The following is a 57,545-nucleotide window of genomic DNA, read 5'->3' on the forward strand; positions in this document are numbered from 1 at the left end:
GACCCATGTGTGCATGCATGCGCGCGTGAAAGGACCCCGCACACCTCGCGCATCGCACCTCACCTGGCGCGAATCGCGTGTGCGGGGCCCCTCCGTGCCGTCGGCACCGCCTACTTGTTCAGGCTCGCCCAGAACTCGTCGAACGAGAGACGCTTGTCCGCGTCGGTGTCCTTCGTACCGATGACGGCCTCGGCGACCGTCTCAGTGACGTAGAAGTCGCCCATCTGCGCCATGGCGCTCTTCCACTCGGCCGCCGTGATGAAGCCGTCGCCGTCCGTGTCGAACCGCTCGAACGTCTTGCGCGCTTCCTCGATGTCCGCCACCGGATCCACCCCTTCTTGGTGCACTACTGACGGGGGTCAGGGTAACGGCCGCCCTCGGAGGCGGTTCACGAGGAGTGCGTCCTGGGCCGGTGATCGGGCCTGGTGGGACATCGTTCGCCCGGAACGTGGGCTGTGCGGACGGCGAAGGTTAAGGTAACGGCCTTCCTGGCACCGGCTGATGAGGAGTACGTCCATGGCGAGCGCGTCCGGCACGCTCGGGGGCATCCTTGACGATGCCGCCCGGGGGCGGTTTCCCGTGGCGGACGGGTCGACCACCGTCGTGCCGCAGCCGGGGCACCGCGACGCGGGCGTCGTCGCCTTCACCGCGCACTCGGTCGTCTTCACCGACGAGGATCCCCGGTGGGTGCGGTCCGCGTTGGGGGCGCTCGACTGTGATCCGCTGGCCGCGAGCCTCAACGCGCGCTTCCTCGCCGCCTTCATGGACCGCACCGGGCGGACGGTGGACACGGTCGACCTGCTGACCGTCGCGCCCGCGCTGCCGGGCGGGCCCGTGCCCGGACTCGGGCTCAGGGAGATCGACGATCCGGATCATCCGCGGGTCGCGCGGGCCCGCAAGCGCCGGGACGACGTGCGGGTGTGGGCGTCGGACGGGGGCGGGGTGCTGGTCATCGGGCGGGGCGTGGCCGGGCGGTGGGAGACGTCGGTCGAGGTGGGGGAGGACGCGCGGCACCGGGGGCTCGGACGGGAGCTGGCCCGCGCGGCACGCCATCTCGTACCGCACGGCGACATGGTCTGGGCGCAGCAGGCGCCGGGCAACGCGCGCAGCGTGCGGGCCTTCCAGGCGGCGGGGTACCGGCCGGTGGGGGCGGAGGCCTTGCTCTTCGCGAGGTGATGGCTCTTCGCCAGGTGATGCATCACCGGGCGGTCTGAACACCGGCAATGCGGAGTTCGTTCTTCAAACGAGACCTTTCACCACTTCTTGTTCACAAACTGAGATCATGGCCCGCCGACCGCGCGGGGTGTGTGCGGTACAACGTGACCGAGGGGGCCGTGTGCCGCCGTGAGGGGAACGTGGTGGAGAGATTCGAAGGGGCGGGGGCCGCCCAGCGGGCGCCTTTCGTGGGCAGGTCGGGGGAGCTCGGGCGGCTCGAAGGGGTGCTCGGGAGGGTCGGGAGTCAGGTCAGGGCCGGGGCGGCGGGGCACGGTGAGGTCCCCGTCGTCGTGGATGTCGTCGGGGAGCACGGCATCGGCAAGAGCAGGCTGCTCACCGAGTTCGCGGCGCGGGCCAGGGCACGGGGCGCGACCGTGCTGCGCGGGCGGGCCGGGGAGCGGTCCCTGAACCGGCCGTTCCGGCCGTTCGCCGACGCCTTCGCCGAGCTCGACCCGCGCGCCGCGCGCGCCTTCCCCTCGCTGGCCGAACTGCCCCCGGCCGTACGGGGCTTGTCGGGGGAGAGTGCCGGGGACGACCTGTTCGGGCTGTGCCGCGCGGCCGCCGCCGCGCTCGGCGCGCTGCCCGCGCCCGGCCTCGTCGTCGTCCTCGACGATCTGCACTGGGCGGACGCCGCCTCCGCCGAGCTGCTCGACCATCTCGTACGCCACCCCGTCCCCGCGCCCCTGCTCATCGCCGTCGCCCGGCGCGAACGCCAGAGCCCCGCCGCGCTCGGCGCCGCGCTCACCCGGGGCGTCGACACCGGAGCCGTACTGCGCGTCTGCCTCGGCCCGCTCGGCCTCGCCGACTGCGCCGACGGGCTCGCGGCAGGAGTGCCGCGCGAGCGGGTGGAGGAGATGCACGCCGCCAGCCAGGGCAACCCCTTCTACTTTCTCGGGCTGCTGAACGGAGGGTGGTGCGGCGCGCGGGACGGGCAGGGCGCGCCGCTCGACGAGCTGGCCTCGCTCGCCCCGGCCGAGCGTGCCGCGCTGGAGGCCGCCGCCGTGCTCGGCGAGCACGCGACCACCGACTCGATCGGCGCCCTCGTCGGCTCGGAACGTGCCGAACTCGTGCTGGTTCTGCGGCGGTTGGTCGCGCGCGATCTGCTCAGGCCCGACCCGGAACGGCGACGGCTCGCGCCCCGGCATCCGCTCCTGTGGGACCGGCTGCGCGCGGGCATCGACCACTGGCGGCGCCAGGAGCTGCACCGTGCCGCCGCCGCCGAACTCGCCGCGGTCGGCGCCCCGCTCGCCGACCGGGCCCGCCACATCGACCGGTCGCTGACCCGCTGGGACCCGGCCGCTGCCGCCGTCCTGACGCAGGCGGCGGAACGGGTGGCGGCCACCGCGCCCGCCGACGCGGCCCGCTTCCTCGGAGCCGTACTCCGGGTGCTTCCCGACCACCCAGAACACCGCGTCCAGCAACGCGAGTTGACGCTCCGGCTCGCCACCGCGCTCGGCATGACCGGCGCCGTGAAGGAGAGCCGGGACCTGCTCCACCGGCTGATCGACGACCATGGCGGCCCGGCCCCGGACGGCGATGACGACGCCGCCAGGGGTGACAGCGATGCGCTGCGCACCGCCGCCGTCGTCCAATGCGCCTTCATGGAACGGCACTTGGGACGCTACGCCGAAGCCGGCGCGCTGCTCCGCCGTGAACTGGACCGGCGCCCGGGACCCACCGGCGCCCGCCGCACCGCGCTCGTCGTCGAATGGGGCTGCCGCGCCCTGTTCGCCACCCGCTTCCCCGAGGTCCGCGAGGAACTCGCCCGCACCCTCGCCGACGCCCGCGCCCGCGGCGACGAACCCGGTACCGCCGAGGCGCTCACGCTGTCCGCCATCGGCGAGGCGCACGAGGGGGCGACCGCCACCGCGCGTACGCACGCCGCGGAGGCCGCCGCGCTCACCGACGTCCTGACCGACGCCGACCTCGCGGGGCAGTGCGAGTCCCTGGTCCGCCTCGCCTGGAGCGAGGCGTTCCTCGACGACTACGCGGCCGCCGTGCGCCACGTCGAGCGCGGCGTCGACATCGCCCGGCGCTCCGGGCGGCCCTTCGCGCTCTCCCAACTGCTGCTCTGCGGCGCGTACGCCAGGTTCACCACGGGCCGCGTCACCGCGGCGCTCACCCTCGCCGACGAGTCCGTGGCGGTCGCCCGCACCCTGGGCGGCGGTGAACTCCTCGGTCTCGCACGCGCGATCCGCGCCATGATCCTCATGCAGGCACGCCCGTTCGGCGACCCCGAGGTGCTCGCCGCCGCGGAGGAGGCGGCCGCCACCGTGGGCACGCTGGACGGCTGGTGGGCGACGCTCTCCCGGTGCCAGCTCGCCTACGCCGCGCTGGGCGCGGGCGACCCCTACCGCGTACGGGACATCCTGCTGAGCGCGGGCGGCGGCCACGACCTGCCCCGGCTCCAGCCCTCCGTACGGCCCAACTTCCTCGAACTCCTCGTCACTTCGGCCCTCGCCACCGGCGACCTCGCCGACGCGGAGCGCTGGGCGGACCGCGCGCTCGACGAGGCCGACCGGCTCGGGCTGCCCGCCCAGCGGGGCGCCGCACTGCGCGCCGTCGCCCTGGTCGCCCAGCGGCATGGTCAACTCGAAGCGGCGGCAAGGGCGTTCACCGAGTCCGCGCAGGAGAGCGGCCGCGCGGGGGCCGCGTTGCGCGAGGCGCAGAGCCTGCTGCTCGGCGCCCCGCTGGTGCGCGCCACGGGGGACGCCGCGCGGGCCGCCGCGATGTGGCGCCGGGGCCGTCGCATCGCCGAGGAGGGCGGGGCACTGCTGCTCGTCGGCCTCGCGGACGGGGCGGGGCGCGGCGAAGAGGGGGATGGGGGAGACGGGGAGCGGGAGGGGTATCCGGCCGCCTACTCCGCTTCGTCGGATGCGTGGGCTCCCTGGGATCCCTCGGGCCCGTCCGGTTCGGCGGGCCCCTTCGCGGCTGGTGTGCCGGAAGCCTCGGTGCCCTCGGGGTGGCTGCCCGGGGAGCCGGGAAGCGGGCCGCTGGGGCTGCTCGGTCCGCGGCGTACGACGGTGGCCTCGGGCCGGCCGGACGCCGCCGGGGCGACGGGGGTAGCGGGGGCACTGGGGTCGGCGGGTGCGTCGGGCTCGGTCGGGTGGTCGCCGGGTGCGGCAGGGCCGGGGGGCTCCGCCGTGCCGCCCGGCGCGGCCACGGTGCCCGGCCCGGGTACGTCCGTCGGCTCCGCCGCGCCACCGGGTCCGGTCGCGCCACCGGTCTCCGCAGGGGTCGCCGACACGGATCCCGGCGGCCTGCTCGCCGCGCTCACGCCGCGCGAGCGCGAGATATCCGCGCTGGTCGCCGAGGGCCTCACCAACCAGGCCGTCGCCGCCAGGCTCTGCCTCAGCACCCGCACGGTCGAGAGCCATGTCGCCCGCGTCTACCGCAAGACCGGCGTGACCTCGCGCGCCGCCCTCGCCTCACTGGTGGCGCGCGGCTCCGGCGGGCGCGGTCAGCCCTCGCGCGGGTAGACGGCGATCACCTCGCCCCGCGGGCCGGCCTCCAGATACGCGGAGCCGTGCCGCACTCATGCGCCGTCACCGCCGCGAGGGTGCTGGTCGCCCCCGCGCGCGAACTCGTCGCACAGCGCGGCGATTTCGGCGAGGGAGCCGTCCTGGTCGGGCAGTCCGCGCAGCCGCGCGGCGAGGCGCGCGGCCCGCTCGGCCGCCGCCGTGTGCCGCCCGAGGCCCGACTCCAGGCGTACGGCGAGGAGTTCGGCCGGGAAGAGATCGCCGTGCCCGGCCGTGCCGCAGGCCCCGAACGCCTCGGCGGCGAGGCGCGCGCGGTCCAGGGCCCGTTCGTACGCGGTGACGTTGGCGGCGCCGTTCCGATCCCGGGGATGAGTGCCCTGCGCGTGAGCGGGCGGACCGTCGGCGCGTTCCAGGTGCAGTTGGGCCAACTGGAGGTACGTGCGGCCGAGTTCGATGCGCAGTTCGGTGCGGCCCGCGTCGTCCGCCGCGGATTCCGCGGCGCGCTCGCAGAGGTCGAGGGCCCGCGCCATCACGTGCTCGGCGGCGGCCGGTCCCTGCGTGCCCCGGGTCTCCCACGCGCGGGCCCGCAGTACGCGCACCGCCGCCGCGTGCTCGCCGAGCCCGCGCCACAGCTCGGCGGCGCGCTCGTACGCCCGCAGGGACTCCGCCCCGAGCCCGGCGAGTCCCAGCGCCCGCGCCGCCTGCTGGGTCAGCGCCGCGTGGTGGCGCTGGTCGGGCCAGTCGCGGGCGGCGTCGGCGGCGAGCGCGAACTGCTCCGCGGCCAGGGCGGGTTCGTCCGTACTCGCATGGGAGTGCGCGAGCCAGACGCGGGCCCGCACCACGTCGCGCGGGTCGTGCCCCGCCGACGTGAGGTCGGGCAGTACCGCTTCGAGGACGGCCGCCGCCTCGTCGTGCCGGCCGCGCTCGCAGTAGTACCCGCCGAGCCGCAGCCTGGCCAGCGCGCCGAGGCCCGCGCTCTCGCCCGCCAGATCGGCGAAGTGCGCGGCGTCGACGAGCAGCGCGCCTTCCTCCGGGGGCGCGTCGGGGCCGGTCAGGGTCTGGGCGAGGACCAGGCAGAACCGTGCCCGGTCGCGCGGCGCGAGCAGCGGCACCCGTTCCGGATCGTCGAGGACGCCGCGTACGACGCCGGCGGCCCGCTGCCCGTCGCCACGGCTCAGCAGCACCGTGGCGAGCTGGATCTCGGCGTTGGCGGCGAACCACGGTCGGCCCGACTCGTGGTGGCGGGCGACGGCGGTACGGAACAGTTCGACGGCGGCGGCCGGGTCGTCGGCGACCGTGAGCAGGCCGAGCAGCTCCGTGGCCTCCGCGATGGCCGTGAGGACGGCGGGGTCGTCGAGGTGGCGCCGAGCGAAGTCGATGAGCCGATGCAACTCGGCTTCCAGCGCGGCCACTTCATCTCTCGGGTCCGCCGCCGTCGGCACCCCGCCCGCCAGCCGTGCGGCGCGCGCCCGGCAGTGCAGCAGCCAGAGCGTGGCCACGTCGGCGGTGCGGGCCGCGCCCTCGCGGTGCAGCGCCTCGGCCCGCGCCCACAGCTGCCCGAGCCGTTCCGGAGTCTCCGGCGCGGTCGCGGCATCCGGCCGGCACAGCAGAGCCCTCGCCCGCGAGACAAGAGCGCTCCCGTGCCGCCCGGCCCGCTCATGACACTCGGCCGCCTGCCTGAACAGGCCGACTCCGTGGCCGACCTGATCCGCGCCGAGCCCGAGCGCGACGGCGTCCAGCTGATCGGCGCGATCGCCGTCCCCGAGGGACACCTCGCCACGCGCCACGAGTGCCTCGATCACCTGCTGCCAGGCGGCGCCCGCGGAGGGGTGGGAGAGGCGGGTGAACTCGCGGGCACGGAGGAGGAGTTGGTGCGGGGGTTGGCGGTCCTCGCCGAAGCCCTCCGCTTCGAGCCCGGAGGTATCCGCTCCGGGCCCCGGCGCTTCGGCTCCCAGCCCCAGCGCCTCCCCCCTCAACCCCAGCGGCAGCGCCCCGCACAGCGGCTTCGCAGTCATGGCACGGTGGGCCCGGTCGGAGACCGCCGTGGTGCCGTTGCGCCGGTCGAAGCGGGCCGCCAGGTCCAGCGCCTCGGTGCGTGCGTGGTCGAGCAGTGTCGCCGCCGTCCACCCCTGGCCGGAGGGGGCGGGCGCGGGACCCGGTACGGGCCTGTCCCCGTGGCCCAGTTCGACCAGGCGGCGCATGAGCAGAGCCGTGCTCACCAGCCAGTCGTGGCGGGCGAGCGGGTCGCCGGTGCGGGGCCAGCGCGCGCCCTGCTCGGCGAGGATCTCCAGGCCGCGCGGCTCGTTCCCGGTGAGCGCGCAGAACTCGATGTGCAGGGCGACGACGGGTCCGAAGGTCTCGTCCGAGCGGACCATGCGGTAGCCGCGCAGATGGTGGGCGCGGGCCTGGTCCGTCCTGCCGAGGCGGACCAGCGGCAGCAGCGACCAGGCGAGCGTCTCGTGCGGCTCGCGGTTGCAGCCGTGGGTGCCGTCGAGGACAGGACCCCAGCGCTCCAGCGCGTCGGCGTCCTCGCCGCGCTCCAGGCTCCGGAGCCCGTCGAGCGCGCACTCGCAGGCCAGGCAGTCGGACATCTCGTCGCGCGCCGCGGCCGTCCACGCGGCGTGCGCGCGGGCGGCGCGCGCGGTGTCGCCCAGATGCCGGGCGAGCATGAACTCGCAGCCGTGCACGGCCCGTTCGGAGTATCCGGCGACGCGGTAGCGGCGCCGCATCTCGGTCAGCCACTCCTCGATGGAGGCGAGCGGCACGTCGTGCTGCTGCCGCGCGTCCCCCGCCACCCACTTGAACATCCAGTGCAGCTGGTGGACGTCCTCCTCGTCGAAGTCCGCCGGATGCTCGTCGTAGAGGCGGAGCAGCCGCGCGAACGGCACGAACATCTTGTCGCACTCGGCGCTGAACGAGTACGCGTGGACCAGCGCGGTCAGCGCCTCCACGAGGAGCGGCCGGTCACCGGTGGCCGCCGCCTCGTCGGTGAGCGCCTCGGCGCGGGCGTTGCGCGCGCTGCCGTAGGGCTCGTCGTCCAGCCGCAGGACATCGGCGCGGATCTCGTGGCTCGGACGGGCGGTCATCGGGGCTCCCCGGCGGATCGTTCGGTCGGGTCGGAGTCGGAGTCGGGGTCGGAGTCGGGGTTGGGGGCAGAGCCGTCGCCGGAACCGAGACCCGGACCGCGACCGGAACCCGGACCGGCCGGCCCGTATGCCGTCCAGCCCTCCCCGTACGCACCCTCGTCCGCGTACGCGCCCCAGTCCCCGCCCGGCGGCCCCACCGCCCAGTCGAGCAGCCCGAGGAAGGCCCGGTTCAGGAGCGCGGAGTCGGCGGGGCGCAGCGGGCGCCGGGACATCAGCAGGGCCTGCCCGTACAGCGCTTCGACCGCCGTGGCGGCGAGCTGCGGGTCGGGGGCCCTGGCCATGCCGTGCACCAGCGGGTTGAGGTGGTTGAGGACGAGCCGGGCGCGCGGCCGCCCGCCGCGCAGCGAGCCGAGGATGCCGGCCCACAGTCCGTCGGCGGCCTCCGCCGTCTCGGCGCGGGCCCGTTCGTGCCGGGCGTCGCGGTCGTCCAGGTGCAGGGCGGGGACGGTGACCGGCCGGAACGCGCGGAGCACCACGTCGCAGCCGAGCGGTTCCAGCGCGGCGCGGGCCACGGCGAGGAACGGGGCGAGCGCCAGCTCCCGTTCGGGGGCCACGGTGTCCAGGTGCGCGGTGACCGTGTCGGTGTCCAGCTCGGCCACCACGCTGCCCGGCCGTGCGGTGGGCAGGAGTTCGACGAGTTCGGCGTCGTACGTGTAGCCGCCGTTGACGACGCCGATGCCCTGCGCGGCGGCGATGGCGGAGACCTGGTGGAACTCCTCTGCGGAGCGGGTGAAGTGCACCACCGGGTGGCGGCGGGCGAACTCGTCCAGCGGGACCGTGCCCTGCGTCGTCTCGAACGGCAGCCACGGCAGCATCACGCGCAGCAGCCCGGGGTCGTGCCGCGCCAGGGACTTCACGCCCAGGTGGTGGACGGAGAGGAAGTGCGTGAGCCGCTCGTGGTCACCGGAGGCGAGCTCGGTGAGCCAGCCGCGAATCCGCTCGCCGAGCACCTCGCGGACGGCCGCGAGGGTGTCGTCGTCGTAGAGGCTCTCGCGGGACGCGGTGGGCCGCAGGCCGTCCGCGTCGAGGACACAGCGCACGAAGAACGCCCAGTCCGGCAGGAGTTCATCGGCCCGCTCGGTCAGGAGCATGCCCTTGAGGTGGACGCGGTGGGCGCCGCGCTGTGCGGGGCTGACCGCGGTGGGCAGCACGTACGCGACGCCGCGCAGGCCCGCGAGCGGCACGTCGAGCTCGACGGCGTCCAGCGGCGCGAAGCCGAAGGTGTCGCGGCAGTGGGCGGCGAGCGCGGCCCCGCGCGCGTCCGGGCCGGGGTGCGCGCGCTCCCAGACGGCCGGGCGCTCGGAGACGCGCACGTCGCCGACGCGTACGTCGTGGGGGAGCAACGAGCCGAAGTGGCGGGCGAGTTCGGTGACCCGCCCGGCCGCGAGCCAGTCGCCGCAGCCGGCCCGCGCGGTGAGGTGCACGGTCGTGCCCGGCTCGGCGCGGGCCGTCGCGGGCAACGTGCGGACGGTGTACGAGCCGTCGTCGCGGGCCCGCCACTCGACGGGCGGCGCCGACCGCTCCCGCGCCGAACGGCTGACGACCCGGATCTCCTGGGCGACGACGAAACAGGCGAGCAGCCCGATGCCGAACTGCCCGAGGAACTCGGCCCGCGCGCTCTCCAGGCCGTCCCGCTTGGAGCTGCGGCCGATGGTCGCGAGCAGCCCGTGCACCTCGGCCTCGGTGAGGCCGACGCCGCTGTCCTCGACGCGCAGTTCACCGTCGCCGGGGTACAGCCGCACACGGGCGGGCGCGTCCGGCTCGAACGACCGGCGCGCGGTCACGGCGTCCACGCCGTTCTGGAGCAGCTCGCGCAGGTAGACCTTGGGGCTGGAGTACAGATGGTGCGAGAGGAGGTCGACGAGCCCGCGCAGGTCGACCTGGAAGCTGTGTGACATCCGCCCGGCGCCTATCGCCCCGTCCGGTTCCGGTGGCTGCCGACGGGCCCGTCCGCGTCCGCGTCGTACGAGAAGGGCGACACGTCGTACGCGTACGAGAGGGAGAACAGGCTCCGGATGCCGTCGGGCAGGCCCATGTGCGTTCCTCGGTCGGGGGCGGGTGCGGCTTCCGGAGCCCGGAAGGGGGCCGGGCTCCGGATGGATGCGCATACATCCGGGCTGAGCATGCCAAACGTGCGGGGGTTCGGGCATCCGTAGAACTACGCAATCGGCTACGCAACCGTCGCGCGCCTACGGAGCCGTCGACCGCCTGCGCAACCGTCGACCCGCCGCCCCCTCCGAGATCGCTATCGTGGGCGCCGTGCGAGTGCTCCTGGTCGAGGACGACGACGGTCTGCGGTTCGCGGTGGCCGCCGCCCTGCGTGCCGCCGGGTTCGACGTCGACGAGAGCGCGGATCTGCCCGCCGCCGACGAGGCGTCGTTCGTCACCGCGTACGACTGCGCGGTCTTCGACCGGACGCTGCCCGCCGGGGACGCGGCCGCCCACGTGGCGCGGCTGCGGCGCGCGGGGCGGACCGTCCCCGTGCTCTTCCTCGCCGACGGGGGTGCCTCGGCCGCCGGCGACGATCCGCTGGTCAGACCGTTCGCGCTGCCCGAACTCGTGGCCCGTGTGCGGAGTCTGTGCCGAGGGGCGCGGCAGGCGGGCCCCGCCGTGTACCGCGTCGGCGACGTGCGGATCGACATCGCCGGGCGGCAGGTCCACAGGGGCGGACCGCCGATCGACCTGAGCGGCCGTGAGTTCGCCGTCCTTGAGCTCCTCGCGGCCCGCCCCGGCCAGGTCGTGCCGCGCGCCGACATCGTCGCGAGCTGCTGGGACGGGGCGCCGGAGCCGCGCTCCAACGTCCTGGAGGTGCTCGTCTCCCAACTGCGCCGCAAGCTCGGGACCCCGCAGCTGATCCGCACCGTGCGCGGCATCGGCTACCGGCTCGCCGCCGACCCGGCCTGAACCGGCCCACCGTACGTACGGGCCCCGCCCGCCCCCGGACGCGGACCGGCGACCCCTTGATCCATCCCCCGCACGGTCGGTGCATGCTGGCAGCTGCCCCGCACCGATCCTGGGAGACCCGTTGAACCGCCGCGCTCTCGCCCTGCCCCTGGCCGCCTGTCTGGCCGCCGCGTCACTCGCGGGCTGCGGTGCCACGGCCGACGCGGGGGACCGGGCGAGCGATCCCGCCCGGCGGGCCGCGCTCAAGCCGTTCTACGGCCAGACGCTGAAGTGGACCGACTGCGGGCGAGGCGAAGGGGACACACCAGCCTTGCGGTGTGCGCGGCTCACCGTGCCCCGTGACTACGGCCACCCCGAGAACGGCGGGACCTTCAGCCTGCCGGTGGCGAAGGCGGCGACCGCGGGACCGGACGAACGCCTCGGCTCGCTCGTGTACAACCCCGGCGGGCCCGGCGCCTCCGGCGTGAGCGACCTGCGGTCGGACGGCGGCGAGGCGTTCGGCGCCGAGGTGCGCGCCCGCTTCGACATCGTCTCCTTCGACCCGAGGGGCGTGGGCGGCAGCCGTCCCGCGGTGCGGTGCGCCGAGTCCGAGGGGGACGACGAGGGGGCGCCCGAGCCGATCACCCCCGCCACCGCGAAGGACCGCGCCCGCGCGTTCGCCGCCGCCCGCGCCGAGGCGGCCGGGTGCGTGCGGGCGAGCGGCGGCCTGCTGCGGCAGGTCGGCACGGCCGACGCGGCCCGTGACCTGGACGTCCTGCGCGCGGCCCTGGGCGACAAGAAGCTGACCTACCTGGGCTGGTCGTACGGCACGAGCCTCGGCACCGCGTACGCCGAACAGTTCCCGCACCGCGTCCGCGCGCTGGTCCTGGACGGCGCGATCGACCCGTCCCTGGACTGGCGTGAGCGCGCGGTGAGTCAGGGCACCGGCTTCCGTCGGGCCGTGGACGACTACGCGGAGCGGTGCGCCGACGTCGCGGGCGACAGCTGCCCCGGCGCGAGCCCGGCGGGGATCTCCGAGCTGATCGAGGGCCTGTACGAGGAGGCGGCGCGTGAGCCGCTGCCGGTCGACGACGAGGAGCTGTACGACGTCGACGCCAGGACGCTGCTCGACGTCGTCACGGGCGCGATGTACGCCCCGGAGGACGACTGGGAGGACCTCTCCGAGGCGCTCGGCGCGGCGGCCGACGGCGACGGCACGCGGCTCGCGGAGCTGGCGCGGGGGGAGGAACCGGCCACCGCGTCCGGCAGGCGGGCCCGCGGCGCGGCGCCCGAGAACGACGACGAGGCGATCGTCGCCGTGAGCTGCCTCGACACCCCGCACCCGCGCGCCGCCGCCGACTACTGGAAGGCCCTCGGCCCCGCCGAGCGGGCCGCGGGCGTCTACGGCACGTCCAGCGTCGTCGACGAGCTGACCTGCGCCGACTGGCCGCCCGCGACCGGACGCCCGCACCGGGTCAGCGCCGAGGGCGTGCCGCCGGTCCTGGTGGTGGGCACCACGGGCGATCCGGCCACGCCCTACGAGGAGGCGAAGAGCCTGGCCGGGCAGTTCCCCGGCGGGATGCTCCTGACGTACGAGGGCGTGGGCCACACCGCGTACGGCCGCGCCGGGGCCTGCGTGACCGACGCCGTCGACGACTACCTCATCGACCTGGAGCCGGTCCGCTCCGGAGCCACCTGCTGACGCCCGCGCGGGGGCGCCGCCTCAGCACTCGATGATGTTGACCGCGAGCCCGCCCCGCGCCGTCTCCTTGTACTTGACGCTCATGTCCGCGCCGGTCTCCTTCATGGTCTTGATGACCTTGTCGAGGGAGACCTTGTGGGAGCCGTCGCCGCGCATCGCCATCTTCGCGGCGGTGACGGCCTTGACCGCCGCCATGCCGTTGCGCTCGATGCACGGGATCTGGACGAGGCCGCCGACCGGGTCGCAGGTCAGGCCCAGGTTGTGCTCCATGCCGATCTCGGCGGCGTTCTCCACCTGCTCCGGGGAGCCGCCGAGCACCTCGGCGAGCGCGCCAGCCGCCATCGAGCAGGCGGAGCCGACCTCGCCCTGGCAGCCGACCTCGGCGCCGGAGATCGAGGCGTTCTCCTTGAAGAGCATGCCGATCGCGCCGGCCGCGAGCAGGAAGCGGACCACGCCGTCCTCGTCGGCGCCGGGCACGAAGTTCATGTAGTAGTGCAGGACGGCGGGGATGATGCCCGCGGCGCCGTTCGTGGGGGCGGTGACCACGCGGCCGCCCGCCGCGTTCTCCTCGTTCACGGCCATCGCGTAGAGCGTGATCCACTCCATGGCGCGGGCCTGCGGGTCGCCCTCGGCGCGCAGCTGGCGGGCCGAGTTGGCCGCGCGGCGACGGACCTTCAGGCCGCCGGGCAGGATGCCCTCGCGGGACATGCCGCGGGACACGCACGCCTGCATGACGCCCCAGATGTCCAGGAGCCCCGCCCGGATCTCCTCCTCGGTGCGCCACGCCTTCTCGTTCTCCAGCATCAGCGAGGAGATGGAGAGGCCGGTCTCCTCGGCGAGGCGGAGCAGCTCGTCGCCGGTGCGGAAGGGGTGCTTGAGGACGGTGTCGTCGGGGACGATCGGGTTCTCGCCCGCCACGGCGTCCTCGTCCACCACGAAGCCGCCGCCCACGGAGTAGTACGTCTTCTCCAGGACGAGCGCGCCGTCGTGCCCGTACGCGAAGATCGTCATGCCGTTGGCGTGGTACGGCAGCGCCTTGCGGCGGTGCAGGACCAGGTCCGCGTCGAAGTCGAAGGCGATGTCGTGCATGCCGAGCACGTTGAGCCGCCCGGTGGACTTGATCTCCTCGACGCGGTCGTCGGCCGACTCCACGTTCACCGTGCGCGGCGACTCGCCCTCCAGGCCGAGCAGGACCGCCTTCGGCGTGCCGTGGCCGTGCCCCGTCGCGCCGAGCGAGCCGTAGAGCTCGGCCCGTATCGCGGTGGTGTGGGCCATCAGGCCCTCGTTCTTGAGGCGGCTCGCGAACATGCGGGCGGCGCGCATCGGACCGACCGTGTGGGAGCTGGACGGGCCGATGCCGATCGAGAACAGGTCGAAGACCGAGATGGCCACGGGAAACTCCAATGGTGGTTGGTAGACGCCGTTGTCTGCCGGGGTGATGCAGAAGTACAAGGCGGTGCAGGAAGTGCGCGGGACGTGGTGCGGGGCACCCAGCTCACTGTTCACTGTCCAGTGTGCGGGGTGCCCCGATGTTTCGTACGTACGAACAAAAGCGTACGAAACTACTTCAGGCCGGGGTACAGCGGGTGCTTGTCGGCCAGAGCGGTCACGCGGGCCTTGAGGGACTCCGCGTCGAAGCCCGGCTTGAGGGCCTCGGCGATGACGTCGGCGACCTCGCGGAAGTCGTCGGCGCCGAAGCCGCGGGTGGCCAGCGCGGGCGTGCCGATCCGCAGGCCCGAGGTGACCATCGGGGGGCGCGGGTCGTTCGGGACGGCGTTGCGGTTGACCGTGATGCCGACCTCGTGGAGGCGGTCCTCGGCCTGCTGGCCGTCGAGCTCGGAGTCGCGCAGGTCGACCAGGACCAGGTGCACGTCCGTGCCGCCGGACGCCACGCCGACACCGACGGCCTTCGCGTCGTCCTGCACCAGGCGCTCGGCCAGGATGCGGGCGCCGTCCAGGGTGCGCTGCTGGCGCTCCTTGAACTCCTCGGAGGCCGCGACCTTGAAGGAGACGGCCTTCGCGGCGATCACGTGCTCCAGGGGGCCGCCCTGGAAGCCGGGGAAGACCGCGGAGTTCAGCTTCTTCGCGAAGTCCTTGTTGCGCGCCAGGATGATGCCGCCGCGCGGGCCGCCGAGGGTCTTGTGCGTGGTGGAGGTGACCACGTCCGCGTACGGCACCGGGTTGGGGTGCAGTCCCGCGGCGACGAGCCCGGCGAAGTGCGCCATGTCGACCCACAGCTTCGCACCGACCTCGTCGGCGATCCTGCGGAACTCGGCGAAGTCGAGCTGGCGCGGGTAGGCGGACCAGCCCGCGATGATCACCTGGGGGCTGTTCTCCTTGGCCAGGCGCTCGACCTCGGCCATGTCGACCAGGCCGGCCTCGTCCACGTGGTACGCGACCACGTTGAACTGCTTGCCGGAGAAGTTCAGGCGCATGCCGTGGGTGAGGTGGCCGCCGTGCGCCAGGTCCAGGCCGAGGATCGTGTCGCCGGGCTGGGCGATCGCGAAGAGGGCGGCCTGGTTGGCGGAGGCGCCCGAGTGCGGCTGGACGTTGGCGTACTCCGCGCCGAACAGGTCCTTGACCCGGTCGATCGCGATCTGCTCGGCGACGTCCACGTGCTCGCAGCCGCCGTAGTAGCGGCGGCCGGGGTAGCCCTCGGCGTACTTGTTGGTGAGGACGGTCCCCTGGGCCTCCATGACGGCGACCGGAGCGAAGTTCTCCGAGGCGATCATTTCCAGGGTGGACTGCTGGCGGTGGAGCTCGGCGTCGACGGCGGCGGCGACGTCCGGGTCCAGCTCGTGGAGGGGGGTGTTGAGAAGCGACATCACACGATCCCTATCGGTATGGGTCAGCCGGCGGTGAATGCGGTGTACTCGTCGGCGGACATCAGGTCGTCCGGCTCGCCCGAGATACGTACCTTGAACAGCCAACCGCCCTCGAAGGGGGCGGAGTTGACCAGCGACGGGTCCTCGACGACGTCCTGGTTGGCGGCGACGATCTCGCCGGTCACCGGGGCGTAGAGGTCGCTGACCGACTTGGTCGACTCCAGCTCGCCGCAGGACTCGCCCGCGGTCACCGTGTCACCGACCTCGGGGAGCTGGGCGAAGACGACGTCACCGAGCGCGTTGGCCGCGTGCTCCGTGATGCCGACGATCGCCACGCCGTCCTCGGTGGCCGACAGCCACTCGTGCTCCTTGCTGTAACGCAGCTGCTGGGGGTTGCTCATGACCTGAATTCTCCTGTACGCGGGGGAGTGCTGATGAACGGGTGGGCCGAGTGCGGCACGCGGCGGGGCGGACGCGGTGTCCGGCGCCGGTGGGCGGGCGCTACTTCTGGCGCTTGTAGAACGGCAGCGCCACGACCTCGTAGGGCTCGTGCGTGCCGCGGATGTCGACACCGACGCCCGGCGTGCCCGGCTCCGCGTGCGCCGCGTCGACGTACGCGATGGCGAGCGGCTTGCCCAGCGTGGGCGAGGGGGCACCCGAGGTGACCTCGCCGATGACCTTGCCCTCGGCGACCACGGAGAACCCGGCGCGCGGCACCCGGCGGCCCTCGGCGATCAGGCCCACCAGCTTGCGCGGCGGCGCGGCCTCGGCGCGCTCGGCGGCGGCCGCCAGGGCCGCGCGTCCCACGAAGGTGTCGGACTGGGAGGTCTTCTCGAACTTGACGACCCGGCCGAGACCGGCGTCGAACGGCGTCAGCGCGGCGGTCAGCTCGTGCCCGTACAGCGGCATGCCCGCCTCCAGGCGCAGCGTGTCACGGCAGGAGAGCCCGGCGGGGACCAGGCCGACCGGCGCGCCCGCCTCAAGCAGCGCGCCCCACAGCTTCTCCGCGTCGCCGGGCGAGACGAAGAGCTCGAAGCCGTCCTCGCCGGTGTAGCCCGTGCGGGCGATCAGTGCGGGCACGCCCGCGACGGTGCCGGGCAGGCCCGCGTAGTACTTCAGGCCGTCCAGGTCGGCGTCCGTGAGGGACTTCAGGATGCCGGAGGACTCGGGGCCCTGGACGGCGAGCAGCGCGTAGGCGTCGCGGTCGTCGCGGACCTCGGCGTCGAAGCCGTCCGCGCGGGCGGTCAGCGCGTCCAGCACGACCTGCGCGTTGGAGGCGTTGGCGACGACCATGTACTCGGGGGCCTCGGCCGCGCCGAGCCGGTAGACGATCAGGTCGTCCAGGATGCCGCCGTCCTCGGCGACGATCATCGTGTAGCGGGCGCGGCCGACGCCGACCGAGCCGATGTTGCCGACCAGCGCGTAGTTGAGGAAGTCGACGGCCTCGGGCCCGGTGACCGTGATCTCGCCCATGTGGGACAGGTCGAAGAGGCCGGCCTTGGTGCGTACGGCGTTGTGCTCCTCGCGCTCGCTGGCGTAGCGCAGCGGCATGTCCCAGCCCGCGAAGTCGGTCATGGTCGCACCGAGCGCACGATGCACGGCATCGAGTGAGGTCAGACGGGGGGCAGTGCTCATGAAGGGAACTCCCAGGGCATGACGGGCGAGGTCGATCCTCCCCATCTGTCATCGGAACCTGAGAGGTTCGCCGGAAGCGCCCCGAAGAGGGGGACGTCCGGCTTGCACCTTGGGTGGGACCGCACGGGCGGTCCGCTTTTCAGATGTGCCTCGCCCGCGCGGTACGGGGCCTGAGAGATTCAAGGGAGGGACTTGCTCCTTCGGCGCCCCGGTGCGTCGTCCGTAGTCGTACGACGGCTGCCGGGAACTCTCCCGCGCGGATTCAAACGGCCGGTATGGAGTTGGCGGGCACATCATTGCACGCGACCCTGTCGAGGGGGAGCCGTGGCCCGGGAATCCTCTTGTGCCGCATTACCTTCTCTTTACACTTGCCGGGGAAGCAGTACGTGACCGCTATGGGGAGGCCGATCACGGTGCGCAGCAAGGCCAGTGTCTACGCCACGACCACGGGGGTGGCGCTGCCGGGGCAGGCCACCGCCCCGGCCAGGGAGAGCTGTGTCCCGCTCCCCGCCGCCGTCGTCAGGGACCTCAGGCGGCGAGCCGGTCACAGCCCGCACCGGCTCACCTTCGCCGCGGGCGACCTGGTCGTCGTCTCGGGGCTGCCCGGCGGCGGCAAGTCCACGCTGATGCGGCAGGCGGTCGGCGGCCCGCGCATCGACTCCCAGGACACCCGTGACCGCTGGGCCCGCCGCATGCCGCGGCGGCTGCCCTACGCGGTCTACCGCCCGCTGGTCCGCCTCGCGCACTACGCGGGCCTGCGCCGGGTCCTTCGCGCGGGCGAGAGCGTCGTCGTGCACGACTGCGGCACCCAGGCGTGGGTGCGCCGCTGGCTGGCCCGCGAGGCCGCGCGGCGCGGCGCGACCCTGCACCTGCTGCTGCTCGACGTGCCCGCGGGCACGGCCCTCGAAGGCCAGCGGGCGCGCGGCCGCGGCGTCTCCCGGTACGCCTTCGCCCGGCACCGCAGAACGGTGGCCCGGCTGGTCGGCGCCGCCGAGCGCGGCCACCTGCCGGGCGGCTGCGGCTCCGCGGTGCTCCTGGACCGGCGGGCCGCGGGCGTGCTGCGGGGGATCACCTTCGAGGGCTGACCGGCCGCCGGGGGCGTTAGGGTTCGAGCCGCAGGCAGAGCGGTCGCGAGCAGGGGTTGGACAGATGGACTTTCCGGCGCAGGCACACGCCCATCCGTACGGCGGATGGCCGGGCAACGAACTGGAGGAGGTGCTCGCCGCCTCCCTCGGCGCCGGCGCCTCCGCGGGCGGACGCATCGTCGAGGTGCTCGGGCGCAGCCCGATCTGGATCCCGCTGCCGAACGGCGGAGGGCCCGAGAACGGCACGCTCGACCTGCCGACCCTGGAGATCGAAGGCCAGGCGTACGTGCCCGTCTTCAGCTCCGAGCAGCAGTTCCGGCAGGCGCTCGGCGAGGCGGCGGACCGGATGGGCCACACCGTGGCGCCCGCCGTGGAGTTCGCGCGCGGGCTGCCCCCGCAGCTGGGCATCGCCCTGAACCCGGACGGCACCGTCGGCGTCCCGCTGCCGCCCGAGGCCGTCGCCGAGCTCTGCCGCGCAGGCCGCACCCCGCTGGACGGGCCCACGAGCGGCGGGCGGGTACGTCTGTACGAGCCGGACTGGCAGCACGATCCGGTGGACTTCCTGGCCGCGGCGGGCCGCGAGTTCGAGGCGACGGGCGTGGTGCTCACCGCGCGCCGCTGCCTGGCCGACGTCGAGACGGACGACCCGACCCTGTTCATCGGCGTCGAGCTGTCCACCTGGGAGGGCGGCGCCCGCGACCTGCCGATGGAGGCCCTCGGCCGGGCGCTCGGCCAGGTGCCCGCGCCGTGGCCGGTGAACCTCGTACTGCTCGACGTGGCACAGGACCCGGTGGGCGACTGGCTGCGCGAGCGGGTCCGGCCCTTTTATCACCGCGCGGCCTGAGGCCGCGTACGTCAAGTCCGCGCCGGGATCGCCGCTTAAGCTGGTTCCATGTCCCGGCCGGGACTCAGTGGTGCCCGGCGGCGGGGTGCGTCGGATTCGTCATGAAGGGGCGGTTACGGGTGAGTGCGTCGGGCACGGCCGCGGGCGATGGGGTCTCCCCTGGACGAGCTGGTTCGAGCCTCGGGGGACAGGTCGAGCAGGCGCTGCGCCAGGTGACGCCGGGGCGCTACGACGCCTATGAGGCACTGCTCCGCGCACTCGCCGCGGACCAGGTGTGGATGCTGCTCTGGCACGGCCAGTCCGGCTCCCCCGACGCCCAGTACGGGAACATGGAGATCGACGGGCTCGGTTACGCACCGTGTGTGACGTCCGCCCAGGAGCTCTCCGCGAGTGGCTGGAACCGCAGCTATGAAGTGGTGCGCGGCATCGACGTCTCGCGCACCCTCTATCCCGATCACTACGGCCTCTGGCTCAACCCGCACGCGCCGGGCGGCGGCGTCGGCATCCCCTGGCTGGATCTGCGCCGTATCGCGTCGGGCCTCGACCTGCTGCCCGCGGGACCGCTCAGGCTGACCGAGCCGAGCATCGAAATCCCCCAGTTCTACGCCCTGTTGACGCAGAACGCGCACCGCACTCCGGTGGTCCGCTCGCTGCGCAGGGCCTGGGTGCAGCCCGCGCTCGGTGCGCCATATCTGGCCATCGGCCTCGACGTGTACGACACGTCGCCGCCGTCGGTCGACGCGGTGCGGACGATGATGCAGCAGTCCATCGGGGCCGTCCCCGAGGGGCTGCCGGTGTCGACCGTCGCGATGTCCGACGAGGACGACCCGGTCGCGATGTGGCTGCGCGCCAACGCCCGGCCGTTCTACGACCGCGAGGCCCAGGCGGCCCCCGCCCCGGCCGGCGGCTACGGCTACCCCGCGCAGTACTGAGCCGGCAGCCGCACCGCCGTACGCGACACCCCTAGCGCCCCCTCGCGCCCCCCTCGCGACACCCCCGACGGGCGCACATCACCCTGCGCGACCCCGCACCGCGGTACTGAGCAGCGATAACGGGCGTGATGTCCGTTCTGATGCGGGTGGGGCCCTATGGGCTCCTGTGGCGCCTTGCACCCCAACTGCCCCGTGTTCGACCCTCGTTCACCGGCGTCCGCATAACGGAACACCTCGATCAGCATCACGTTTGCGCATCCTTTCCCCTTCAAGACTGGTAACAGATCGCGACGGGGATGAAGACTCCCGCTCCAAGGGGCCTTCGCCCCTGTGTACGACGGACTGATCACGTCGCTACAGCGGCAAGTGCGGGCCGGTCACCACCGGTTGAGAGGGGTCCCTGCCACGATGACGGCACCATTGCATGACACACCTGCGGACGCGGACCCGACCGAGGACGTCGCTCCCGCAGTTGATGCAGGGGTGAAGAAGGTCGAGGGTCGGTCCCTCAAGCAGATCGCCTGGAACCGCCTGAAGCGGGACAAGGTCGCCCTGGCCGGCGGCATCACGGTGCTGGTCCTGGTGCTTGTCGCCATCTTCGCGCCCCTGATCGTGAGCCTGCTGGGGCATCCGCCCAACGACTTCCACCAGGACAAGCTCGACGAGCTGACCAACCTGCCCAAGGGCGCGCTCGGCGGAGTGAGCAGCGACTTCCTCTTCGGCGTCGAGCCCAACAAGGGCCGTGACGTCTTCAGTCGCATCGTCTACGGCGCGCGGATCTCGCTCCTCGTGGCGTTCCTCGCGGCCATCGTCGCCGTCGCCCTCGGCACCCTCTTCGGGATCATCGCGGGCTACTTCGGCGGCTGGGTCGACGCGCTGATCAGCCGAGTGATGGACGTGCTGCTCTCCTTCCCGCAGCTGCTCTTCATCATCTCCCTGGTCTCCGTCCTGCCGGACGACCTGCTCGGCCTGACCGGCACGAGCGTGCGCGTCGCGATCCTCGTCATGGTCATCGGCTTCTTCGGCTGGCCCTACGTCGGACGGATCGTCAGAGGCCAGACCCTTTCGCTCCGTGAGCGCGAGTACGTCGAAGCGGCCCGCAGCCTCGGCGGCGGCCGGCGCCACATCCTCTTCCGCGAGCTGCTGCCCAACCTGGTCGCCCCCATCACCGTCTACGCGACGCTGATGATCCCGACCAACATCCTCACGGAGGCGGCCCTCAGCTTCCTCGGCGCCGGCGTGAAGCCGCCGACGGCCTCGTGGGGCGGCATGCTGCGCGACGCGCTCGAGACGTACGAGCACGATCCGATGTTCATGGTCTTCCCGGGCGTGACGATCTTCATCACGGTCCTGGCCTTCAACCTCTTCGGCGACGGGCTGCGGGACGCGCTCGACCCGAAGGGGACGCGTTAGAAGTCCTCAACTGACTTGCCCCTGCCGCATGTCAGGTGGCTCTACCCATGGTTCTCCGGCAGCTCATGGCCAGGGACCGCGAATCTCGGAGGTTACGAGAAAATGCCCACAGTTTCCTCGAAACGACGGCTCACCGCTGGTGCGGCCCTCGTCGTCGCGGCGCTGGTGACCACCACGGCCTGCGGCAGCGGTGACGGTGACGGCGACGGCGGAAAGGGTGCCGGCTACAACGCGGCGCTCGACAAGGTCGCCAACGCGTCCAAGAAGAAGGGGGGGACGCTGAAGATGGTCGGCAAGCAGGACCTGGACTCCGCCGACCCCCAGCGTGCCTACTACGGCATGTCGTGGGACTTCATGCGCTTCTACACGCGCCAGCTGGTGTCCTACGACACCAAGCCGGGCAAGGCGGGTACGAAGCTGGTCCCGGACCTCGCCACCTCCACCGCGAAGATCTCCGACGACGGCAAGACCTACACGTACAAGCTGCGTGACGGCCTCACCTGGGAGGACGGCTCCAAGCTGACCTCCAAGGACGTCAAGTACGGCATCGAGCGCGCCTGGGCGACGGACACCATCACCGGTGGTCCCGGCTACATCCGCCAGACGCTCGACCCCAAGAAGGAGTACAAGGGGCCGTACAAGGACAAGGGCGGTCTGGACGCGATCGAGACCCCCGACGACCAGACGATCATCTTCAAGCTGCCCAAGCGCAACGGTGACTTCGAGCAGTTCCTGGCCATGCCCACCGGTTCGCCGGTGAAGGAGGCCAAGGACACGAAGGCCAAGTACACGCAGCGACCCTTCTCCTCGGGCCCGTACAAGTTCCAGACGTACAAGTCCAACAAGAAGATCGTGCTGGTCCGCAACGACAAGTGGAAGAAGTCCTCGGACCCGATCCGCGCCGCGCTGCCGGACAAGATCGACGTGACGATCTCCGCCAACCTGGAGGAGAACGACAAGAAGCTGATGGAGGGCGACTTCGACGTCGACCTCAACGGCACGGGCATGACCCAGTCCGGCCGCGTCACCGCGGTCTCGGACCACCGTGCCAACGTCGACAACATGCACACGTCCTTCGTGCGCTACGTCGCGCTGATCCACACCGCGAAGCCGTTCGACAACGAGCACTGCCGCAAGGCCGTCTTCTACGCCACGGACTTCGCGAGCCTCCAGCAGACCCGCGGCGGCAAGGTCGCGGCCGGTGACATCGCCAACAGCACCTTCCCCGTGGCGATCCCCGGTCACAGCGACTACGACCCGTACGGCGTCCTGAAGCGCAAGGGCAAGCCGGACCTGGCCAAGGCCAAGGACGAGCTCAAGCAGTGCAAGATGCCGAACGGCTTCAGCACCAAGCTCACCGCGCGCAACAACAACCCGGGTGAGGTCGACGCCGCCGAGGCACTCCAGGCCCAGCTCGCGAAGGCCAACATCAAGGTCGACGTCGACGCCCTCGACGGTGCCGACACCTCCAGCATCACCGGCTCGCCCTCCGTCGTGAAGAAGCGCGGCTACGGCATGACGATGAGCGGCTGGGGCCCGGACTTCCCGTCCGGCCAGGGCTACGCGCAGCCGCTGTTCGACAGCCGCTTCCTGAACCCGACCGGTAACTACAACGAGTCCCAGATCAAGGACAAGAAGATCGACGGGCTCTTCGACAAGGCCATCGCGGAGACCGACCCGGTCAAGGCGGGCGAGGTCTACAAGGAGCTCGACAAGCGGATCCTCGACCAGGCCGACTGGATGCCCTTCCTCTACGAGAAGAACATCACCTGGCGCGGTTCGAGGCTGACCAACGCCTACATGTCCGACGCGTACAACGGTCGTTACGACTACGTCTCGCTCGGCGTCACGAAGTAACCGCCTTCGCAGTACCAGTAGTTGATCGACCGTCACATCGCCGCCGAATCCCGCCAGTCCGAAGGGCAGGTGATGGCCCCGGGCGATGACCGGGACCCCTCACAAGGGGGTCCCGGTCACCGCCGGGCCGCGCACAGTGCTTGCTTATCTCATCCGGCGCCTGATCGCCGTAATCATCATGGTGCTGGTCGTACTGCTCGCGACCTTCACCGTCTTCTTCATGCTGCCCAAGTGGGCGGGACAGGACATCGCCGTCCTCTTCGCCGGCAAGGCCACCGGAGCCGAGCAGATCGAGGGCATCCGGACCAAACTCGGACTCGACGACCCGCTTCTCGTCCAGTTCTGGGACTTCATCAAGGGCATCCCGATGGGGCGCGACTACGTCAACGGAAGTGACGTCACGCACTGCCCCGCGCCCTGCTTCGGCTACTCCTTCCGCACCGAGGCGCCCGTCTGGGAGACCCTCAAGGACGCGCTTCCCGTCACCGGCGCGCTCGCCGCGGGTGCCTGTGTCCTGTGGCTCGCCGCGGGTGTCGCCACCGGTGTGGTCTCCGCGCTCAAGCGGGGTTCCATCTGGGACCGTGCCGCGATGACCACCGCCCTCGGCGGCGTCTCGCTCCCCGTCTTCTTCACCGGCATGATCGCGATGGGTGTCTTCGTCCACCAGCTGGGCTGGGTGAAGATCGCGGACAGCCTCAGTACCGACGACTCACCAGGGGTCTGGCTCCAGACCCTGATCCTGCCGTGGATCGTCCTCGCCTTCCTCAACGCGGCGATGTACGCCCGCCTCACCAGAGCCACCATGCTCGAAGTGCTGGGCGAGGACTACATCCGCACCGCCCGCGCCAAGGGCCTCGGCGAGGTCACCGTCATCCGCAAGCACGCACTGCGTTCCGCGATGACGCCGATCCTCACCGTCTTCGGACTCGACCTCGGTGTCCTGATGGGCGGCGCCGTGCTCACCGAGTCCACGTTCAACCTGCCGGGCCTCGGCCTCGAAGCGGTCAGGGCGATCAGCAGCAAGGACCTGCCCGTCATTCTCGGCGTGACCCTGTGCGCGGCGCTCGCGATCGCCGTGGCCAACCTCGTCGTCGACCTTATGTACGCCGTCATCGACCCGCGAGTGAGGCTGGGATGACCGAACTGTCCAAGAGCGGAGCCGCGGTGGGCGAACCCGTCGCCGCGGACTCGCCCGCTCCCTCCGCCTTCCTCGAGGTGCGCGACCTCAAGGTGCACTTCCCGACCGACGACGGCCTGGTCAAGTCCGTCGACGGGCTCAACTTCTCGCTGGAGAAGGGCAAGACCCTCGGCATCGTGGGCGAGTCGGGCTCCGGCAAGTCGGTCACCTCGCTCGGCATCCTGGGCCTGCACACCGCGGGCCAGTACGGCTCCCGGCGGGCCCAGATCTCCGGTGAGATCTGGCTGGACGGCAAGGAACTCCTGAGCTCGCCGCCGGACGAGGTGCGCAAGCTGCGCGGCCGCGAGATGGCGATGATCTTCCAGGACCCGCTCTCCGCGCTGCACCCGTACTACTCCATCGGCAAGCAGATCACCGAGGCGTACCGGGTCCACAACGACGTCGACAAGAAGACCGCCCGCAAGCGGGCGATCGAGATGCTCGACCGGGTCGGGATCCCCCAGCCGGACAAGCGCGTCGACTCCTACCCGCACGAGTTCTCCGGCGGCATGCGCCAGCGCGCGATGATCGCGATGGCGCTGGTGAACAACCCCGAGCTGCTCATCGCGGACGAGCCGACCACCGCCCTCGACGTGACCGTCCAGGCGCAGATCCTCGACCTGATCAGGGACCTGCAGAAGGAGTTCGGCTCCGCGGTCATCATGATCACGCACGACCTGGGCGTGGTCGCCGAGATGGCGGACGAGCTCCTGGTCATGTACGGCGGCCGGTGCGTCGAGCGCGGCACCGCGGAGAAGGTCTTCTACGAACCCCAGCACCCCTACACCTGGGGCCTGTTGGGCTCGATGCCGCGCATCGACCGCGAGGAGACCGAGCGGCTGATCCCGGTCAAGGGCTCCCCGCCCAGCCTGATCAACCTGCCGAGCGGCTGCGCCTTCAACCCGCGCTGCCCCTACGCGGACATCCCCAAGGACCAGATCACCCGCAAGGAGCGCCCCGAACTGCGCGAGGTGGCCGCGGGGCACTACACCGCCTGCCACATGGGGCAGGAAGAGCGCACCAGGATCTGGACCGAAGAGATTGCGCCGAAGCTGTGAAAGACGACGTGAAGGGCCGTGAGATGACGATCCCGGCGCAGACGAAGGGCTCGCAGGAGCCACTGCTCAAGGTCGACGGCCTGGTGAAGCACTTCCCCATCAAGAAGGGGCTGCTCCAGCGCCAGGTGGCGGCGGTGCAGGCGGTCGACGGGCTCAGCTTCGACGTACGCCCCGGCGAAACCCTCGGCGTCGTCGGCGAGTCCGGCTGCGGCAAGTCGACGATGGGCCGGCTCATCACGCGCCTGCTCGAACCGACCGGCGGCCGCGTCGAGTTCGAGGGCACGGACATCACGCACCTGAACACCGGCGGGATGCGTCCGCTGCGCCGCGACGTGCAGATGATCTTCCAGGACCCGTACTCGTCGCTGAACCCGCGGCACACCATCGGTACGATCGTCGGCGCGCCCTTCAAGCTCCAGGGCGTCAAGCCCGAGGGCGGCGTGAAGAAGACCGTGCAGGAGATGCTGGAGCGCGTCGGGCTCAACCCCGAGCACTACAACCGCTATCCGCACGAATTCTCCGGCGGCCAGCGTCAGCGCATCGGCATCGCGCGGGCCCTGGCGCTGCGGCCGAAGCTGGTCGTGGCCGACGAGCCGGTCTCCGCGCTCGACGTGTCGATCCAGGCCCAGGTGGTCAACCTCCTGGACGACCTCCAGGACGAGCTCGGCCTGACGTACGTGATCATCGCGCACGACCTGTCGGTCATCCGGCACGTCTCCGACCGCATCGCGGTGATGTACCTCGGCAAGATCGTGGAGCTGGCGGACCGCAAGGACCTCTACTCCACGCCGATGCACCCGTACACCAAGGCGCTGCTCTCCGCGGTTCCGGTGCCCGACCCGCGGCGGCGCGGCGCCAAGAGCGACCGCATCCTGCTCCGCGGCGACGTGCCCTCGCCGATCGACCCGCCCACCGGCTGCCGCTTCCACACGCGGTGCTGGAAGGCGACGGAGATCTGCAAGACCAAGGAGCCGCCGCTCATCGCGCTGGCCACCGGTCACCAGGTGGCGTGCCACCACCCGGAGAACGCCGACGACCAGGCCCCGCAGGACACCAAGCTGCTCCAGGTCGCCAAGGAGGCGATCGACGTGGTGACGGTGGTGCCCAAGTCGGAGGAGACGGCCGCCGAAGCGGAGGGACCCGAGGCCGCGAAGAGCGAGCCCTCGTCGATTCCGCGGGCTTCGAAGGTCTCCGAGGCTTCGAAGGACAAGGGTCAGAAGTCGACTGACACATAAGGCAAGTTGACCCGGACGAACTACGCGTCCTAGGTCATGTACATGCCCTGGCGGGAGAGTGCAGAGTCTGCGTGTCCGTTTCCTCGGACACCCCCATCGGAACGCGTTCGAAGGGAAGACTCATGGCACTCTCCCGTTCGGCACGTCTGGGAGCGCTCGCGACCGCGGCGCTCTCCTTCTGTCTCATCGCCGCGGCCCCCGCGCCCCACCCCGGCTCCGACGGCGTCGGCGACCCGTACTTCCCCCAGCTCGGCAACGGCGGCTTCGACGTACGCCATTACGGTCTCGACATCGCCTACGACCCGGACACCGACCGCCTGGACGGCCGCACCACGATCACCGCGCGCGCCACCGAGAACCTGTCCTCCTTCGACCTGGACCTGCAGAAGCTCACGGTCACCCGGATCGAGGTGAACGGCAGACGCGCCGATTTCACCCGCACCGGCGACGAGATCCGCATCACGCCGCGCCAGGCCCTCGGCAAGAACAAGGACTTCACGGTGACGGTCACCTACGGCGGCGTGCCCGAGGCGCTCACCGGGCCCATCGTCTTCGGCTCCGACTACGGCTGGATGAAGACCGGCGACGGCGTCTTCGTCGCCTGCGAGCCCAACGCCGCCTCCACCTGGTTCCCCTCCAGCGACCACCCCTCCGACAAGGCCGCCTTCGACATCCGCATCAAGGCGCCCAAGGAGCTGACCTCGGTCTCCAACGGCCGCCTGGTGGGGACGTACGGCAAGGGGAGCCAGCGCACCGCTCACTGGCGCTCGACCAAGCCGATGGCCACCTATCTCGCGACCGCCACCATCGGGAAGTTCGACGTGAAGAAGGGCACGACCCCGGGCGGCACCCCGATCTACGTCGCCATCGATCCCGTCCTGGAGAACAGCAACAACGTCGACGTGTACGGCGTGACGGCCGAGGTCACCGACTACTGGTCGAAGGTCTTCGGCCCCTACCCCTTCGAGGAGACCGGCGCGATCGTCGACGACATGCCGCAGGCGGGCTTCTCCCTGGAGACGCAGACCAAGCCGGTGTACTCCGCGATCCGCAGCGAGTCGACCATCGCCCACGAGCTGGCCCACCAGTGGTTCGGCGACTCGGTGTCGGTCGAGAAGTGGCGGAACATCTGGCTCAACGAGGGCTTCGCGACCTACGCCCAGTGGCTGTGGAGCGAGCACAAGGGCACCCAGACCGCCCATGACGCCTTCCTGGCGGGCTACAACTCGCGCCCCGCCGACTCGGCCTTCTGGCAGATCACCGTGGGCGACCCGCAGCGCGACACCATGTTCGCCTCGGCCGTCTACAACCGCGGCGCGATGACGCTCCAGGCACTCAGGGAGCGCATCGGCGACAAGGACTTCTTCAAGCTCCTGAAGGCCTGGCCGAAGGAGCACCGGTACGGCAACGCGAGCACCGCGGACTTCGTCGGGCTCGCCGAGAAGATCTCGGGGAAGCAGCTCGACGACCTCTTCCGGACCTGGCTCTTCACGAAGGGGAAGCCGGCGCTTCCTTCGCGGTGATCCGCCAGGCGCCGACCTCGCGGTACCCGGAGTCGTACACGGCCTCGCCGTCGCCGGGCTCCAGCGCGTAGTGCCGCAGGTTGCCGCCCCAGTACCGCAGGATCCGCCCCAGCTCGTCGGCGGCCTTCCCCTCGAAGGCCGCCTCACCCAGGTCGACCTCAAGCACGAACTTCATCTCCCGCACCCCTTCCGGCGTCGTTCACTTCCTTCAACTTTCTCATTGAAGTGCTTTTTGGGACTTTTCCGAGCCGGGGCCGTGTTCGATGGGCAGATGTGACGGGAAAGTCTCAACTCCCGGTGACGGCGGCGCCGGTGCCGTGCCGCGCGCGGGTGACAATGACGCGTGCTCCAGGATCTGTTCACGCCCTCCGTCCAGCACGCGCTCGACATCGTGGGGATCTTCGTCTTCGCAATCTCGGGCGCGCTGCTCGCCGTGCGCAAGAACTTCGACGTCTTCGGCATCGCCGTCCTCGCCGAGGTCACCGCGCTCGGCGGGGGACTCTTCAGGGACCTGGTGATCGGGGCGGTGCCACCGGCCGCCTTCACCGACCTCGGCTACTTCATCACCCCGCTCTTCGCGGCCCTCCTGGTCTTCTTCCTGCACCCGGAGGTGGAGCGCACCCAGCTCGCCGTGAATGTCTTCGACGCGGCGGGCCTCGGCCTGTTCTGTGTCGCGGGCACCACCAAGGCGTACGACTACGGCCTCGGCCTCACCGCGTCGGCGACCCTCGGCCTGATGACGGCGGTGGGCGGCGGTGTGCTGCGTGACATCGTCGCCAACGAGGTGCCCTCGCTGGTCCGCTGGGACCGCGATCTGTACGCGGTGCCCGCCATCGTGGGCGCGACGATGGTCGCCCTGTGCATCCGTTTCGAGATGCTGACGGCCTTCACCAGCGGCGTCGCCGTCGTGACGACGTTCGGCCTGCGGCTGCTCGCGCTGCGCTACCACTGGCGGGCGCCGAGGGCCTGGAACCGGCGCTCCACGGCGGTGGAGGCGGAGGCCGAGGAGACGCCGTAGCCGGGCGGGCCCGGCAGAAAAAGCTACCGCTCAGTAGTTTCGTGTTGTACGTTGCTGGCATGGCAACGGCAGCATCATCCCTCCCCGCATCGGCGCCCGCGAGCATCGGCGACAGCGAGTTCGACCGCGACACCGCGGTCGTACGAAGGGAGCCCGGCGTCCACGACACCGAGCTCTCCGCCGGGTGGACGATCTTCGGCGCCGTCAACGGCGGCTACCTGCTGGCCGTCGTCGGCCGCGCGCTCGCCGACACCCTGCCGCACTCCGACCCGTTCACCGTCTCCGCGCACTACCTCACCGCGTCCCGCCCGGGTCCCGCCGTGATCCGCACGGACGTGGTGCGCGACGGCCGCTCGCTCTCCACCGGGCAGGCCTCGCTCTTCCAGTACGACGACGAGGGCCGCGAGGTCGAGCGGATCCGCGTGCTCGCCTCCTACGGCGACCTCGACGCGCTCCCCGACGACGTCCGCACGACGGCCGAGCCGCCCGCGCTGCCGCCCGTCGAGCAGTGCTTCGGCGCGCAGGACGCGCCCGGCGAAGGCCCGGTGCCCGGCGGCTCGCCCATCGCCGAGCGGCTCTTCCTCAAGCTCGACCCCGCGACGCTCGGCTGGGCGCTCGGGCAGCCCTCGGGCAAGGGGGAGATGCGCGGCTGGTTCGGCCTCGCGGACGGCCGCGACGCCGACCCGCTGTCCCTGCTCCTCGCGGTCGACGCGCTGCCGCCGACCGCCTTCGAACTGGGCCTGATGGGCTGGGTGCCGACCGTGGAGCTCACGGTCCACATCCGCTGCCGCCCCGCCCCGGGACCGGTGCGCGTCTCGATCACCACGCGGAACCTCGCGGGCGGCTTCCTCGAGGAGGACGCGGAGGTCTGGGACAGCGCGGGACGCCTGGTGGCGCAGTCGCGCCAGCTGGCGCGGGCGCTGAAGGCCTAGAGCCTGTCGTGCCGGGGCGCGCGGCCCGCGCGGGGTGCACTGAGGGATCCTTGACCGTGTGAAGTCCGACCGGCTGCTCTCGATCCTGCTGCTGCTCCAGACCCGTGGGCGGGTGCCCGCGCACGAGCTCGCCGAGCGCCTCGAAGTCTCCGTCCGCACGATCTACCGGGACGTGGAGGCCCTGTCCGCCTCCGGTGTCCCCGTCTACGCCGAGCGCGGCAGGCACGGCGGCATCGAGCTGCTCGCCGGGTTCCGCACGGACGTGACGGGCCTTACCGCCGACGAGTCGCGGGCGCTGTTCATCCTCGCCGCCGAGGGCACGCACGCCGCCCTCGGTCTGGACGCCGCGCTCGGCTCCGCGCTGCGCAAGGTGATGGCCGCGCTGCCCGAACCGCACCGGCCCGCCGCCGAGTTGATCAGCCGCCGCATCCTCGTCGACGCCGAGCGCTGGCTGCGCGGGCCGCGCCCGGCCGTCGACATCGCCGCGCTCCAGGAGGCGGTCTTCGCCGACCGCAGGCTGCGGCTGCGCTACCGGCACGGGGACGCCCCGGGGCCGCGGACGTACACCGTCGACCCGTACGGCCTCGTGTCCAAGGCCGGCGTCTGGTACCTGGTCGCCGACCGGGACGGGGTGCCGCGGCTGTTCCGCGCCGACCGGATCCGCTCGGCGACGCTCACCGAAGAGCCGGTCGAGCGCCGCTCGGGGGTCGAACTGGCAGACGTCTGGGCGGTGTTGAAGCGACAGGTCGAGGAGCGTCCCGGCGGCATCGAGGTGACGGCCCGGGTGCGGCGCGCCCGCGTCGACCTGTTCCTGCGCCTCAACGCCGCGGCCCTGGCCGGGCCGCCCGATGACGACGGCGCGGACGAGTGGGTCACGGTCCGCCTCGCCTACGGGGTCCTCGGCGAGACGCGCACCCTGCTGCCCTTCGCCGACCACGTCGAGGTGCTCTCGCCGCCCGAGGTGCGCGACGAACTCGCCCGCGCGGCGGCGGCCGTCACGGAGCTGTACGCAGGAAACGCGCCAGCTCGCCGGTGAGTTCGGCGGGCGCGTCCTCCTGTACGAGATGTCCCGCGCCCTCGATGAGCCGCAGCTCTGCGCCGGGGACGAGACCGGCGAGCTCGTGCCCGCGGGCCACCGGGATCCAGGTGTCGTCCGTGCCCCAGCAGATCAGCACGGGCAGGTCCAGCTCGCCGTACCTGGACTGGATCTCGTCGGTGTAGCGCTGGTCGTTCTGCTCGATCTGCCGGTAGAAGGCGGGCCCGCCCTGCGGGGTGCACCAGGGCGCCACGAGCCGGTCGAGCACGGCCGGATGCAGTCCCCGGTGGCTCGCGGAACTCACGTACTCGCGTACGAGCGCCTCGTGCAGAGCGGGCGGCAGCTGCCCGAAGACCTCGGCGTGCGCGCCGAGCAGCCGGTAGGCGGGGGAGCCCCAGGGGGCGAGCGCCACCGGGTCGACGAGCGCGAGCCGTGCGTAGCGGGCGCCGTGCAGCAGATGGGCGCGCAGGCTGACGCAGCCGCCGAAGTCGTGCGCGACGACGGCGGGTCGGTCAAGGCCCCAGTGGTCGAGCAGCTCGGTGAGCACGCGGGCCTGCGCGGCGAGCGAGACGTCCTGGCCCTCGCGCATCTCGGAGGCGCCGTATCCGGCCAGGTCCCAGGCGTACACGCGGTGTTCGGCGCTGAGGGCGCGGGCCACGCCGCGCCAGACGTACGAGGAGAAGGGCGTGCCGTGCACCAGGACGACCGGCGGCGCGTCGTCCGGGCCGAGCGCGGTCCAGCGGACGGTGCCGGAGGAGCTGTCGAAGCTGCGGTCGAGGACCCAGTTCTCGCGGGTTCCGGTGTTCTCGCGGGCGGTCGTCATGAGCGTAGATGGTAATTGCCCCTTACTCCTGTGTCGATATCACGGGCCGTCGAGCCAGTGCCCGCGCCCCAGGCTCACCAGGCGCAACTGGCGGCGCGCGGTGTCCGCCACGGCCTCCTCGGTGCCGGGCGGCGCCTCCAGGAACGCCGAAGCGGTCATCACCATGTGGTCGACGTACATCCCCGCGAGCATCAGGAGGTCGTCGTCGCTCCAGCCCGCCGATTCGGGCTCCTTGGCGAACTGGGCGCTCACCTCCCGCGCGAACAGGGCGAGTTGGCCGCCGATCGCGGCCCGTACGGGCTGGACGCCGCCGTGCCGCTCGCGGGCGATGAAGCGGACGTGCGCCGGGTGCGTCCTGACGTACGCGGCGATCAACTCCACGGTGGCGGAGATGCGTTCCTCTCCGTCGCCCGTGGTCACCAGGAGTGTGCCGAGCGTCGTGTGCAGGCTGTCGAGCGCCTCCTCGACCAGCGCCACGCCCAGGTCGGCGGTGTCGCGGAAGTGCCGGTAGAAGGCGGTGGGCGCGACCCCCACGGCACGAGTGACCTCGCGCAGGCCCAGGCTGCTGAGGCTCTGCTCCTCCAGGAGGCTCAGGGCCGCCTCGAGGAGGGCCTGGCGGGTCTTCTGCTTCTGGGCCTGCCGGATGCCGGGCGGGGTGTGACTCATGCCATTCAGTTAACAGCTGTTCTCCGAGTTTTGAAAGCCGGGGAGGGAGTAGACTTCTCAGTCAGTGAACAGTTGTTACCACAAGCGTTAACCGAACTGGTCCACCGAATCGAGAGGGATCTGATCTCATGCTCTTCCTTGTCGCCGCCCTCCTGCTGCTGGGTGTCGCCATGGGTTCCGTGGCCCACGCCCCGCTGCCGGTCACCCTCGTCGCCGCCGCCGTCATCGGTGTCTGGCTCGCCGTCTTCGCGGTCCGCGAGCGCCGGGCGCGCCACCACTGATCCGTACGACACCTCCACCTGTCAGGAGTCGCACCATGGCACTCATCGCTGATCGCGCCACTGATCGAGCCACTGAACGCACCGCTGATCGCGCCGCCGAGCGCCCCGCGGAGCGTCCGGCCGCGCGCCCCGTCGGCAGGCGGGACGCCGACGGGATGGCCGTCGCCTCCTTCGTGCTCGGCCTGCTCGGACTGCTCGTCCTCAACCTCTTCCTCGGCCCGGTCGCCATCGTCCTCGCGGGCCTCGCCCTGTGGCGCGGCACCGCCCGCAGGGGCCGCGCGCTGCTCGGTCTCGGGCTCGGTGTGGCCGACCTCGTGGTGCTCGTCACGCTCGTCTCGATGGACAACACCGTGTCCTGGGGTCTCGCAGGCTGATACCACCCGGTCGTCCGGCCCCGTGCGGCTCGTAGAATCGTGCGCACCATGGCCTACCTCGACCACGCAGCGACCACTCCGATGATTCCGGAGGCGATCGCGGCGATGACCGCGCAGATCGCCGTCACAGGCAACGCCTCCTCGCTGCACGCGGCGGGGCGCCGTGCGCGGCGTACCGTCGAGGAGGCCCGCGAGACGCTGGCCGCCTCGCTCGGCGCGCGCCCCAGCGAGGTGGTCTTCACCTCCGGCGGCACCGAGGCCGACAACCTCGCGGTGAAGGGCCTGTACTGGGCCCGCCGCGACGCGGATCCGGCCCGCACCCGCATCCTGTCCAGCCCCGTCGAGCACCACGCCGTCCTGGACGCCGTGCACTGGCTCGGCGAGCACGAGGGCGCCGACGTCGAGTACCTGCCGGTCGACCGGCACGGCCGCGTGCACCCCCAGGTGCTCCGCGAGGCCGTCGAGCGCAACCCCGACGACGTCGCCCTCGCCACCGTCATGTGGGCCAACAACGAGATCGGCACGATCCAGCCGGTCCGTGAACTGGCCGACGTCGCCGCCGAGTTCGGCATCCCGCTGCACGCCGACGCCGTGCAGGCGTACGGCCAGCTGCCCGTCGACTTCGGCGCCTCCGGGCTCGCCGCGATGACCGTTTCGGGCCACAAGATCGGCGGGCCCTACGGCATCGGCGCGCTGCTGCTCGGGCGCGAGTACAGCCCCGTGCCCGTGCTGCACGGAGGCGGCCAGGAGCGGCACGTGCGCTCCGGGACGCTGGACGTGCCCGCCATCGCCGCGTTCGCCGTCGCGGGCGAGCACGCCGCCGCGCACCGCGAGCGGTTCGCCATCGAGATCGGCGCGCTCCGCGACGACCTGGTGAGCGCGGTCCGCTCGGCGGTCCCCGAGGCGATCCTCGGCGGCGACCCCGACCCGGCGGGCCGGCTCGCCGCCAACGCGCACTTCACCTTCCCCGGCTGCGAGGGCGACTCGCTCCTGCTGCTGCTCGACGCGCAGGGCATCGAGTGCTCCACTGGCTCGGCCTGCACCGCGGGCATCGCCCAGCCGAGCCACGTGCTGCTCGCCACCGGCACCGACCCGGACCTGGCGCGCGGCACGCTGCGCTTCTCCCTCGGCCACACCTCGACGAAGGCGGACGTGGACGCGGTGGCGGCGGCGATCGGCCCCGCGGTGGAGCGGGCGCGGTCGGCGGGGCTGAGCTAGGCCTTCTGCCCGGCCTGCCCCTTCGCGCTCTCCCCGGGCTGCGCGGTCTTCCCGGGCTGCGCGGTCTTCCCGGGCTTCTGGGGTCTGTTCCGCGCGGCCCGGACCAGGCGTATGTACCGGTCCCAGTCCCAGTTCGGACCGGGGTCCGTGTGGTCCGTGCCCGGCACCTCCACGTGGCCGATGATGTGCTCGCGGTCCACCGGGATGTCGTACCGCCTGCAGATGCCGGCGGTCAGCTCCGCCGACGCCGCGTACATCTTGTCCGTGAACGACGACTTCTTGTCGACGAAGCCCTCGTGCTCGATGCCGATGCTGCGTTCGTTGTAGCTCTTGTTGCCCGCGTGGAACGCCACGTCCAGCTCGCGGATCATCTGCGCCACGTGCCCGTCCGCGCGCACCACGTAGTGCGCGGCCGCGCCGTGCGCCGGGTCCTTGAAGACGCGCAGCGCCGTCTGGTAGCTGCCCTGGACCACGTGGATGACGACGCGGTCGATCGGGTAGTCGTCCGGGCGGTCCGCGCGCCGCCAGTTGTAGTCCGAGGCGGCGACCCACTGCGCGCCGGGGGCGTCGACCGCGCCCTCCTCGCGCCGCTTGACCACGCCGGGCATCCGCCACCACAGCCTGCCGAGCTCGTCCCTGGCGAGCACCGCGGTGCCGACGGCCGCCGCCGCGCCGCCGATCAGCAGCGTGCGCCGGTCCACACCGCGCCGCGCCGGCTTCTTCCGCTCGCCCTCTGTGTCTTCCCCCATGTGATCGTCAACGCTTACTCACGGGCTTCCGGTTCCCGTCGCCCCGTACTCTGTTAGAGCTATGACTTTGACCGAGACCTCGCAGCGCTCCCAGCGTTCCCCGCGCCCCCTCCGTGTCCTGGCCGCCATGTCCGGCGGCGTGGACTCCGCCGTCGCCGCCGCGCGTGCCGCCGAAGCCGGGCACGACGTGACGGGAGTGCACCTCGCGCTCTCGGCGAACCCGCAATCGTTCCGCACGGGCGCCCGGGGCTGTTGCACCATCGAGGACTCGCGCGACGCCCGCCGCGCCGCCGACGTCATCGGCATCCCGTTCTACGTGTGGGACCTCGCCGAGCGGTTCCGCGAGGACGTGGTCGAGGACTTCGTCGCGGAGTACGAGGCGGGCCGCACGCCCAACCCGTGCCTGCGCTGCAACGAGAAGATCAAGTTCGCCGCGCTGCTCGACAAGGCACTCGCCCTCGGCTTCGACGCGGTCGTCACGGGCCACTACGCGCAGGTGATCGTCCGTGAGGACGGCACGCGCGAGCTGCACCGCGCCTCAGACATGGCCAAGGACCAGAGCTACGTCCTAGGGGTCCTGGACGACCGCCAGCTCGCCCACGCGATGTTCCCCCTGGGTGACACGGTCACCACCAAGGAGGAGATCCGCGCGGAGGCCGAGGAGCGCGGTCTGGCCGTCGCCAAGAAGCCCGACAGCCACGACATCTGCTTCATCGCCGACGGCGACACCCAGGGCTTCCTCGCCAACCGTCTCGGCAAGGCGGAGGGCGACATCGTGGACGAGTCCGGGGCGGTCCTCGGCACGCACGAGGGTGCGTACGGCTACACGATCGGCCAGCGCAAGGGCCTGCGGATCGGCACCCCCGCCGCCGACGGCAAGCCGCGCTACGTCCTGGACATCTCCCCAGTGGACAACACGGTGACGGTCGGCCCCGCCGCCGCGCTCGACGTGACGGGACTGACCGCCCTCAAGCCCCGCTGGTGCGGCCTCGCGCCCACCGGGCCCGGCACGTACACTGCGCAGCTGCGGGCGCACGGCGGCGAGACGGAGGTGACCGCCGAGCTCGTCGACGGGACGCTGAACGTCTCCTTCGACGAGCCCGTGCGCGGCGTGGCCCCCGGCCAGGCGATCGTGCTCTACGACGGCACGCGCGTGGTCGGCTCGGCGACGATCGCCACTACGGAGCGGGCGACGGCGGCCGTCTGAGCGTTCCACCGGAAGGCCAGCACCGGTATCGGTGCCGGTGCCGGCCTTCCGGTGCGGGCCCCGGTCGCTCGCTAGGCGACCTGGAGCACGATCTTTCCCTGCGTGCGCCCCCGCTCACCGCGCTCGTGCGCCTTGGCGGCCTCCTCCAGGGGCAGCACCGCGTCGATCTCGACCCGGAGCTTGCCCTCGTCGACCAGGCGCGCGATCTCCAGGAGGCCCAGGCGGTCCGGCTCGACGACCGTCCAGCCCGCGTGCACGCCGAGCGCGGCGGCCCGCGCAGGGTCCGGCAGGCCGCCGGGGTCGGGCAGCGTCACCAGGTGGCCGCCGCGCCGCAGGACGTCCAGGGAGCGCTCGCCGTAGGCGCCGCCCACTCCGTCCAGGACGATGTCCACGTCGCGTACCGCCTCGGCGAAGTCCACGCGCGTGTAGTCGACGGTCTCGTCCGCGCCCAGGCCGCGCAGGAACGCGTGCTTCTCCTCGCGGGCGGTCCCGATGACGTACGCGCCGTGCGCCTTGGCGATCTGTACGGCGAGGTGCCCGACGCCGCCGGCCGCCGCGTGGATCAGGACCCGCTGGCCCGCGCGGAGCCCGGCCGTCTCGATCAGCCCCTGCCAGGCGGTGAGCGCCGCGAGCGGCAGCGCGGCGGCCGCCACGTGGTCCACGCTGCGCGGCTTGGGCGCGAAGCGCCGGGCGGGCGCCGCGACGAACTCGGCGTAGCCGCCGGTCTGTTCGGGGAAGCGGGGCATGCCGAACACCTCGTCGCCCGGCTGGTAGAGGGTCACTCCGGGGCCCACCTCCTCCACGACGCCGGAGACGTCGTAGCCGAGGATCGGGGTGTCCCCCCAGGTGCCGAAGGCGCCCTCGGCGCGGGTCTTCCAGTCGACGGGGTTGACGCCCGCCGCGTGCACCCGGACCAGGATCTCGGTCAGGCCGGGCTCGGGCCTGTCGACCTCCACGGGCACCAGGTTCTCGGGGGCGCCCCAGGCGCGGGGGCTGACGGCACGCATCTTCATGGTCTTCCTCTTCCAGAAACTGCCGGTTTCGGCTGGTCGTCCCCAGCGTGCGGCGCTCCGGCCGATCTTTGTGCTGGCAGTTTGGCCATGATGTGACAGGATTCGGCCATGGACCGCAGTGGCACGCATCGAGTGGCCGTCCTCGCACTGGACGGCGTGTACGCCTTCGAGCTGGGCATCCCCTCGCGGGTCTTCGGCAGCGCGCGGGACGAGCGGCAGCGGCCGCTCTACGACGTCGTGGTCTGCGCGGTGGACGACCGCCCCGTGCGCACGGACTCCGGGTTCGCGCTGGCCCTGGAACACGGCCCCGAGGCCCTGGAGCGCGCGGACACGGTGGTGATCCCGCCGACCCGCCGCTTCGACCGGGGCCTGACGGAGGAGCTGCCGGAGCCGGTGACCGCGGCGGTCGCCCGGATCAGGCCGGGCACCAGGATCGTGTCGTTCTGCAACGCCTCGTACGTCCTGGCCGCCACCGGCCTCCTGGACGGGCGCCCCGCGACGACGCACTGGCAGAACGCCCGCGACTTCCAGCGGTCCTTCCCCAGGATCAAGGTCGACGCGGACGTGCTCTTCGTGGACGACGGCGACGTGCTGACCGCGGCGGGCGTGGCGGCCGGCATCGACCTGTGCCTGCACATCGTGCGCGGCGACCACGGCGCCGCCGTCGCCAACCACGTCGCCCGGGTCTGCGTCGTACCGCCCTGGCGCGACGGCGGCCAGGCCCAGTACATCGAGCGGCCCGTCCCCGAGCCGACGCTCGCCACGACGGCCGCCACGCGCGCGTGGGCCCTGGAGCGGCTCCAGGAGCCGCTGTCCCTTGGCGAGTTGGCCGCCCACGCGCGCATGAGCCTGCGCACCTTCACGCGGCGCTTCCAGGAGGAGGTGGGCGTGCCGCCGGGGCGCTGGCTCACCGGTCAGCGCCTCGAACTGGCCAGAGCCCTCCTGGAGTCGAGCGACCTGCCGGTGGACGTGGTGGCGCACCGCGCCGGGTTCGGCACCGGCAACTCCCTGCGCCAGCACATGCGTGCCGTGCTCGGCGTCTCGCCCGCCGCCTACCGCAGGACGTTCACCGCGACGCGGTGACCTCCACCTCGTAGAAGCAGAAGTGGTCCTTGATCGCGGCCACGTCGGGCTTCGGGTCGGGGTAGGCCCACACGGCGTCGGCCGCGTCCGGCAGCGACCAGTACGACGCGGTGCCCTTGAACGGGCAGTACGTAGTGGTGTCCGACGGCGTCAGCAGGTCGGTGCGCACGTCCTCCGGAGGGAGGTAGTGGCGCACCGGGCAGCCCGTCTCGCGCAGCAGCAGCGGCCGCCCGCTCTCCGCCACGACCTGTCCGTCGCGCACCACGCGTACGTGCTCGGTGCCCTGCTCGATGGTGATCCGGTGTCCTGCGGCCACGGCGCTGCCTCCTCGTCGATGCGCTTCCTGCGCGGAACGTACCGTGAGCGCATGAACATCTGCGTCTTCCTCTCCGCCGCCGACCTCGACGAGCGCTACACGCGCCCCGCCCGCGAATTCGCCGAACTGCTCGGCAAGGGCGGCCACACACTCGTCTGGGGCGGCTCGGAGAGCGGTCTGATGAAGGTCGTGGCGGACGGCGTCGACGCGGCGGGCGGCGGGCTCGTCGGCGTCTCCGTGGACTTCCTCGCGGCGAAGGCCAGGCAGGTCTCGGCGCCCCACGAGATGGTGATCGCGCGGGACCTCGCCGAGCGCAAGGCGCTGCTCCTGGAGAAGGCCGACGCAGTCGTGATCATGGTGGGCGGCACCGGAACCCTCGACGAGGCCACCGAGATCCTGGAGCTGAAGAAGCACGGCAAGCACACCAAGCCGGTCGTCCTGCTGAACTCCGCGGGCTTCTACGACGGCCTCAAGGAGCAGTTCCGCCGCATGGAGGACGAGGGCTTCCTGCCCCTGCCGCTGACCGACCTGGTCTTCTTCGCCGAGAAGCCCGTCGGCGCGCTCGCGTACCTGGAGGAATCCGTCGGCACCCAGTGATGCGAGCATGGCGGGTATGGCAACACATGTGATCACCGGGGCGGGCTCCGGCATCGGCGCGGCCGTCGCCCGCCGCCTCCACGCACGCGGCGACGACCTCGTCCTGCACGCGCGCGACGCGGGCCGCGCCAAGGAGCTCGCCGCCGAGTTCCCGGGCGCGAGCACCCTCGTCGGCGACCTCTCCGACCCCGACAAGCTCTCCTGGGCCTTCGGCCACCAGTCGCTGCCCGCCCAGGTCGACTCCCTGCTGCACATCGCGGGCGTCGTCGACCTCGGCCCGGTCGGCGAGCTGACCCCCAAGACCTGGCGTCACCAGCTCAACGTCAACCTCATCGCACCCGCCGAGCTGACCCGGCACTTCCTGCCCCAACTGCGGCTCGCCCAGGGGCACGTGGTCTTCGTCAACTCCGGCGCGGGCCTCAACGCGAGCCCCGAATGGTCCGCGTACGCCGCCTCCAAGCACGGCCTGAAGGCGCTCGCCGACTCGCTGCGCCAGGAGGAGCACGCGGCGGGCGTCCGGGTCACCTCCGTCTACCCGGGCCGCACGGCGAGCGCCATGCAGGTCAAGGTCCACCAGCAGCAGGGCATGGAGTACGACGCGTCCCGCTGGATCGACCCCGAGTCGGTCGCCACGACCATCGTCATGGCCTTGGACCTGCCGCGCGACGCGGAGGTCAACGACCTGACGGTGCGGCCGGGACGATGAGCGATCTCCGTTGGGGCCCGGCGACCGGCGTCGGGTCCATGCCGGGCGGCGACGCGCGCGAGGCGGCGAAGACCGTCACGGGCAGCTTCGAGGGACCCGAGCAGGGCATCCCGTACCTCGCCGAACTGCCCGCGCGCGGCCCGGGGGCCGACATGATCGGCCGCACCGCCGGGCTCCTCACCGAGCTCTACGCGCGCGTGGAGCCCAGCGGCTGGCGGATCGGCGACCGTCCGGGCCGCGACACCCGGCGCGCGAGGGCCTGGCTCGGCGAAGACCTCGACGCCCTGGAGGAGTTCACCCAGGGGTACGAGGGCCCGCTCAAGGTCCAGGCCGTGGGGCCGTGGACGCTCGCCGCCGCCCTGGAGCTGAAGAACGGCGAGGCCGCGCTCTCCGACCCCGGCGCCTGCCGTGACCTCGCGGCCTCGCTCGCCGACGGGCTGCGCGCGCACCTCGCCGACGTGCGGCGCCGGGTGCCGGGCGCCCGCGTGCTGCTCCAGCTCGACGAGCCCTCGCTGATCGCGGTGCTGCGCGGGCAGGTCAAGACCGCCAGCGAGTACCGCACCCACCGCGCCGTGGACCGCCAGCTCGTGGAGAGCACCCTGCGGGACGTGCTCGACGTCCGCGGGGACGCGGCGTCGGTGGTCCACTCCTGCGCGCCGGACGTGCCGTTCGCGCTGCTGCGCCGCGCCGGGGCCGACGCCGTCTCGTTCGACTTCTCGCTGCTCACCGAGCGTGACGACGAGGTGATCGGTGAGGCGGTCGAGGGGGGCACGAAGCTCTTCGCCGGTGTCGTGCCGGGCGTGGACACCGGATTGTCAGACCCTGCCGGTAGCGTCATGGGTGTCAGGACGCTGTGGCGCAGGCTGGGGCTGAATCCGGGTTCACTCGCGGAGTCGGTCGTTCTCACTCCGTCGTGCGGACTCGCGGGAGCTTCTCCCGCGTACGCGCGCGCGGTGCACGCCCACTGCGTCAGGGCGGCGAGATCACTCGCGGACAACCCTGAGTAATTGGGTATGACGTAACGGGAGGACGTAACGGTGGCTGTCGAACAGCAAGGCTCTGTGCCCGCCGAGGCACGGGATCAGCACGCCCAGCTGGCCGAACAGATCGAGGAGCACCGCTTCCGGTACTACGTGAAGGACCAACCGGTCGTCAGCGACGCCGAGTTCGACAGGCTCCTGCGTTCCCTCGAAGCCCTGGAGGAGGAGTACGCGGAGCTGCGCACGCCGGATTCCCCCACCCAGAAGGTCTCCGGTGCGTACGAGACGGAGTTCACCTCGGTCGAGCACCGCGAGCGGATGCTCTCCCTGGACAATGCGTTCGACGACGAGGAGCTGGCCGCCTGGGCCGACCGCGTGGCCAAGGACGTCGGCTCGCCGGGCTACCACTTCCTGTGCGAGCTGAAGGTCGACGGCCTCGCGGTCAACCTCACCTACGAGGACGGCAAGCTGACCCGCGCCGCCACCCGCGGCGACGGCCGCACCGGCGAGGACATCACGCCCAACGTCCGCACCATCTCGGACATCCCCGAGCGACTCACCGGCGACCGCGTCCCCGCCCTCGTCGAGATCCGCGGCGAGGTCTTCTTCCCCATGGAGAAGTTCGAGGAGCTGAACGCGCGGCTGGTCGAGGCGGGCGACAAGCCCTTCGCCAACCCGCGCAACGCGGCGGCGGGTTCCCTGCGCCAGAAGGACCCGCGCATCACGGCGACGCGCCCGCTGCACATGGTCGTGCACGGCATCGGCGCCCGCGAGGGCTTCGACATCGACTGCCTGAGCCATGCCTACGAGCTGCTCCACGAATGGGGCCTGCCCACCGCCCAGCACAACAAGGTGGTCGACGACCTCCAGGGCGTCCGCGACTTCATCGCGTACTTCGGGGAGAACCGCCACTCGGTCGCGCACGAGATCGACGGCGTCGTCGTCAAGCTCGACGAGATCCCGCTGCAGGGCCGCCTCGGCTCCACCTCGCGCGCCCCACGCTGGGCCATCGCCTGGAAGTACGCGCCCGAGGAGGTCAACACCAAGCTCATCAACATCCGCGTCGGCGTCGGCCGCACCGGCCGCGTCACGCCGTACGCCCAGGTGGAGCCCGTCACGGTCGCGGGCTCCGAGGTCGAGTTCGCCACCCTGCACAACCAGGACGTGGTGAAGAAGAAGGGCGTCTTCATCGGCGACACCGTCGTGCTGCGCAAGGCGGGCGACGTCATCCCGGAGATCCTCGGCCCCGTCGTGGACCTGCGGGACGGCAGCGAGCGGGAGTTCGTGATGCCCGCCGAGTGCCCCGAGTGCGGCACGGCGCTGCGGCCGATGAAGGAGGGCGACATCGACCTCCGCTGCCCCAACGCCCAGTCGTGCCCCGCCCAGTTGCGTGAACGTCTCTTCTACCTGGCGGGCCGCAAGAGCCTGGACATCGAGAACTTCGGGTACGTCGCGGCGGCCGCGCTCACCCGCCCCCTGGAGCCCGCCGAGCCGCCGATCCGCGACGAGGGCGACATCTTCGACATGAAGATCGAGGAACTGCTCCCCATCAAGTCCTACGTCCTGGACCAGGACTCGGGGCTGCCCAAGCGCGACCCCAAGACCGGCGAGGAGAAGGTCGTCACCTTCTTCGCCAACCAGAAGGGCGAGGCGAAGAAGAACTCCCTCGCCATGCTGGAGAACATCGCGGCGGCCAAGGAGCGCCCGCTCGCCCGCGTCCTCACGGGCCTCTCGATCCGGCACGTCGGCCCGGTGGCGGCCGAGGCGCTGGCCCGCGAGTTCCGTTCCATCGACCGCATCGACGAGGCCACCGAGGAGGAGCTGGCCGCCGTGGAGGGCGTGGGCCCGACCATCGCGGCCTCCCTCAAACAGTGGTTCGCCGAGGAGTGGCACCGCGAGATCCTGCGCAAGTGGCGGGCCGCGGGCGTCCGCATGGAGGAAGAGGCGAGCGGCGAGGACGAGGGCCCCCGCCCGCTCGAAGGACTGACGGTCGTGGTCACCGGAACGCTTGAGCACCACACCCGGGATGGCGCGAAAGAGGCGCTGCAGAGCCGTGGCGCCAAGGTGACCGGTTCCGTTTCGAAGAAGACCGCATTCGTGGTTGTGGGGGACAACCCCGGATCCAAGTACGACAAGGCCATGCAACTGAAGGTTCCGGTTCTCAACGAGGAAGGCTTCGCTGTCCTGCTCGAACAGGGACCGGACGCGGCGAAGGAAGTCGCGCTTCCGACCGAGGAGTAGCGGTTGAAGGCCACCCGTTCAGCGCATACCAGATGCATACGGGTGGCCGGGTCGCATTCGGGCAACCGTAGTCGACCGCTGCCCGTGGAAGCCTTCTGCGGCCTACTGTTGAGGTGTGCGCCTGCCGTGCCCCGCTGCTAGCGGGGTATCTCCTGCTCATCGAGAGCTTGGAAGGGGGCATCCCCTGCTCGGCGTGGGTTCGGGAGTGGGCCATCCCGTGCCCGTCAGGGCTCGGGCAGGAATGTCGGACGCGGTCGACTCCGGACCGAGTCCGCGTGGCGTGGGCACCGCCGGCTGTGAGAGGGACGGGAATGGAACCGACCGAGAGCGCCGCCCCGGACTCACGGCTGCGCGCGCGCCTGTGGCGCGCGCCGGGAGCCTGGCTGCGCGGCCGCCGGGAAACACCGACACCCAACACCACCCCGGGCATCCCCCAGGCCGGGACGGGGGCGCTGAGCACCGCGATAGAACCCCGCGAGCGCGCCTGGAGCGGCCCCGAGACACGCGGCGCGGACAGCCCCTGCCCCTTAGCGACACCGGGCGGTTCCTCCGTGCCGCCCGCCCGTGACCCCTGGCCGATGCTGCCCGTCGCGGTCGTCACGAGCGCCGCCGTCCTGCTCGGCACCGGACTCTTCCAGGCGCTCACGGGCAGACATCCGCTCTTCCCCGCGGGCACCGCGGGCTGGTCCCTCGCCGTCCTCACCGGCCTCATCGTGGGCCATCTGGTCGCCCTGGGACGCGACCGCTGGTGGGGCGGCACCGGCTCGGGTGGCGCGCTCACCGTCGCCGTCCTGCTGCTCTACGGCTGGGTGCCCGCCGGCCTGGTCAGCCTCACCGTCGTCGTCCTGGTCGGCGCCGCCCGCAGACACCGCTGGCGGCAGGGCGTGCTGCACGGCGCCGTCGACATCCTCGGCATCGGCGCGGGCTCGCTCACGCTCGCCGCGTTCGGCACCGCGCCCACGACCGAGTCGCCCTGGCTGCCCGAGACCTGGGACCTGTACACCGCCTTCGAAGTGGCGCTGGTCGCCGTCGCCTATCTCGCCGTCACCCGCGTCCTGCTCTGGTACGTGCACGCGCCGCGCACCGGCGCCCTGCCGACGGTCACCCGCACCGCCCTGGTCAGACAGGGCCTCCTCGGCATCGCGCTGCTCGGCATCGCCCCGCTGATCTGCGTGGTGGCGATCTCGCTGCCGATCCTGCTGCCCCTGTTCGCGATCCCCCTGGTGGCCCTCGACTCCACCCTGTGGATCGCCAGGGCCAGGGCGGAGGAGCAGCTGCGCGACCCGCTGACCGGGCTGCCCAACCGGCAGTGGCTGCTCGAAAGGACCTGGACGGCGCTCGACGACGCCGAGCGGATCGGCGCGCGCTCCGCCCTGATGCTGATCGACATGGACCGCTTCCGTTCGGTCAACGACACCCTCGGCCATCTCGCGGGAGACCGGCTGCTGTTGCAGATAGCCGACCGGCTGCGGCTCGCGCTGCCGCGCGGCGCGGAGGCCGCCAGGCTCGGCGGGGACGAGTTCGCGGTGCTCCTGCCGATCGCCGACTCCACGACGTCGGCCACCCGTGTGGCGCGCCAGCTGGTCGCCGCGCTCGGCTCGCCGCTCGACCTGGACGGGCTGACGCTGGTCCTGGAGGCGAGCGCGGGCCTCGCCGTCTTCCCCGACCACGCGCTCGACGCCGAGGGTCTCCTGCGCCGGGCGGACGTCGCGATGTACCAGGCGAAGCGGGACCGCACGGGCGTCGAGGTCTACGAGTCCAAGCGGGACTCCAACACCCCTGACCGCCTCGGCCTGTTGGGCGATCTGCGGCGGGCGCTGGACGCGGGCGACGTGGAGCTGCACTACCAGCCCAAGGTCCGTTTCGACGGACAGGTGGCGGGCCTGGAGGCGCTGGTGCGCTGGGTGCATCCCGAGCGCGGCAAGGTGCCGCCGGACGAGTTCATCGCCATCGCCGAGTCCTCGGGCCTCATGCCGCACCTCACGGAGTACGTCCTGGAGACGGCTCTCGGCCAGGTCGCCAAGTGGCAGGCGCAGGGCCTGAAGGTCCCCGTCGCGGTCAACGTCTCCCCGCGCGACGTGCACACCCCCGGCTTCGCGGGCGCCGTCGCCGCGCGCCTGGCCCGGCACGGAGTCCCCGCGGGCGCCCTCCAGTTGGAGATAACGGAGCACGTACTCCTGGAGGACCCGCAGCGGGCCGCCGACACCCTCGCCGGGCTCACCGGACACGGCGTCAAGATGTCCCTGGACGACTTCGGCACGGGCTACTCCTCGCTCGTGCACCTGCGCAGGCTGCCGGTGAGCGAGCTGAAGATCGACCGTTCCTTCGTCGCCCGCCTGGCCGTGGACAACGAGGACGCGGAGATCGTCCGCTGCACCGTGGACCTCGCGCACTCGCTCGGGCTGCTCGTGGTCGCCGAGGGCGTCGAGGACGACGAGACCTGGGAGCGGCTGCGCGACCTCGGCTGTGACGCCGTGCAGGGCTGGCTGGTCGCCGCGGCGATGCCCGCGGAGGAGACGACGGCCTGGCTGCGGGCGCGCGGTTCGCGCGGCTGGCAGCGTCCCGCGGATCTGGCCGCGGCGCGGGCGGCCGCGGCGGCGGGCGAGACCGAGGCGGCCGAGCCGCCGAACGCCGCGGACCACCCGTCGGGCCAGGCGGTGCAGTAGCCGCCCGCGGCCGGCCGACGGCGGGGGAGCGGTCGCGACCACACGGCGCGCGCCCGCGCATCCCGGGAGCGGCCGTATGGATGACGGCGCGGGGCGCGTATGGGTTGTCGCGGCGCTGAATCGCCTTTGCTCATTGTTACGTAATGCGCTTTATGACCCTGTGGGGATGTCAGACCGACATCACCCGGAGGGCCAAGGTCGTGTCCCGATCGCGTTTGCGCGGCAGCTCGCCGCAGTTGCGGAAGCTCCTCGCCCAGCTGCTCGCCCTCGCGGTGCTCGCGTCCGGGCTCGTCCTGTTCGGCGCGGGCCCAGCGGCCGCGGCGAGCTGGGACGTCGAAGGTGAGGACAACCCCTCCACCTTCGACTGCGACCACCTCTACTACAGCAATTACCGGTCCGGCATGGAGTTCGCCAACGACGCCGCGGGCAACGCGACGATCAACAACACGGTGATCACCAAGCGGAAGACGTCGAGCCCGCCCGACTACTGGTCGACCAGCATGGCGATGGGCAAGGACATGGACGACCCGTCCAAGGTCGCCGCCTACTACCAGGACTTCAACAACAACAAGATCTACAAGCACGTCTCGGGGACCAACACCGCCACCGACGAGATCGTCGGCGGTGCCACCCGCACCGCGCCCTCCGGGTACACCTGGGGCGGCACCACGGTCGACCCGGCGACGGGCACGCTGTACGGCGCCGAGAACGGCGGCACGTACAAGAACTTCTTCGCGATGGACCTGGCCACCGGTACGACCACGACGTACAAGAACATCTACGACTGGCTGCCTTCCGGGACCCCCTGGTACAGCGGCACGTTGGTCCCCGACATGTTCGTGGACGAGTCCGGTGGCGTGTACGTCGGTGTCTACTCGGGCGGGTTCACCTACCTCTACCGCATCGACTTCGAGGCGAGGAAGGTGGAGCTCGCCGTCAAGATCACCGGGGCGGGCACCGGCAACGGCTTCAACAACTACGGCATGGCCTACTACCACGGGTCCGTCTACCTCGGCTACTACGGCGGCAACCTCTACAGGGTGAACCCCAAGACGGGAGTCTCCGTGGAGGTCGGCGGCACCGCACAGAACAACCAGACGGGCACGGTCAAGTCCGAGGGCGGCGGCACCTGGCCCATCACGGACCTGGCGAGCTGCGCCATCGCGCCGGATCTGACCAGCAAGATCGAGATCGAGAAGAAAGCGGACAAGACGTCCGCGAAGCCGGGTGACACCGTCAAGTACACGGTGACCGTGAAGAACACCGGGGACGGGGCGGCGTCCAACGTCACCGTCAACGACGACCTGTCGGGGGTGGTCGACGACGCGACGTACAACGACGACGCCGTGACCAGGACCGGGGGCGCGAGAACCGCCGCCCAGCCCACCTACGACGCCACGACCAAGAAGCTGAACTGGAAGGGCGACATCGCGGCGGGGGCGACCGTCACCCTGACCTACTCGGTGACCGTCGGGAAGCCGCCGAAGGGCGACAAGAAGCTCACCAACACCGTGACGTCGGACAAGAGCAACTGCGGGGCCTCACCGGACGCCATCTGTGAGTCCGAAGTCCCCGTCGCCTTGCTGGACATCGAGAAGAAGGCCTCCCCGAAGAAGGCCAAGCCGGGCGAGAAGGTCACCTACACCATCACCCTCAGCAACCGGGGCGAGGCCGACTGGAAGGACGCGGCGGTCACCGACGACCTGTCGGACGTGGTGGACGACGCGACCTACAACCTCGACGCCACGGCGACGAAGGCCGACGGCAGCCGGGCCCAGGGCTCCGTCTCCTACAGCAGCGCGGACAAGAAGCTGCGCTACGTGGGCACCGTCGCGAAGGGCTCGACCGTCACGATCACCTACACGGTGACCGTGGGCGACCCGCCGCCGGGGAACAAGAAGCTGACCAACACCGTCGTCGGCCCGGACGGCTCCACCTGCCCGCCCGGTTCGAAGGATCCGGACTGCGGGACGGTGACGCCCGTCGGCGGGCTCGTCATCAAGAAGACGTCGTCGAAGTCCGACGCCAAGCCGGGCGACAAGATCACGTACACGGTCACGGCGGAGAACGTCGGCGGCGCCACGATCAAGGACGCCACCGTCACCGACGACCTGACCGGCGTGGTGGACGACGCGACGTACGGCGACGACGCGGTGTCCAAGACCGGTGGCACCGACACCGCCACGCAGCCGACGTACGACACCGCGACCAAGAAGCTCAGTTGGACCGGTGACATCGCCGCGGGCAAGAAGGTGACGATCACCTACACGGTGACGGTCGGCAAGCCGCCGAAGGGCGACAAGAAGCTGACCAACGCCGTGGTCGGCCCCGACGACTCGTCGTGTCCGCCGGGCAGCACCGAGCCCGAGTGCGGGACGACGACCCCCGTCGGAGCGCTGGAGATCAAGAAGAGCGTCAGCAAGAGCGAGGTGAAGCCGGGTGACCAGGTGACGTACACCGTCACGGTCGAGAACACCGGCGAAGCCACGTACAAGGACGCCTCGTTCACCGACGACCTGTCCGGCGTCCTCGACGACGCGGCCTGGGACGACGTCGTCACCAAGAGCTCGGGCAGCACCGCCTTCGACGCCGACAAGAAGACCTTCACCTGGAGCGGCGACGTCGCCAAGGGCGCGAAGGTCACCATCACCTACCGGGTGACGGTCGGCAAGCCGCCGAAGGGCGACAAGAAGCTCGCCAACGCGGTCACCGGCCCCGACGGCTCCAACTGCCCGCCGAAGAGCACCGGTCCGGACTGTACGAAGACGAGCAAGATCCGCGCGCTGAAGATCACCAAGAAGGGATCGCCGGAGACCCCGCGGACCGGCGGCAAGGTCACGTACACCGTCACCGTCGAGAACACCGGCACCGCCGCCTACGACGGCGCCTCCTTCACCGACGACCTGACCGACGTGCTCGACGACGCCACCTGGGACGACACCGCCACCGCCACCGTCGGCACGGCGGACTTCGACGCCACGGCGAAGAAGCTCACCTGGACCGGTGACCTGCCCGTCGGCGCCAAGGCGACCGTCACCTACACCGTCACGGTGACCAACGCGGGCGACAAGTACCTGCGCAACGTGGTCTCCGGCGACGACTCCAACTGCCCGCCGGACTCCAAGGACCCGGACTGCCGCGAGGTCCTGCCCGAGCCGGGCCTGGAGATCAAGAAGACCTCATCGGCGAAGACCGCCGAGCCGGGCGACGTGATCACCTACACCGTCACCGTCCACAACAAGAAGACCATCGCGTACAAGGACGCCACCTTCACCGACGACCTGACCGGCGTCCTCGACGACGCCACCTGGAACGACGAGGTCACCAAGACGTCGGGGACGACCCGCTACCAGGCGGCGAGGAAGACGTTCACCTGGACCGGGGACGTGGCCGCGGGCGCCACGGTCACCGTCACCTACAAAGTCACCGTCGGCAAGCCGCCGAAGGGCGACAAGAAGCTCAAGAACGTGGTCGTAGGACCCGACGACTCGACCTGTGAGACGGACAGCACGAACGGCGACTGCTCGTCCGAGACCAAGGTCGGGACCCTCGACATCAAGAAGAAGGCGACGCCCGCCGCCGCCAAGCCGGGCCGGACGGTGACGTACACGGTGACCGTCAAGAACACCGGTGAGGCGGACTACGACGGCGCCTCCTTCACCGACGACCTCACCGGCGTGCTCGACGACGCCACCTGGGACGACGACGCGAGCGCCACATCGGGCACGACGACGTTCGACGCGGCGGGCAAGAAGTTCCACTGGAACGGCAAGGTCGCCAAGGGCGCGACGGTCACCGTCACCTACAAGGTCACCGTCGCCAAGCCCCCGAAGGGCGACAAGAAGCTGACCAACGCGGTGGTCGGCCCCGACGGATCCACCTGCCCCGAGGGGTCCACCGACCCGGACTGCGGTACGGACACCCCGCTGGCCGACCTCCACGTCAAGAAGACCAGCTCGGTCGAGCAGGCGGTCAAGGGCAAGAAGGTCACCTACACCATCACGATCAGGAACACCGGCAAGGGCGGCTACGACGGTGCCTCGCTCACCGACGACCTGACCGGTGTGCTGGACGACGCCGACTGGAACGACGACGCCGCGGCGAGCAAGGGCAGCACCGACTTCGACCGGCCGAAGCTGACCTGGACCGGCGACGTCGAGGCGGGGGAGAAGATCACCCTCACCTACTCGCTCACCGTCCATCTCAAGGGCGACAAGAAGCTCACCAACACGGTCGTCGTGCCCGACTCCAACTGCGCCACGGGCAGTGACGATCCGGACTGCGAGACGGTCGTCCCGCCGGGGCCCGACCCGCGCGTCGACCCGCGCATCGAGGTCAGGAAGAGCGCGACGCCGATGCCCGCCACCGCGGGCGGCACGGTCACCTACACCCTGGTCATCCGCAACACCGGCGCCGCCCGCGCCACCGGCGCCAAGGTGCACGACGACCTCGGCGGCGTCCTGGACGACGCCTCCTACAACCTGGACGCGCGGGCCGGCAGCGGCCGCGTCTCCTTCGCCGCACCCCGGCTGACCTGGACCGGCGACCTGGCGGTCGGCGCCGTGGTGACCGTGCGCTACTCGGTCAGCGTGCACAACCCGCTCAGCGGCGACAAGCGGCTGCGCAACACGGTCACCGCGGGCGACAAGTCCAACTGCCCGCTGCCGATGCCCGGCGGGAGCGGCCGCGCCGTCCGGGCGCCGATCGACCCGGACTGCTCCACCGACACCCCCGTCCGCGCCCTGAAGCTGCACAAGAGCGCCCGGCCCGCGGGCAGGGTGAAGCGCGGTGACACGGTCGTCTTCGTGATCTCCGCCACCAACACCGGCACCGCCGGATACGACCGGGCGTCCTTCACCGACGACCTGTCGCAGGTGCTCGACGACGCGGCGTACAACGGCGACGCCCGCGCCAGTGCGGGCACCGTCCGGCGCTCCGGCGACAGCCTGGAGTGGCACGGCCCGATCGCCGCCGGCGAGAAGGTCACCGTCACCTACTCGGTCACCGTCCGCCGCGACGGCAAGGGTGACGGCAAGCTGCGCAACGCGGTCGTCAGCACCACGCCCGGGGGCAACTGCCGTACCGGCGAGGAGCCCGGCTGCCGGGTGACGCCCGAGGTGACGCCGCCCCCGCCCCCGCCGCCGGTGCTCCCCGAGACCGGCACCGACCGGCTCTGGGCGTTCGGCGCGGTGGCCGCGCTGCTGCTCGGCGGCGGCGGTCTGTTCCTGGCCGCCAGGAGGCGCCGCTGAGCCGAACCCGGCCGCGCGCCGGACACCGAGGGCCCCCGCGGGACAGCCGCGGGGGCCCTTCCCGTACCCGGGCGCGGGGCCCTCCCCGAACCCGGCGCGGGCCGGGCCGGGGAACTGTTTCGCGGGCACGGGACGGCGACCCATAGGATTGGGGTCACAACCCGCACACTCACCCCTGAGGATCGCCGCATGCCTGGCATCACGCGCGAGGAGGTCGCCCACCTCGCCCGCCTTGCACGTCTGGAGCTGAAGGCCGAGGAGCTCGACCACTTCGCCGGACAGCTCGACGACATCATCGGCGCGGTCGCCCGCGTCTCGGAGGTCGCCGACCAAGACGTACCGCCGACCTCGCACCCGCTGCCGCTGACGAACGTCATGCGCGCGGACGAGGTCCGTCCGTCGCTCACCCCCGAGCAGGCGCTCTCGGGCGCCCCGGCCCAGGAGCAGCAGCGTTTCAAGGTGCCGCAGATCCTGGGGGAGGACTAAAAGAACATGACGGACATCATCAAGCTCACCGCCGCGGAGATCGCGGCGAAGGTCGCCTCCGGCGAGCTCACCGCCGTCGAGGTCACCGAGGCCCACCTGGCCCGCATCGACTCCGTCGACGAGAAGGTGCACGCCTTCCTGCACGTCGACCGCGAGGGCGCGCTCGCGCAGGCCCGCGCCGTCGACGAGAAGCGCGCCAACGGCGAGAAGCTCGGCCCGCTGGCCGGCGTCCCGCTCGCGCTCAAGGACATCTTCACCACCGAGGGCGTGCCGACCACGGTCGGCTCCAAGATCCTCGAAGGCTGGCTCCCGCCGTACGACGCGACGGTCACCAAGCGCCTGAAGGCCGCCGACGTCGTCATCCTCGGCAAGACCAACATGGACGAGTTCGCCATGGGGTCCTCCACCGAGAACAGCGCGTACGGCCCGACCGGCAACCCGTGGGACCTCACCCGCATCCCCGGCGGCTCCGGCGGCGGCTCGTCCGCCGCGCTCGCCGCCTACGAGGCCCCGCTCGCCATCGGCACGGACACCGGCGGCTCCATCCGCCAGCCCGCGGCCGTCACCGGCACGGTCGGCGTCAAGCCCACCTACGGCGGCGTCTCGCGGTACGGCATGGTCGCCTTCTCGTCCTCGCTCGACCAGGGCGGCCCCTGCGCGCGCACGGTGCTCGACGCCGCGTTGCTGCACGAGGTCATCGCCGGTCACGACGAGCTGGACTCGACGTCCATCGACGCGCCGGTCCCGCCGGTCGTCGAGGCGGCGCGGAGCGGCTCCGTGGCGGGCATGCGCGTCGGCGTCGTCAAGCAGTTCCGCGGCGAGGGCTACCAGGCCGGTGTCGTGCAGCGCTTCGACGAGTCGGTGGAGCTGCTCAAGGAGCTCGGCGCCGAGATCGTCGATCTTGACTGCCCGACGTTCGACCTGGCGCTCTCCGCGTACTACCTGATCGCGCCCTCCGAGTGCTCCTCGAACCTCGCCCGGTTCGACGCCATGCGCTACGGCCTGCGCGTCGGTGACGACGGCACGAAGTCCGCCGAGGACGTCACCGCGCTGACCCGCGAGGCCGGCTTCGGCGACGAGGTCAAGCGCCGCGTCATCCTGGGCACGTACGCGCTGAGCTCCGGCTACTACGACGCGTACTACGGCAGCGCCCAGAAGGTCCGCACGCTCATCACCCGCGAGTTCGAGGCCGCCTTCGGACGCGTGGACGTCATCGTCTCGCCGACGACGCCGACCACCGCCTTCCCGATCGGCGAGCGCGCCGACGACCCGATGGCGATGTACCTGGCGGACCTGTGCACCATCCCGACCAACCTGGCGGGCAACGCCGCCATGTCGCTGCCCTGCGGCCTCGCGCCGGAGGACGGCCTGCCGGTCGGCCTGCAGATCATCGCCCCCGCCATGAAGGACGACCGCCTGTACAAGGTGGGCGCTGCCGTCGAGGCCGCCTTCGTGGAAAAGTGGGGACACCCGCTGCTTGAGGAGGCTCCGTCGCTGTGAGTGCCATGACCAAGGCCAAGGGCTTCAAGAAGTCCAAGACCGGTACGTATCTGTCGATCGGCACCACCGCGTTCGGCGCGATCAGCGTGCTCAAGCAGGCCAAGAAGGCCCGCTACGAGCACGACACGCTCCGTCTCGTGGACGCCGTCGTCTCCGCTGCCGCCATCGCCACCGGCGTCGCGCTGCTCTTCCGTGAGCTCAAGCGCCTCGGCGACGACGACGTCCTGCTGGGCTGAGAGGGAAAGTTTCACCGTGACTGTCACTACTGACCTGGTGTCGTACGAGGAAGCCCTCGCGACGTACGACCCCGTCATGGGCCTCGAGGTCCATGTCGAGCTCGGCACCAAGACCAAGATGTTCTGCGGCTGTTCGACGACGCTCGGCGCCGACGCGAACTCGCAGACCTGCCCGACCTGCCTCGGCCTGCCCGGCGCCCTGCCGGTGGTCAACGAGATCGGCGTCGAGTCGGCCATCAAGATCGGCCTCGCGCTGAACTGCGAGATCGCCGAGTGGTGCCGCTTCGCCCGGAAGAACTACTTCTATCCGGACATGCCGAAGAACTTCCAGACCTCCCAGTACGACGAGCCGATCGCCTTCAACGGCTATCTGGACGTCCAGCTGGAGGACGGCGAGGTCTTCCGCGTGGAGATCGAGCGCGCCCACATGGAGGAGGACACCGGCAAGTCGACGCACGTCGGCGGCGCCACCGGCCGCATCCAGGGCGCCTCGCACTCGCTCCTCGACTACAACCGCGCGGGCATCCCGCTCATCGAGATCGTCACCAAGCCGATCGAGGGCGCGGGCGAGCGGGCCCCCGAGGTCGCCAAGGCGTACGTCGCCGAGCTGCGCGAGGTCATCAAGGCGCTCGACGTGTCCGAGGCCCGGATGGACAAGGGCCAGATGCGCTGCGACGTGAACCTGTCGCTGCGCCCGCACGGGCGCGAGGAGTTCGGCACCCGCTCGGAGACCAAGAACGTCAACTCGCTGCGTTCCGTGGAGCGCGCCGCGCGCTTCGAGATCCAGCGGCACGCGGCGGTCCTCAACGGCGGCGGCACGATCGTCCAGGAGACCCGGCACTTCCACGAGGAAGACGGCTCCACGACGTCCGGTCGCATCAAGGACAACGCCGAGGACTACCGCTACTTCCCCGAGCCGGACCTGGTCCCGGTCGCTCCCGCCAGGGAGTGGGTGGAGAAGCTGCGGGCCGCCCTGCCCGAGATGCCGCGGGTGCGCCGCAACCGGCTCCGCGAGGAGTGGGGCGTCACCGAGCACGACATGCAGTCGATCCTCAACGCGGGCGCGGTCGACCCGATCGTCGCCACCACCGAGGCGGGCGCCGACGCGGCGTCGGCCCGCAAGTGGTGGATGGGCGAACTGGCCCGCAACGCCAACGAGTCGGGCAAGACCCTCGAAGAGCTCGCCATCACCCCGGCGCAGGTCGCCAGGGTGACCGCGCTCGTCGCCGCGGGTGACCTCAACGACAAGCTGGCGCGCCAGGTCATCGAGGGCGTCCTCAAGGGCGAGGGCACGCCGGACGAGGTCGTCGAGAAGCGCGGCCTGAAGGTCGTCTCCGACGAGGGCGCGCTGACGACGGCCGTCGACGAGGCCATCGCGGGCAACGCCGCCATCGCCGACAAGATCCGCGGCGGCAAGGTCGCCGCGGTCGGCGCGCTGGTCGGCGCGGTCATGAAGGCCACCCGTGGCCAGGCCGACGCGGCCCGCGTCAAGGAGCTGATCCTGGAGAAGCTGGGCGTCAGCGAGGGCTGAGGCCCACCGGGCGACACGACGAGGGCGGTGCACCTTCCGGGGTGGGCCGCCCTCGGCGCGTCCTGGGACGCCGGGCTAGTCGCCCTCGGGCCGGGGCGGCCCGAAGGGTTCGAAGAACATGTGGTCCAGGGGGTCCTGGTCAGCGCGCAGCCCGCGGAAGCCCTCGGACGCGGAGGGGCCGCCGCGCAGCCAGTTGAGCAGCGTCCCGGTGAAGTTCCCCGCCAGCGGCGGTTCCTGGTCGGCGTGCCGGGGGTGCACGGCGACGCGCCACCGGTCGGGGTCGGGGCCTTCGGCGCACCAGCCGATCTGGTCCCCGTCGATCGTCGAGACGACCGGCAGGAAGCCGCCGGGCTCGGGCCAGGCGGGCATGGGGTGGTACTCGGGGTGCGCCTCGCGCAGGGAGCGGTAGCCCTCCAGCATCTCCTCTGCCTGGGCGGCGAGGCCGAGCCGGTGGTCGAGGTCGAGCGGGGCCGGCATGTCGATCCACCAGCTCCAGTTCCCCGCGCCGTACTGCTCGCTGAGGGCGGTGAAGTCCTGGGGCAGCCGGGTGCCCAGCCGCTCGAAGACCTGCTCCCACGTGCCATCGCCCAGGTGCGGGGTGAGGGGCGGGGGTATCAGCGCGGTGATCGCGTCCAGGCCCTCGCCCTCGGTGAGCGCGGTGTGCTGACGGCCGTCCACGTACGAACCGCGGGGCGGCAGGGTCCAGGGCGCGGCGCCCGCCAGCGGCGACCAGGTCCGCACGGTGGGGGCGAGCGGTCCGAACAGGCCGTCGGGCCCGGCCGGATGCGGCACGCCGCCGCGGGCCGCGGTGGACAGGAGCTCAAGAAACGGCACTCCGTACGCCACCCAGGGCTCCGCGACGCCCACCGCGACGGAGGTGGTCAGGAGCACCACGGGCCACGCGTCGGGGTCCTTGGACAGCGAGGTGTCCCAGAACAGGTGGTCGCCGTCCGACGTCGTGGCGAAGGCGAGCAGGCCGCCCTCGTCGGGCAGGAAGCGGCGCTCCTCGCGGTCCTTCGCCATGAACATCCAGGGGCGGATCGCGGAGTGACGGTGGGTCTCCACCACCCACGACGCGTACTCGTACCGCCCGTCCGAGCTCGTGCACGGCGTGTGCAGGCGGATGGCGCCGGAGCCCAACTCGCCTATCTCCACCGGTCCGTACGCCGAGACGAGCGCCTTGTACTCCGCGGGCAGCGGGACTTCGAGCCAGGCCTCCACGGCGTCCCAGTCGACGGCGGGCGCGGTGCCGGGCGGCGGCCCGAACAGGTCCGTGAAGGCGGCGATGCGCGCGGTGAGATCCATGAATCCGAGGATGGCACCCGGCACTGACAACGCCGTCCTGAGCAGGAATCAGCATCATTCCGTCCAGAACCATTTGGACGTTCACCGCGACTTTGGTCCACGGACTTCACAGGTAAACCGGACGTCACTAGCGTCCCCGCCGAACAGGTCAATGGATCAACCGTGAACCATTGGGTGTCGACTGGGAGGTCGGACGTGGGAGATGTGACGCCGGAGATGTCGCGCAGGCGCCTGATGGCGATCGGTGGGGGTGCGCTCGGAGCCGCCGCGGTCGGCTCCTTCCTGCCGCCCTCGCTGCAGGAGGCGCTCGCGCAGGAGCCGCGGCACAGGGGCGGCGGCCTCGACTCGATCGAGCACGTCGTCATCCTGATGCAGGAGAACCGCTCCTTCGACCACTACTTCGGATCCCTGCGCGGCGTCCGCGGCTTCGGCGACCGCAACGCGATCACGCTCCCCAGCGGCAAGACGGTCTTCGAGCAGCCCGCCGGGCTGCGCACCGTCCTGCCCTTCCCGGTCCGCGGCGCCGCCGAGACGCAGAAGAAGGACCTCCAGTACATCGGGGCGCTCGACCACTCCTGGAGCGGCGGCTCCAAGGCGTGGCACGACGGCTGGTCGGACGGCTGGATCACCGCCAAGACCGCGGCCACGATGGCGTACTACACGCGCCAGGACATCCCGCTGCACTACGAACTCGCCGACACCTTCACCGTCTGCGACGCCTACCACTCCTCCATCCACACCTCCACCAGCCCCAACCGCAACCACCTGTGGAGCGGCAAGACGGGCTACGAGGCGAACGGCAAGCGGGCCGTCGGCAACGACGCCTACGACGAGGGCAAGCACCCCGGCTACGACTGGGGGACGTACGCCGAGCGCCTGGAGAGAGCGGGTGTGAGCTGGCAGACGTACACGGAGTGGGAGAACTTCACCGACAACCAGATCGAGTTCTTCGCCACCTTCAAGGCCATCGCCCGCAAGGTGCTCGCCAAGACCGGCCTCACCTACATGGAGGCCTTCTACGCCAAGGTGCGCGACGCCAAGGACGAGACCGAGCGCGCCAAGTTGCTGGCCGCCCTCGAAGAGGGTGTCGGCACGCTGAACCGGCGCGAGCGGTCCCTCTTCGAGCGCGGTCTGCGCCGCGTGCCGACCGGGAAGCTCGCCGAGGAGTTCGCCAAGGACGTCGCGCGCGGCAAGCTCGCGAAGGTCAGCTATCTGGTGCCGTCCGCGCAGGACTCCGAGCACCCCAGCGTCTCCTCGCCGATCCACAGCGCGACCATCGTCTACAAGGTGCTCGACGCGCTCGCCTCGCACCCCGAGGTGTGG

The 57,545-nt window shown here is 71.7% G+C and carries 48 protein-coding genes and 1 riboswitch (2 of these 49 only partly in view); of the genes, 33 read left to right on the top strand and 15 right to left on the bottom strand.

Going from position 1 to position 57,545, the window contains the following annotated elements; translation table 11 throughout:
• Window positions 1-2, top strand: a 2-nt sliver of a protein-coding gene (locus tag ACIO9J_RS09525) for an ABC transporter ATP-binding protein (RefSeq protein WP_401995101.1). Its footprint begins 829 nt before the window's first position; a 2-nt sliver of its 831-nt coding sequence is all that appears in the window; the start codon falls outside the window, past its left edge; only part of the stop codon is in view: it crosses the left edge, with 2 bases visible at window positions 1-2.
• Window positions 3-110: 108 nt separating this feature from the next.
• On the opposite strand, the gene ACIO9J_RS09530 is transcribed toward ACIO9J_RS09525, so the two are convergent.
• Window positions 111-323 carry an EF-hand domain-containing protein gene (locus ACIO9J_RS09530; protein WP_401995104.1) on the bottom strand — a complete coding sequence of 71 codons (213 nt, stop codon included), beginning with the start codon at window positions 321-323 and terminating at the stop codon, window positions 111-113.
• Window positions 324-516: 193 nt separating this feature from the next.
• On the opposite strand from ACIO9J_RS09530, the gene ACIO9J_RS09535 reads away from it, so the two are divergent.
• Together ACIO9J_RS09535 and ACIO9J_RS09540 are read left to right on the top strand one after the other, a co-directional pair.
• On the top strand, window positions 517-1,176 hold the full coding sequence (locus ACIO9J_RS09535) for a GNAT family N-acetyltransferase (protein WP_401995107.1): 660 nt from the start codon (window positions 517-519) through the stop codon (window positions 1,174-1,176).
• 182 nt (window positions 1,177-1,358) lie between these two features.
• Window positions 1,359-4,694, top strand: coding sequence for an AAA family ATPase (locus ACIO9J_RS09540; RefSeq protein ID WP_401995110.1), 3,336 nt, complete (start codon window positions 1,359-1,361; stop codon window positions 4,692-4,694).
• A gap of 56 nt (window positions 4,695-4,750) precedes the next feature.
• Here ACIO9J_RS09540 and ACIO9J_RS09545 read toward each other — a convergent pair whose 3' ends face one another.
• Genes ACIO9J_RS09545 through ACIO9J_RS09555 form a run of 3 tightly spaced genes read right to left on the bottom strand, consistent with a single transcriptional unit; the run spans window position 4,751 to window position 9,875 of the window.
• On the bottom strand, window positions 4,751-7,780 hold the full coding sequence (locus ACIO9J_RS09545; protein ID WP_401995113.1) for a tetratricopeptide repeat protein: 3,030 nt from the start codon (window positions 7,778-7,780) through the stop codon (window positions 4,751-4,753).
• The gene (locus tag ACIO9J_RS09550) at window positions 7,777-9,738 is read right to left on the bottom strand and encodes an HSP90 family protein (RefSeq protein ID WP_401995116.1); all 1,962 of its coding nucleotides are present in this window, start codon (window positions 9,736-9,738) and stop codon (window positions 7,777-7,779) included. The genes ACIO9J_RS09545 and ACIO9J_RS09550 overlap by 4 nt, the downstream gene beginning before the upstream one ends.
• Window positions 9,739-9,749: 11 nt before the next feature.
• On the bottom strand, window positions 9,750-9,875 hold the full coding sequence (locus ACIO9J_RS09555) for a hypothetical protein (protein WP_401995119.1): 126 nt from the start codon (window positions 9,873-9,875) through the stop codon (window positions 9,750-9,752).
• Between the two features lie 230 nt (window positions 9,876-10,105).
• On the opposite strand from ACIO9J_RS09555, the gene ACIO9J_RS09560 reads away from it, so the two are divergent.
• Both ACIO9J_RS09560 and ACIO9J_RS09565 read left to right on the top strand, forming a co-directional pair.
• Window positions 10,106-10,744 (top strand): winged helix-turn-helix domain-containing protein, encoded by a 639-nt coding sequence (locus ACIO9J_RS09560; protein WP_401995939.1) that lies wholly within the window; start codon window positions 10,106-10,108, stop codon window positions 10,742-10,744.
• Window positions 10,745-10,865: 121 nt separating this feature from the next.
• Window positions 10,866-12,425 (top strand): alpha/beta hydrolase, encoded by a 1,560-nt coding sequence (locus tag ACIO9J_RS09565; protein WP_401995122.1) that lies wholly within the window; start codon window positions 10,866-10,868, stop codon window positions 12,423-12,425.
• A gap of 21 nt (window positions 12,426-12,446) precedes the next feature.
• Here the strand turns inward: ACIO9J_RS09565 and ACIO9J_RS09570 are convergent, their stop codons facing one another.
• From ACIO9J_RS09570 to gcvT, 4 genes are all read right to left on the bottom strand, one after another.
• The gene (locus tag ACIO9J_RS09570; protein WP_401995124.1) at window positions 12,447-13,817 is read right to left on the bottom strand and encodes an L-serine ammonia-lyase; all 1,371 of its coding nucleotides are present in this window, start codon (window positions 13,815-13,817) and stop codon (window positions 12,447-12,449) included.
• A 170-nt stretch (window positions 13,818-13,987) separates the two neighbouring features.
• Window positions 13,988-15,250, bottom strand: a complete 1,263-nt coding sequence (gene glyA, locus ACIO9J_RS09575) for a serine hydroxymethyltransferase (RefSeq protein WP_401995127.1) — start codon at window positions 15,248-15,250, stop codon at window positions 13,988-13,990.
• A gap of 23 nt (window positions 15,251-15,273) precedes the next feature.
• The gene (gene gcvH / locus ACIO9J_RS09580; protein ID WP_401995130.1) at window positions 15,274-15,651 is read right to left on the bottom strand and encodes a glycine cleavage system protein GcvH; all 378 of its coding nucleotides are present in this window, start codon (window positions 15,649-15,651) and stop codon (window positions 15,274-15,276) included.
• A 100-nt stretch (window positions 15,652-15,751) separates the two neighbouring features.
• Window positions 15,752-16,885, bottom strand: a complete 1,134-nt coding sequence (gene gcvT, locus ACIO9J_RS09585) for a glycine cleavage system aminomethyltransferase GcvT (RefSeq protein WP_401995133.1) — start codon at window positions 16,883-16,885, stop codon at window positions 15,752-15,754.
• 149 nt (window positions 16,886-17,034) lie between these two features.
• A riboswitch (glycine riboswitch) is annotated at window positions 17,035-17,150 on the bottom strand.
• Between the two features lie 130 nt (window positions 17,151-17,280).
• On the opposite strand from gcvT, the gene ACIO9J_RS09590 reads away from it, so the two are divergent.
• The 9 genes from ACIO9J_RS09590 (at window position 17,281) to ACIO9J_RS09630 (ending at window position 28,009) form a co-directional block, all read left to right on the top strand.
• A complete protein-coding gene (locus ACIO9J_RS09590; RefSeq protein WP_401995942.1) occupies window positions 17,281-17,970 on the top strand; it encodes an AAA family ATPase in 690 nt (229 codons plus the stop codon).
• A gap of 64 nt (window positions 17,971-18,034) precedes the next feature.
• Window positions 18,035-18,814 carry an enhanced serine sensitivity protein SseB gene (locus ACIO9J_RS09595; protein WP_401995136.1) on the top strand — a complete coding sequence of 260 codons (780 nt, stop codon included), beginning with the start codon at window positions 18,035-18,037 and terminating at the stop codon, window positions 18,812-18,814.
• A gap of 119 nt (window positions 18,815-18,933) precedes the next feature.
• Window positions 18,934-19,746, top strand: coding sequence for an enhanced serine sensitivity protein SseB C-terminal domain-containing protein (locus tag ACIO9J_RS09600; protein WP_401995139.1), 813 nt, complete (start codon window positions 18,934-18,936; stop codon window positions 19,744-19,746).
• A gap of 408 nt (window positions 19,747-20,154) precedes the next feature.
• Complete coding sequence (locus ACIO9J_RS09605) at window positions 20,155-21,159, top strand: ABC transporter permease (RefSeq protein ID WP_055544820.1); 1,005 nt, start codon at window positions 20,155-20,157, stop codon at window positions 21,157-21,159.
• A 102-nt stretch (window positions 21,160-21,261) separates the two neighbouring features.
• The gene (locus tag ACIO9J_RS09610) at window positions 21,262-23,016 is read left to right on the top strand and encodes an ABC transporter substrate-binding protein (RefSeq protein ID WP_401995142.1); all 1,755 of its coding nucleotides are present in this window, start codon (window positions 21,262-21,264) and stop codon (window positions 23,014-23,016) included.
• A gap of 136 nt (window positions 23,017-23,152) precedes the next feature.
• On the top strand, window positions 23,153-24,154 hold the full coding sequence (locus ACIO9J_RS09615) for an ABC transporter permease (protein ID WP_401995945.1): 1,002 nt from the start codon (window positions 23,153-23,155) through the stop codon (window positions 24,152-24,154).
• Complete coding sequence (locus tag ACIO9J_RS09620; RefSeq protein WP_401995145.1) at window positions 24,151-25,251, top strand: ABC transporter ATP-binding protein; 1,101 nt, start codon at window positions 24,151-24,153, stop codon at window positions 25,249-25,251. The genes ACIO9J_RS09615 and ACIO9J_RS09620 overlap by 4 nt, the downstream gene beginning before the upstream one ends.
• Window positions 25,252-25,274: 23 nt before the next feature.
• Complete coding sequence (locus ACIO9J_RS09625) at window positions 25,275-26,486, top strand: ABC transporter ATP-binding protein (protein WP_401995147.1); 1,212 nt, start codon at window positions 25,275-25,277, stop codon at window positions 26,484-26,486.
• A 122-nt stretch (window positions 26,487-26,608) separates the two neighbouring features.
• Window positions 26,609-28,009 (top strand): M1 family metallopeptidase, encoded by a 1,401-nt coding sequence (locus ACIO9J_RS09630; RefSeq protein WP_401995150.1) that lies wholly within the window; start codon window positions 26,609-26,611, stop codon window positions 28,007-28,009.
• Here ACIO9J_RS09630 and ACIO9J_RS09635 read toward each other — a convergent pair.
• Window positions 27,975-28,184, bottom strand: coding sequence for a hypothetical protein (locus ACIO9J_RS09635; protein ID WP_401995153.1), 210 nt, complete (start codon window positions 28,182-28,184; stop codon window positions 27,975-27,977). The genes ACIO9J_RS09630 and ACIO9J_RS09635 overlap by 35 nt on opposite strands.
• Window positions 28,185-28,352: 168 nt before the next feature.
• On the opposite strand from ACIO9J_RS09635, the gene ACIO9J_RS09640 reads away from it, so the two are divergent.
• The 3 genes from ACIO9J_RS09640 to ACIO9J_RS09650 are packed head-to-tail and all read left to right on the top strand — an operon-like array spanning window position 28,353 to window position 30,995.
• On the top strand, window positions 28,353-29,027 hold the full coding sequence (locus ACIO9J_RS09640; RefSeq protein WP_401995156.1) for a trimeric intracellular cation channel family protein: 675 nt from the start codon (window positions 28,353-28,355) through the stop codon (window positions 29,025-29,027).
• Between the two features lie 59 nt (window positions 29,028-29,086).
• The gene (locus tag ACIO9J_RS09645) at window positions 29,087-29,959 is read left to right on the top strand and encodes a thioesterase family protein (protein WP_401995159.1); all 873 of its coding nucleotides are present in this window, start codon (window positions 29,087-29,089) and stop codon (window positions 29,957-29,959) included.
• A gap of 58 nt (window positions 29,960-30,017) precedes the next feature.
• On the top strand, window positions 30,018-30,995 hold the full coding sequence (locus ACIO9J_RS09650) for a helix-turn-helix transcriptional regulator (protein ID WP_401995162.1): 978 nt from the start codon (window positions 30,018-30,020) through the stop codon (window positions 30,993-30,995).
• Here the strand turns inward: ACIO9J_RS09650 and ACIO9J_RS09655 are convergent.
• Both ACIO9J_RS09655 and ACIO9J_RS09660 read right to left on the bottom strand, forming a co-directional pair.
• Window positions 30,955-31,818, bottom strand: a complete 864-nt coding sequence (locus ACIO9J_RS09655; protein WP_401995165.1) for an alpha/beta fold hydrolase — start codon at window positions 31,816-31,818, stop codon at window positions 30,955-30,957. The genes ACIO9J_RS09650 and ACIO9J_RS09655 overlap by 41 nt on opposite strands.
• Before the next feature lie 39 nt (window positions 31,819-31,857).
• Window positions 31,858-32,484 (bottom strand): TetR family transcriptional regulator, encoded by a 627-nt coding sequence (locus ACIO9J_RS09660; protein ID WP_401995168.1) that lies wholly within the window; start codon window positions 32,482-32,484, stop codon window positions 31,858-31,860.
• Window positions 32,485-32,612: 128 nt separating this feature from the next.
• Between ACIO9J_RS09660 and ACIO9J_RS09665 the strand changes: the two genes are divergently transcribed.
• The 3 genes from ACIO9J_RS09665 to ACIO9J_RS09675 are packed head-to-tail and all read left to right on the top strand — an operon-like array spanning window position 32,613 to window position 34,357.
• Window positions 32,613-32,765: a hypothetical protein gene (locus ACIO9J_RS09665; RefSeq protein ID WP_401995171.1), complete on the top strand. Its 153-nt coding sequence runs from the start codon at window positions 32,613-32,615 to the stop codon at window positions 32,763-32,765.
• Window positions 32,766-32,800: 35 nt separating this feature from the next.
• Window positions 32,801-33,139: a hypothetical protein gene (locus ACIO9J_RS09670; RefSeq protein WP_401995173.1), complete on the top strand. Its 339-nt coding sequence runs from the start codon at window positions 32,801-32,803 to the stop codon at window positions 33,137-33,139.
• Window positions 33,140-33,187: 48 nt separating this feature from the next.
• Window positions 33,188-34,357 (top strand): cysteine desulfurase family protein, encoded by a 1,170-nt coding sequence (locus ACIO9J_RS09675; RefSeq protein ID WP_401995176.1) that lies wholly within the window; start codon window positions 33,188-33,190, stop codon window positions 34,355-34,357.
• Here ACIO9J_RS09675 and ACIO9J_RS09680 read toward each other — a convergent pair.
• Entirely contained in the window at window positions 34,354-35,106 is a 753-nt protein-coding gene (locus ACIO9J_RS09680; protein ID WP_401995179.1) for an N-acetylmuramoyl-L-alanine amidase, read from the bottom strand. The two genes, ACIO9J_RS09675 and ACIO9J_RS09680, sit on opposite strands and share 4 nt — an antisense overlap.
• A gap of 67 nt (window positions 35,107-35,173) precedes the next feature.
• Between ACIO9J_RS09680 and mnmA the strand changes: the two genes are divergently transcribed.
• Window positions 35,174-36,313, top strand: a complete 1,140-nt coding sequence (gene mnmA / locus ACIO9J_RS09685) for a tRNA 2-thiouridine(34) synthase MnmA (protein ID WP_401995948.1) — start codon at window positions 35,174-35,176, stop codon at window positions 36,311-36,313.
• A gap of 71 nt (window positions 36,314-36,384) precedes the next feature.
• Here the strand turns inward: mnmA and ACIO9J_RS09690 are convergent, their stop codons facing one another.
• Complete coding sequence (locus ACIO9J_RS09690) at window positions 36,385-37,320, bottom strand: NADP-dependent oxidoreductase (protein WP_401995951.1); 936 nt, start codon at window positions 37,318-37,320, stop codon at window positions 36,385-36,387.
• Window positions 37,321-37,434: 114 nt separating this feature from the next.
• Between ACIO9J_RS09690 and ACIO9J_RS09695 the strand changes: the two genes are divergently transcribed.
• On the top strand, window positions 37,435-38,409 hold the full coding sequence (locus ACIO9J_RS09695; RefSeq protein ID WP_401995182.1) for a GlxA family transcriptional regulator: 975 nt from the start codon (window positions 37,435-37,437) through the stop codon (window positions 38,407-38,409).
• Here ACIO9J_RS09695 and ACIO9J_RS09700 read toward each other — a convergent pair.
• Window positions 38,393-38,725, bottom strand: coding sequence for a DUF427 domain-containing protein (locus ACIO9J_RS09700; RefSeq protein WP_401995185.1), 333 nt, complete (start codon window positions 38,723-38,725; stop codon window positions 38,393-38,395). The two genes, ACIO9J_RS09695 and ACIO9J_RS09700, sit on opposite strands and share 17 nt — an antisense overlap.
• A gap of 51 nt (window positions 38,726-38,776) precedes the next feature.
• On the opposite strand from ACIO9J_RS09700, the gene ACIO9J_RS09705 reads away from it, so the two are divergent.
• The 10 genes from ACIO9J_RS09705 (at window position 38,777) to gatB (ending at window position 54,917) form a co-directional block, all read left to right on the top strand.
• A complete protein-coding gene (locus ACIO9J_RS09705) occupies window positions 38,777-39,322 on the top strand; it encodes a TIGR00730 family Rossman fold protein (protein WP_401995188.1) in 546 nt (181 codons plus the stop codon).
• Between the two features lie 7 nt (window positions 39,323-39,329).
• Window positions 39,330-40,028: an SDR family oxidoreductase gene (locus ACIO9J_RS09710; RefSeq protein WP_401995191.1), complete on the top strand. Its 699-nt coding sequence runs from the start codon at window positions 39,330-39,332 to the stop codon at window positions 40,026-40,028.
• Complete coding sequence (locus tag ACIO9J_RS09715; RefSeq protein WP_401995194.1) at window positions 40,025-41,035, top strand: methionine synthase; 1,011 nt, start codon at window positions 40,025-40,027, stop codon at window positions 41,033-41,035. The genes ACIO9J_RS09710 and ACIO9J_RS09715 overlap by 4 nt, the downstream gene beginning before the upstream one ends.
• A gap of 30 nt (window positions 41,036-41,065) precedes the next feature.
• Window positions 41,066-43,249 carry an NAD-dependent DNA ligase LigA gene (gene ligA / locus ACIO9J_RS09720; RefSeq protein WP_401995197.1) on the top strand — a complete coding sequence of 728 codons (2,184 nt, stop codon included), beginning with the start codon at window positions 41,066-41,068 and terminating at the stop codon, window positions 43,247-43,249.
• A 311-nt stretch (window positions 43,250-43,560) separates the two neighbouring features.
• Complete coding sequence (locus tag ACIO9J_RS09725; RefSeq protein ID WP_401995200.1) at window positions 43,561-45,915, top strand: putative bifunctional diguanylate cyclase/phosphodiesterase; 2,355 nt, start codon at window positions 43,561-43,563, stop codon at window positions 45,913-45,915.
• 200 nt (window positions 45,916-46,115) lie between these two features.
• The gene (locus ACIO9J_RS09730; protein WP_401995203.1) at window positions 46,116-51,164 is read left to right on the top strand and encodes an LPXTG cell wall anchor domain-containing protein; all 5,049 of its coding nucleotides are present in this window, start codon (window positions 46,116-46,118) and stop codon (window positions 51,162-51,164) included.
• Between the two features lie 189 nt (window positions 51,165-51,353).
• Entirely contained in the window at window positions 51,354-51,650 is a 297-nt protein-coding gene (gatC, locus tag ACIO9J_RS09735) for an Asp-tRNA(Asn)/Glu-tRNA(Gln) amidotransferase subunit GatC (protein WP_010984178.1), read from the top strand.
• A gap of 6 nt (window positions 51,651-51,656) precedes the next feature.
• Complete coding sequence (gatA, locus tag ACIO9J_RS09740) at window positions 51,657-53,150, top strand: Asp-tRNA(Asn)/Glu-tRNA(Gln) amidotransferase subunit GatA (RefSeq protein WP_401995206.1); 1,494 nt, start codon at window positions 51,657-51,659, stop codon at window positions 53,148-53,150.
• A gap of 5 nt (window positions 53,151-53,155) precedes the next feature.
• Complete coding sequence (locus tag ACIO9J_RS09745) at window positions 53,156-53,386, top strand: hypothetical protein (protein WP_055544797.1); 231 nt, start codon at window positions 53,156-53,158, stop codon at window positions 53,384-53,386.
• Window positions 53,387-53,402: 16 nt separating this feature from the next.
• Complete coding sequence (gatB, locus tag ACIO9J_RS09750) at window positions 53,403-54,917, top strand: Asp-tRNA(Asn)/Glu-tRNA(Gln) amidotransferase subunit GatB (RefSeq protein WP_401995208.1); 1,515 nt, start codon at window positions 53,403-53,405, stop codon at window positions 54,915-54,917.
• Between the two features lie 75 nt (window positions 54,918-54,992).
• Here gatB and ACIO9J_RS09755 read toward each other — a convergent pair whose 3' ends face one another.
• On the bottom strand, window positions 54,993-56,222 hold the full coding sequence (locus ACIO9J_RS09755) for an SMI1/KNR4 family protein (RefSeq protein ID WP_401995211.1): 1,230 nt from the start codon (window positions 56,220-56,222) through the stop codon (window positions 54,993-54,995).
• 204 nt (window positions 56,223-56,426) lie between these two features.
• Here ACIO9J_RS09755 and ACIO9J_RS09760 point away from each other — a divergent pair, with 204 nt between their 5' ends.
• Window positions 56,427-57,545, top strand: partial view of a phosphocholine-specific phospholipase C gene (locus tag ACIO9J_RS09760; protein WP_401995955.1) — the 5' portion only. The gene runs 1,011 nt beyond the window's last position; 1,119 of the gene's 2,130 nt are visible here — the first part of the coding sequence; it begins with the start codon at window positions 56,427-56,429; its stop codon lies off the right edge, out of view.

Origin of the sequence: Streptomyces sp. NPDC087300, assembly GCF_044744425.1 — a bacterium.
Taxonomy (GTDB): domain Bacteria; phylum Actinomycetota; class Actinomycetes; order Streptomycetales; family Streptomycetaceae; genus Streptomyces.

Coding starts and splice junctions, on each gene's coding strand:
- ACIO9J_RS09535 (WP_401995107.1), top strand. CDS start 517: ATGGCGAGCGCGTCCGGCACGCTCGGGGGCATCCTTGACGATGCCGCC.
- ACIO9J_RS09545 (WP_401995113.1), bottom strand. CDS start 7,780: ATGACCGCCCGTCCGAGCCACGAGATCCGCGCCGATGTCCTGCGGCTG.
- ACIO9J_RS09550 (WP_401995116.1), bottom strand. CDS start 9,738: ATGTCACACAGCTTCCAGGTCGACCTGCGCGGGCTCGTCGACCTCCTC.
- ACIO9J_RS09555 (WP_401995119.1), bottom strand. CDS start 9,875: ATGGGCCTGCCCGACGGCATCCGGAGCCTGTTCTCCCTCTCGTACGCG.
- glyA (WP_401995127.1), bottom strand. CDS start 15,250: ATGTCGCTTCTCAACACCCCCCTCCACGAGCTGGACCCGGACGTCGCC.
- gcvH (WP_401995130.1), bottom strand. CDS start 15,651: ATGAGCAACCCCCAGCAGCTGCGTTACAGCAAGGAGCACGAGTGGCTG.
- gcvT (WP_401995133.1), bottom strand. CDS start 16,885: ATGAGCACTGCCCCCCGTCTGACCTCACTCGATGCCGTGCATCGTGCG.
- ACIO9J_RS09590 (WP_401995942.1), top strand. CDS start 17,281: ATGGGGAGGCCGATCACGGTGCGCAGCAAGGCCAGTGTCTACGCCACG.
- ACIO9J_RS09595 (WP_401995136.1), top strand. CDS start 18,035: ATGGACTTTCCGGCGCAGGCACACGCCCATCCGTACGGCGGATGGCCG.
- ACIO9J_RS09605 (WP_055544820.1), top strand. CDS start 20,155: ATGACGGCACCATTGCATGACACACCTGCGGACGCGGACCCGACCGAG.
- ACIO9J_RS09610 (WP_401995142.1), top strand. CDS start 21,262: ATGCCCACAGTTTCCTCGAAACGACGGCTCACCGCTGGTGCGGCCCTC.
- ACIO9J_RS09620 (WP_401995145.1), top strand. CDS start 24,151: ATGACCGAACTGTCCAAGAGCGGAGCCGCGGTGGGCGAACCCGTCGCC.
- ACIO9J_RS09625 (WP_401995147.1), top strand. CDS start 25,275: ATGACGATCCCGGCGCAGACGAAGGGCTCGCAGGAGCCACTGCTCAAG.
- ACIO9J_RS09630 (WP_401995150.1), top strand. CDS start 26,609: ATGGCACTCTCCCGTTCGGCACGTCTGGGAGCGCTCGCGACCGCGGCG.
- ACIO9J_RS09635 (WP_401995153.1), bottom strand. CDS start 28,184: ATGAAGTTCGTGCTTGAGGTCGACCTGGGTGAGGCGGCCTTCGAGGGG.
- ACIO9J_RS09645 (WP_401995159.1), top strand. CDS start 29,087: ATGGCAACGGCAGCATCATCCCTCCCCGCATCGGCGCCCGCGAGCATC.
- ACIO9J_RS09655 (WP_401995165.1), bottom strand. CDS start 31,818: ATGACGACCGCCCGCGAGAACACCGGAACCCGCGAGAACTGGGTCCTC.
- ACIO9J_RS09660 (WP_401995168.1), bottom strand. CDS start 32,484: ATGAGTCACACCCCGCCCGGCATCCGGCAGGCCCAGAAGCAGAAGACC.
- ACIO9J_RS09665 (WP_401995171.1), top strand. CDS start 32,613: ATGCTCTTCCTTGTCGCCGCCCTCCTGCTGCTGGGTGTCGCCATGGGT.
- ACIO9J_RS09670 (WP_401995173.1), top strand. CDS start 32,801: ATGGCACTCATCGCTGATCGCGCCACTGATCGAGCCACTGAACGCACC.
- ACIO9J_RS09675 (WP_401995176.1), top strand. CDS start 33,188: ATGGCCTACCTCGACCACGCAGCGACCACTCCGATGATTCCGGAGGCG.
- ACIO9J_RS09680 (WP_401995179.1), bottom strand. CDS start 35,106: ATGGGGGAAGACACAGAGGGCGAGCGGAAGAAGCCGGCGCGGCGCGGT.
- ACIO9J_RS09690 (WP_401995951.1), bottom strand. CDS start 37,320: ATGCGTGCCGTCAGCCCCCGCGCCTGGGGCGCCCCCGAGAACCTGGTG.
- ACIO9J_RS09695 (WP_401995182.1), top strand. CDS start 37,435: ATGGACCGCAGTGGCACGCATCGAGTGGCCGTCCTCGCACTGGACGGC.
- ACIO9J_RS09705 (WP_401995188.1), top strand. CDS start 38,777: ATGAACATCTGCGTCTTCCTCTCCGCCGCCGACCTCGACGAGCGCTAC.
- ACIO9J_RS09710 (WP_401995191.1), top strand. CDS start 39,330: ATGGCGGGTATGGCAACACATGTGATCACCGGGGCGGGCTCCGGCATC.
- ACIO9J_RS09715 (WP_401995194.1), top strand. CDS start 40,025: ATGAGCGATCTCCGTTGGGGCCCGGCGACCGGCGTCGGGTCCATGCCG.
- ACIO9J_RS09725 (WP_401995200.1), top strand. CDS start 43,561: ATGGAACCGACCGAGAGCGCCGCCCCGGACTCACGGCTGCGCGCGCGC.
- gatC (WP_010984178.1), top strand. CDS start 51,354: ATGCCTGGCATCACGCGCGAGGAGGTCGCCCACCTCGCCCGCCTTGCA.
- gatA (WP_401995206.1), top strand. CDS start 51,657: ATGACGGACATCATCAAGCTCACCGCCGCGGAGATCGCGGCGAAGGTC.
- ACIO9J_RS09745 (WP_055544797.1), top strand. CDS start 53,156: ATGACCAAGGCCAAGGGCTTCAAGAAGTCCAAGACCGGTACGTATCTG.
- ACIO9J_RS09755 (WP_401995211.1), bottom strand. CDS start 56,222: ATGGATCTCACCGCGCGCATCGCCGCCTTCACGGACCTGTTCGGGCCG.